This is a genomic window from Serinicoccus sediminis, from assembly GCF_004153545.1.
Taxonomy (GTDB): Bacteria; Actinomycetota; Actinomycetes; order Actinomycetales; family Dermatophilaceae; genus Ornithinicoccus; species Ornithinicoccus sediminis_A.
Genome location: NZ_SDVA01000022.1, coordinates 1 through 46,355, shown reverse-complemented (window position 1 = coordinate 46,355; position 46,355 = coordinate 1). Strand labels below are relative to the sequence as shown.

Genomic DNA, 46,355 nt, shown 5'->3' with positions numbered 1-46,355 from the left:
CCGCGGCGGGAGGGCGGCGGTGAGCGCGCCGGACCGCAGCGGGGTGCGCGTGGTGCTGGCCGGCGGCGGGACCGCCGGCCACGTCATCCCGTTGCTCGCCACGGCGGACGCGCTGCGTCGACGCGTGCCCGACGCCGACCTGCGGGTGCTCGGCACGTCGGAGGGCCTGGAGGCCCGGCTCGTGCCCGAGCGGGGCTACCCGCTCGTCGTCGTGCCCAAGGTCCCCTTCCCCCGCCGGCCCGACGCCCGGGCGCTGCGCTTCCCCGGCGCACTGCGCCGCGCCGTCGGAGCGGCGGCGGGAGCCATCCGGGAGATCGACGCCCAGGTCGTCGTGGGCTTCGGCGGCTACGTCGCCACCCCGGCCTACCTCGCCGCGCGCCGGGCCGGGGTGCCGATCGTCATCCACGAGCAGAACGCCAGGGCGGGGCTGGCGAACCGGCTGGGCGCCCGCTTCACCGAACGGGTGGCCACCACCTTCGCCTCGACCGAGCTGCCGCACGCCACCCGCGTCGGCCTGCCGCTGCGCGAGGAGATCCGCACCCTGGACCGTGCCGCGCTCGCCGAGGAGGGTCGCGTGCACTTCGGCCTGGACGAGGGGCGACCCACGCTGCTCGTCTTCGGCGGCTCGCTCGGCGCGCAGCGCATCAACGAGGCGGTCGCCGCGGCGGGGGCCGACCTGCTCGCCGCGGGCGTGCAGGTGCTGCACCTCACCGGCGCCGGGAAGGACGTGCCCGCCCCGGACCAGGACCCGCGGACCGGCGCGTGCTACCGCGCCCTGCCCTACACCGACCGGATGGACCTCGCGTACGCCGTCGCCGACCTCGCCCTGTGCCGGGCCGGTGCCGGGACGGTCTGCGAGCTGGCCGCGGTGGGGCTGCCGGCGGTCTACGTCCCGCTGCCGATCGGCAACGGGGAGCAACGGCTCAACGCGCGCGAGGTCGTCGAGGCCGGCGGTGGCCTGCTCGTCGAGGACGCCCAGGTCGACCCGGGGTGGGTGCGGGGCGTGGTGCTGCCGCTGCTGCAGGACGGCCCGCGGCTGGAGGTCATGGCGACGGCCGCCGCCGAGCACGGCGACCGCGACGCGGCCGACCGGCTGGTCGACCTCGTCCTCGACGCCGCAGGTGCAGACCGGTGAGCGGGCGCTTCGACTTCACCGCCGACGTCCCGAGGGCCGAGGAGCTCGGCCAGGTGCACGTCATCGCCATCGGCGGCTCCGGGGTGTCCGGGGTGGCCCTGATGTTCCTCTCCCGCGGTGTCGAGGTGTCCGGCTCCGACCAGCGCGACAGCCCGACGCTGCGCGCGCTGGAGCGGGCCGGGGCCCGCGTCCATGTCGGCCACGACCCGGCCCACCTGGGCGCCGCCCGCACCGTGGTCGTCTCCGGCGCGGTCCATGAGGACAACCCCGAGCTGGCCGCGGCCCGGGCCGCCGGGCTCACCGTCCTGCACCGCGCCCAGGGGATCGCCGCCTTCCTGCACGGCCGGGCTGCGGTGGCGGTCGCCGGGGCCAATGGCAAGACCACCACGAGCGCCCTGACGACGGCGGCCCTGCAGGCGGCGGGCGCCGACCCCGGCTACGTCCTGGGCGCCCCGCTGGCCAGCAGCGGCGTCAGCGCCGCGCCGGGCGCCCCGGAGGGCCCCGTCGTGGTGGAGGCGGACGAGAGCGACGGCAGCTTCCTCACCTACCGGCCGCAGGTCGCCGTGGTGACCAACGTCCAGCCCGACCACCTCGACTTCTACGGCGACGTGGAGGCGGTGGAGGCGGCATACCGCGACTTCGTCGGCACGATCGCCCCGGGCGGACTGCTGGTGACCACGGTCGACGACCCGGGGGCGGCACGGCTCGCCAGGCACGCCCGTGAGGCGGGCGTGCGGGTCCTCACCTGGGGCACGGAGGGCGCCGACGTCCTCCTGCGCGACGTGCGCTCGGAGGGGATGACCGCCTCGGGCACGCTCGTCGTCGGCCAGGGTGTCCCGTCGCTGCCCGAGGGCACGACGGTGGACCTGCGGCTGCCGGCGCCGGGCGAGCACACCGTCCACAACGCCACGGCCGCACTGCTGGCCGCGACCGCTGGCCTGGGGCTGCCCCTGGACGCGACGGTGGACGGCCTGGAGCGCTTCGCCGGGGTCCACCGCCGCTTCGAGCGGGTCGGTGCGGTCGACGGTGTCGAGGTCGTCGACGACTACGCGCACAACGCGCCCAAGGTGACGGCGCTGGTGCGGGCCGCCCGGAGCGCCGCCGCGGGCCGCCGACTGGTCGTCGCCTTCCAGCCCCACCTGTTCTCCCGGACGCGTGACTTCGCCCCCGGTTTCGTCGAGGGCCTCGCGCAGGCCGACGTCGTGGTGCTGCTGCCGGTGTATGCCGCGCGCGAGCGTCAGGAGGACCACCCCGGGGTGACCTCGGCGCTGCTCGCCGCCGGTCTGCGCGGCCACGCCGCGGCACCTCGGGTGGTGGAAGTCGACTCGCTGGACGCGGCGGCGCCCGCGCTCGCCGCGGTGCTCGCGGACGGCGTGGAGTCGTTGGTCGTCACCGTCGGGGCCGGTGACGTCACCGGCGTCGGCCCTGCGCTGCTGGAGCGCCTGCGCGGCCAGGACCCCGCGACGGGGGAGAGCAGGCAGCACGCACCGGAAGGGATGTCATGAGTGTGGGGCGGCGCAGCCGGTCGCGACGAGCAGGCGGGACGAAGCGGCGGGGACGCCGCGTCGGCCTCGGACGGCGGGCGCTGCTCCTGTGGACCGGCGGGGTCCTGGCCGCGGCGGCCGCGATGGTCTTCCTCTTCTACTTCTCGATCGCCTTCGTCGTCGAGGACGTCCAGGTCACCGGGGGACGGGAGGAGGTCCAGGCCAGCGCGCTGGAGAGGGCACAGATCCCGCACGGCCGACCGCTGGCCCGCGTGTCGGAGGGCCGGGTCAGCGACCGGGTGCTGGCCGACCCCCGGATCGCCTCGGTCGAGGTCGAGCGCGACTGGCCCTCGTCGATCACCCTCGTGGTGACCGAGCGGGACCCGGCGCTGGCGCTGCGCGGCGGCGGCACCACCTGGCTCGCGGACGCCTCCGGCGTCCTCTACGAGCAGGTCGAGCGGCCCAGCAAGAAGCTGCCGCTCATCTCGCTGCGCACGGACCCGACCGAGCTGGACCGGGAGACCGTCACCGGCCTGGCCGAGATGTGGCGGACCCGCCCCGACCCGGACACCCTCGAGGGCGAGCTCGGGGCCCCCTCGGTGGACCGGGACGGGGCCGTCGAGATGGACCTCGGGCAGGTCACGCTGCTGTGGGGGACACCCACCGACAACGAGAAGAAGTGGCACGTCGTCACCGCCCTGGTGGGCCAGGAGACCATCGACCCCCAGGGCGCCCTGGCCATGACCATCGACGTGCGGATCCCCGGCACGCCGGTCGTCACCGGGCTTCCCGAGGCCACGGGCTGATCCACCCCAGACCTTCGACCTGAGGTCGAGGTTCATGCTGAGGGACCCGTCTGCGCCGCGCGCGTATGCTCGCGTGACGCACCGCAATCGATGCATCGCACCCGCACCCGTTCCGAAAGGTCCATCGTGTCCGCAGCGCAGAACTACCTGGCCGTCATCAAGGTCGTCGGCATCGGCGGAGGTGGCGTCAACGCCATCAACCGGATGATCGAGGTCGGCCTGAAGGGTGTCGAGTTCATCGCCATCAACACCGACGCCCAGGCCCTGCTCATGAGCGACGCCGACGTCAAGCTCGACGTCGGCCGGGAGCTCACCCGCGGGCTCGGCGCGGGCGCGGACCCCGAGGTGGGTCGCCGGGCCGCGGAGGACCACACCGAGGAGATCGAGGAGGCCCTGCGCGGGGCCGACATGGTCTTCGTCACCGCCGGGGAGGGCGGTGGCACGGGCACCGGTGGTGCGCCGGTGGTGGCCAAGATCGCCAAGAGCCTGGGTGCCCTGACCATCGGTGTGGTGACCCGGCCGTTCACCTTCGAGGGCCGTCGGCGCGCCAACCAGGCCGAGTCCGGCATCGCCACGCTGCGCGACGAGGTCGACACCCTCATCGTCATCCCCAACGACCGGCTGCTGTCGATCTCGGACCGCACGGTGTCGATGCTCGACGCCTTCCGCAGCGCCGACCAGGTGCTGCTCTCGGGTGTGCAGGGCATCACCGACCTCATCACCACGCCGGGTCTCATCAACCTCGACTTCGCGGACGTGAAGTCGGTCATGCAGGGGGCGGGCTCCGCGCTCATGGGCATCGGGTCGGCGAGAGGGGAGGACCGGGCGGTGCAGGCCGCCGAGCTGGCGATCTCCTCGCCGCTGCTGGAGGCCAGCATCGAGGGCGCCCACGGTGTGCTGCTGTCGGTGCAGGGCGGCTCGGACCTCGGTCTCTTCGAGATCAACGAGGCGGCACGCCTCGTGCAGGAGGCCGCGCACCCCGAGGCCAACATCATCTTCGGTGCGGTCATCGACGACTCCCTGGGCGACGAGGTGCGGGTCACGGTCATCGCGGCCGGCTTCGACGGCGGCGCCCCCCAGGCGCGGGGAGAGGGCAACGACCGGGCGCTCGGCCAGGTGCAGGCCGGTGGCACCAACCGCCAGCAGCCCCAGCAGCGCCCGTCGGTGGGCCAGCAGCAGCCGCAGCAGCAGCGACCGGTCCCGGACCACTCCGCCCAGCGGAGTGCAGGGCAGGCGGCCCCCGGGGGCGGCGGCGCCCCCACCCAGGGTGGCGGCCAGCAGCAGCCGCAGCCGACCGGTCAGGGCGCGACGCGCACCGCGGACGAGCAGCAGCGCGACGGCGACGCCGGCTCCGCTCAGCAGCCGCAGCGACCGGTGCAGCAGCCGCCGCGCCAGGTGACCTTCGAGGACTCCGACGACCTGGATGTGCCAGACTTCCTCAAGTGACCTCGCGGAGGCCCCGACGGGCCCTCTGAACTGCCCTCGCCGCACCGCGGCGAGGGCAGTTCTGCGAGGTGGTTGAAGGTATGACGAACCTTTAGATCTGGTCTAGACCAGGTCTGGCAGAGGTATAGCGAAGGTAAAGAACCCCAGGTCAGCAGGCCGTTATCAAACCGTTACCTTGGTTCTTCAACGAGAGACTTGCGCAGAAGAATCCGGGGTGTCACTCTTCTTCTGCCGGGGTTACCCGGCGGTACGGAACCGGGGTCGTCCCGGACGTGCCTCCGTCACAGGAATCCGGCGTCATCATTCAGCTCCCCCATGGGGGGTGGTGCGACGTCCCTACCCCTCCCAAGGAGAGTCCGTCATGTCCAGCATCTTCTTCGCCCTCGCCACCCTGAAGTCCCGCCTCGAGGAGGCCGACAAGGAGCGCGGCGCCACCGCCGTCGAGTACGGCCTGATGGTCGCCCTCATCGCCGCGGTCATCATCACCGCTGTCGCCCTGATCGGCACCAACCTCGACACTCTCTTCGACGGCGTCGCGACCTCGCTCTGACGCTGTGCCACCGACGCGCGTCCGGCCCGACGAAGTGTCGTGCCGGACGCGCGCTGGTCTCGGAACGATGGATCGCCCATCACCGACAAAGCTCTCGTCGGGACCTCCATTCTTGATGACAGAGCACATTGGCCGGCAGGCCGGCGAGTCTTGTTGATTGACGGCCCGGCTACCTCTTCGTCGCATTCTTGGAAGGTTCGTGTCATGAGCGCACAGCGCGAGCGAGGAGCGGCGGCCGTCGAGTTCGCCCTCGTCGCCCTGATGCTCATCACGCTCGTCTTCGGGGCCGCGGAGTTCGGCCGGCTGTGGTTCCTCCAGTCCACCCTCGCCGCGGCGGCGCGGGACGGGGCCCGCGAGATGGCGGTCAAGAACGACCAGGCCGACGCGCAGGCGGCTGCCCAGCAGATCTTCCCCGGGGCGGCCGTGGCCGTCACCCCCGCCACCGGCGCCTGCGACAGCGGCGGCCAGGCCCGGGTGGTCGCGACCTACGACGCCGACTGGCTGACCGGGCTCTTCGGCAGCGGCACCATCACCCTCACCGGGGAAGGAGTCATGCGATGCGGCGGTTGACCCAGCGCCTCGCCGGCTCCGACCGGGAGCGCGGGGCCACCGCGGTGCTCGTGGCCCTGCTCCTGACCGTCATGGTCGGCTTCACCGGGCTCGCCGTCGACGGCAGCGCCACGATGGCCAAACGCCAGGAGCTCCAGAACGGTGCGGACGCCGCCGCCCTCGCCGCCGCGCAGGAGTGCGGTGAGAACGGGTGCGCAGGCATCGACGCGGTGGCCGGTCCCTACGGCGTCGCCAACGTGCGGGCGGAGACCGCCAGTGTCGACACCGAGCTGGACGCCGACGAGTCGGCTCGTGAGGTGACTGCGACGGTCACCGGCACCAAGACCCACTGGTTCCTCCCCGTGCTCGGCATCGACAGCACCGAACTGACGACGACGGCGACCGCCGCGTGGGGGGCGCCGCAGAAGGGGCCGTCGATGCTGCCGCTCGCCGTGTCGCAGTGCAACTTCGAGAACGCCGCCGGCCCGGTGCTGGGGGTGCAGATCAGCGTCTACATGCCCAAGAACGGCTCGCAGGCCAACGGCGGCGTCTGCAACTGGGGCTCGGACTACCCGCCCGGTTCCTTCGGGTGGCTGGACCACGCCGTCGAGTGCCAGGTCGAGATCGTCGTGGGGGCCTACGTCGACACCAAGACCGGCACCTCGACCGTCTCCGGCTGCGACTTCGCCTCCCTCCTCGGGGAGACCGTGCTCATCCCGATCTTCGACGACGACATCGGCACCGGCGCGAGCGGCAAGGTCCGCGTCACGAGGTTCGCCGCGCTCGAGCTGACGGGGATCAAGCCGAGCAACGGTGGCTCGACCCTCGGCCAGGCGTGCGGCCCCAAGCCGAAACCGACCGCCGACTACCACAACACCTGCCTCACCGGCGTCTTCAAGGAGTACGTCGCCTCGCCCGACGACTACCTCGTCAGTGATGACGACACCGAGGTCACCGTCGTCACTCTCATCGACTAGCTGCACCTGCTCCACCACTCCGCTTCTGCTGTTCATCCGTTCGTTCACGTCCACTCCGGTCACAGGGAGAGTCGTTTCATGCGTCGAGTTATTGCTGCCGTGCTCGCGATCGTCCTCGCGGCGCTCGGCATCGTCCTGGTGCTGCGCTACGCGCAGAACGCCGACCAGCGCGCTCTGGAAGGGATGGAGACCCGTCGGGTCTTCGTCGCCACCGGGCCCATCGCGGAAGGGACGCCCGCGGCCGAGCTCGACGGGCTGACCGAGGCCCGGCAGATCCCCGAGGCCTACCTCGTCGACGGCGTCGTCACCGACCTCGACGACCTGGAGGGTGAGGTCGCCCTCGCGGACGTCCCCGAGGGGGAGCAGCTGTCCACGGCCCGTTTCGCCACCCCGGACGAGATCCGCGGGCGCGACGACTTCGAGCTGCCCGAGGAGGCGCAGGACCTCCACCAGATCACCGTCCCGTTGGGCACCGCTCGCTCGCTCGGTGGCGACATCGCCGCCGGCGACCGGGTGGGCGTGTTCATGTCCTTCGAGGCCGAGTTCCAGCAGGGGCTCTACGTCGACGCCAACGGGGAGGTGCGCTGGCTCGAGGACCTCCCGGAGGAGGCAGGGTCCGACACCTCTGAGGACGGCGGCACCGACAGCCTGCGCCTCGACCTCACGCAGCTCGCTATCGAGAAGGTGCTCGTCACCCGGGTCCAGGGCGGTTACGTGCCCGCGCCGCCCGCGGCGCCTGCCGGCGGCGAGGGTGACGACGAGGCGGCGGCCGTGGAGGAGGAGGACGCCGGTCCGGAGGACGAGCTCCTCGTGACCCTCGCGCTCTCCGGCAGCGATGCCGAGCGCCTCGTCTACGCCATGGAGTTCGGGACCGTCTGGCTGAGCTACGAGCCGGAGACGGCGCAGGAGGACGGCCCGGACGTCAAGGTCGTCCAGCTGCCGGAGCTCGTCGGAGACGTGCTCCAGTGAGCGCCGCGATCCTGGTCACGACCTCCACCGAGACGGCCCGCAAGGTCCGCTTGGCTGGCGGCGACGACCTCACCGTGCTGCAGCCCCAGCAGCTGCCGGCGACCGCCCCCCAGCTGGTGGCCATGGCCCCCGAACCCGACGCGGTCCGCGCGGTCATCCTGGACGTGCGGGACGGGGGCGTCGCCGAGGCGCACGCCCTGGACGTGGCGGGCCGGGTGGGGGGCCAGTACCCGGCCGTCTCCCTCCTGCTGCTCACCGACGAGGCCGACCGGCTCGCCCTGCCGGCGCTGCGCAGCGGCGTGCGCGACCTCATCGACCCCGAGGTCTCGGTCGAGGAGCTGCGCCTGGTGCTGCGCCGGGCCGGGGAGGCCGCGGGTGGCGCCGCGGCCGAGGTGGACGGCTTCACCGGTCGCGTCATCACCGTCGCCTCGCCGAAGGGCGGCGTGGGCAAGACCACCCTGGCGACGAATGTCGCAGCCGCGCTGGCGCAGCAGGCCCCGCAGGGCACCGTGCTCGTCGACCTCGACGTGCAGTTCGGCGATGTCGCCTCGGCGCTCGACCTGCAGCCGACCTACACCCTGGGAGACATCGTGGTGGGCCCCGGGCTCTCCGACGCCATGACCCTGAAGTCGCTGCTGACCCGCCACCCGTCCGGGCTCCAGGTGGTCTGCGGCGTGCACAACCCGGCCGAGGCCGACGTCGTCACCCCGGCCGCCGTCGACACCCTGCTGCGCCTGCTCAAGCAGGAGTTCCGCTACGTCGTGCTCGACACGGCACCCGGTATGAGCGAGCAGACGCTGGCCGCGATCGACCACACCACGGACCTCGTGCTCATCACCAGCCTGGACGTGCCCGGCGTGCGCGGGCTCAAGAAGGAGCTCGAGGTGCTCGACGAGCTCGAGCTGTCGCCGTCCACGCGCCACGTGGTGGTGAACTTCGCCGACGGTGACGCGGGCCTCACCGTGAAGGACGTCACGGCGGCGATCGGCCGGGAGGTCGACCTCGCCCTGCCGCGCTCGCCCAAGGTGCCGAGGAGCACCAACCAGGGGCGTCCCATGGTGAGCGCCATGCCGAAGGACAAGGTGAGCCGGGCCATCACCGGCTTCGTCGGTCGCTTCGCCCACCTCTCCAGCGGGAACCGCTGGAACGGTCGACACCGAGGAGCAGTGCGATGAAGCTGTCCGACCGGCTGCGCTCCGCGCAGCAGCCACGCCCTTTGCAGGCGGCGCCCCCCGCGACGAGGCCGGCCGGTATGCCGGCCGCTCCCGCGGCCGCTGCCGGCCCGGCCGTCGAGCCGTCGGCCGTGGACGCGCCGACCGACCCGTCCCCCGAGCCCGTGCAGACGCCACCGCCGGCCGTCACCCCGGCGCCGGTCAGCTCGGCGCTGCAGACCTTCAAGGAGCAGGCGCGTGAGCAGCTGTTCCAGAAGATGGGGGGCCGCCTCACGGACTCCTCCCTGCAGGAGGCCGAGCTGCAGGCACTGGTGCGCAAGGAGCTGGCCGCGCTGGTCCAGTCCGCGGACATCTCGCTCAAGCCGGACGAGCGCCGACGGCTCATCGACGACCTCACCGACGACGTCCTGGGCTACGGCCCCCTGCAGAAGCTGCTCGACGACGACGACGTCACCGAGGTCATGGTCAACGGGCCCGACCACGTCTACGTCGAGCGGGCGGGCCGGCTCACCAACTCCGGGGTCGTCTTCACGTCCGAGGAGCAGCTGCGCCGGGTGATCGAGCGCATCGTCTCCCGGGTGGGACGTCGGATCGACGAGTCGTCGCCGCTGGTGGACGCTCGGCTCGAGGACGGCTCGCGGGTCAATGCGGTCATCCCACCGTTGGCGGTCAACGGCTCGTCGCTCACCATCCGCAAGTTCGGCAAGGTCCCCCTCATGGCGGCCGACCTGGTGCGGCGCGACTCGTTGACCCCGGAGATGGTCACCCTGCTGGACGCGTGCGTCAAGGCCCGGCTCAACATCCTGGTGACCGGCGGCACCGGCACCGGCAAGACGACGTTGCTCAACGTGCTCTCCTCGTTCATCCCCACGGACGAGCGCATCGTCACCATCGAGGACGCCGTGGAGCTGCAGCTGCAGCAGGAGCACGTCGTGCGACTGGAGAGCCGGCCGCCCAACATCGAGGGTCGGGGCGCGATCACCATCCGCGACCTCGTCCGCAACTCGCTGCGGATGCGTCCCGACCGCATCGTGGTCGGTGAGGTCCGCGGAGCAGAGAGCCTCGACATGCTCCAGGCGATGAACACCGGCCACGAGGGGTCGCTGTCCACCGTGCACGCCAACACCCCGCGCGACGCCATCGCCCGGCTGGAGACCCTCGTGCTCATGGCCGGGATGGACCTGCCGCTGCGGGCCATCCGCGAGCAGATCTCCTCGGCGGTCGACCTCATCGTCCACCTCTCGCGCCTCCGGGACGGCACGCGCCGGGTCACCCACGTCACCGAGGTGCAGGGGATGGAGGGCGACATCATCACCCTGCAGGACGCCTTCGTCTTCGACTTCAGCGCCGGCGTGGACGAGCATGGCAAGTTCCTCGGGCGCCCGAGGGCCACCGGGGTGCGACCGGGCTTCACCGAGCGCTTCGAGGACCTGGGCATCCACCTGCCGCCCGGGGTCTTCGACCACGAGCTCAAGGCGAGGAACGCGTGGTGAGCCTCCTCGTCAGCCCCTGGGCCGCAGCCCTGCTGATCCTCACCGGCCTGAGCCTGGCTCTAGCCGTGATCCTCGTGCCCTCCACCCGCGCTGCCGCACGGCGGCGGGTCGGGGCGGTCGAGCAGGAGTCGGCCCTCTCCCGTCTCTCGCAGACCGCCACCGAGGCCATCGGCAGGAGCGTAGCTCGCGGCCGCCGCGGCCTGGCCTGGGAGCGGGCCCTCGACCGGGCCGGTTTCACCCAGACCCTGCCGGAGTACCTGCTCCTCGTCGGAGCCGCAGTTCTGGTGGGCCTGGCCGTCGGGGTCGTGCTGGGCTCGGTCGTCATCGCCGTGCTGCTCGGCGGCTTCGCGGTGGCCGGGGGGGTCCTGCTCGTCAGCATCAAGGCCGAGCGGCGACGTAGTGCGTTCGCCGAGCAGCTCGACGACATCCTGACGCTCCTGGCCAGCAACCTGCGGGCCGGGCACAGCCTGCAGCAGTCGCTGGACTCGTTGACCACCGACACCGAGGACCCGGCGGCAGGGGAGATCAGCCGCGCCGTGACCCAGATCCGGGTCGGACGGGACACCACCGAGGCGCTCGCGGACGTCGCGGAGCGGATGGACAGCGACGACTTCCGCTGGGTCGTCCAGGCCATCGCCATCCACCGCATGGTCGGAGGCAACCTCTCCGAGGTGCTCGACACCGTCGCGGAGACCATCCGGTCGCGTGGACAGCTGCGCCGCCAGGTCGAGGCGCTCAGCGCGGAGGGCAAGCTCTCCGGCCGCGTGCTCATGGCCCTGCCGTTCTTCGTCGTCCTCGTGCTGTCCTTCCTCAACCCCGGCTACCTGTCGGTGTTCACGACCACCACCCTCGGGTTCCTCATGATCGGGGTGGCCGTGCTGCTGCTGGTGGTCGGATTCTTCTGGATGCGGGCGACGGTCAAGGTGGAGTTCTGATGGCGACGCCGTTCGTCGTGGTCGTCGTGGCCGTCGTCGCGGTCGCCGCCGCAGCCCTGCTGCTGACCTACTCCCTGACCTCCGACACGGGAGCGCAGCGATCCCGGGCGATGGCGAACCTGCACCGGGGCGGTGCGCGCGCGGGTGAGATGGCCAGGGACGAGACGGTTGGGTCCGGCCTGGTGGGGCTCGCTCGCCGGCTCACCCCGACAGCCTGGGTCCGTCAGATCGATCGGCTGCTCTCGCGAGCCGGCCGTCCGGCTGCCTGGCCGCTCGAGCGGGTCCTGGTCACCAAGCTGCTGGCAGCCAGCGGCGCCCTCGCCGTCATGCTGCTCATGGTCTCCCGCAACCCCGGCAGCCGCCTCGTCGTCTTCGCGGTCGCCGTCGTCGCCCTCGCCTGGTTCCTGCCCGACCTGCTGCTGTACAACACGGGCATCAAGCGGCGGACAGCGATCCAGCGGGCGCTGCCCGACACCCTCGACCAGATGACCATCGCGGTCGAGGCGGGGCTCGGCTTCGAGGCGGCCATGGCCCACGTCGCGCGCAACAGCTCCGGGCCCCTGGCCGAGGAGCTCATCCGCACCCTGCAGGACATCCAGGTCGGCCAGCCTCGACGACAGGCCTACCAGGCGCTGGCCGAGCGCAGTCCGGAGCCGGACCTGCGCCGCTTCCTCCGTGCGGTCATCCAGGCGGAGCGGCACGGCGTGTCGATCGCCAGGGTGCTCTCGACCCAGGCCGACGAGATGCGCCTCAAGCGCCGCCAGCGCGCCGAGGAGAAGGCGATGAAGATCCCGGTCAAGGTCGTCTTCCCCCTCATCCTCACCATCCTGCCCGTGCTCTTCATCATCGTCATGGGGCCGGGCGTCATCAACATCATCGAGTCCTTCTCCGGCCGGTAGGCCGGGCCAGTGAAAGAGGAGCGCACCGTGCCGCTGCACCCGGACGACGTCATCCGCAAGACGTTCAAGACCACCCAGCTCCGCCGTGGGTATGACGAGTCGCAGGTCGACGCCTTCCTCGAGGAGGTCGTCACCGAGCTCCGGCGGCAGCAGTCGCGGGTGGAGGAGCTCGAGGGCGAGGTCGCCGGCCATACCTCCCGCAGTGCCGACGACGAGGTCTCCGAGCGGGTGCAGCGCGAGCAGCACCAGGTCGACCTCATCCGCGCCGAGCGCCGCGAGCTCGTCACCGAGCTCGCGGAGGTCCAGGCCCGGCTCGACCGGTCCACGGCCGCCGCCGACGAGGCCGACCAGCGCGCCGAGGCCGCCGAGTCCGCCGCACGCGAGGCCGAGCGGCGGCAGCAGGAGGCCGAGGCCGGCCTGGCCGCCAAGGAGGACGCGCTGCGCCGTGTCCAGGCCGAGCTGGACCAGACCATCGCCGCCCACGACCGTGCCGCCACCGAGCTGCGCACTCTCCGGGTGGCCGCCGAGACCCGCGGCACCGAGACCTTCGGCGACGACCTGCACCTCCCCGAGGGTGACGACCCGCAGCAGACCGACCTGGACGTCATCCTCACCGTGGCCCGTCGGCTGCACGAGGACTACGTGGAGCAGGGGAGGGCCGAGGGCGACCGGCTGCGCGAGCAGGGTCGGGGCGAGGGCGAGGCGGCGCTCACCCAGGCCCGGGCGGAGGCGGAGGGCGCGCTCACCCAGGCCCGCGAGCAGAGCGTCGGCCTGCTCGACCAGGCCCGCGCGGAGCACGACCGGCTGGTCGGCGAGGCCCAGGCCGAGCAGGAGCGTCTGCTCACCCAGGCTCGCGACGAGCACGACCGCCTCCTCGCGGAAGGCCAGGCCGAGCACGGCCGGCTGCTCACGGCGGGCCAGGCCGAGCACGACCGCCTCCTGACCGAGGGCCAGGACCGGCACGACCACCTGGTCGCCGAGGCGGAGGAGGAGCGTGCGGGCATCCTGGCCGACCTGCAGACCCGCCGGACGATGCTCGAGCAGCGCATCACCGGGCTGGACGAGGCGCAGAGCAGCTACCGCCAGCGGCTGCGCGAGCTCGTCCAGGCGCAGCTGTCGACCCTGGACGACGAGGCCTGGCGCCGCTGACCCGGTCGAGGGCCCGGCCCGCTACCCTGCTAGCCGTGTTCACCTGGCGCGAGCGGCTCGACCCGACCGGCGACGGCTACGGGGTGGAGTGGGCCGTCACCGACCGCCACGGCGGGGCCAGCCAGGACCCGTACTCCTCGTTCAACCTCGGCAACCACGTCGGCGACCTCCCGGAGGCGGTCGAGACCAACCGGCACCGGCTGGCCCACGAGCTGGGCCTGCGCGGCGCCGACCTGCGGCTCATGGACCAGCAGCACGGGTGCACGGTCGCGATGACCCCCGGGACCGGTGACGCCGCCGTCGCCAGCCCGGCCCCCGCCCCGCCGGCCGACGCCCTCGTCACCGACCGGACCGACGAGGCCCTCGTCGTGCTCGTCGCCGACTGCGTGCCGCTCCTGCTCGTCGACCGCACCGAGGGCCTGGCCGCAGCGGTCCACGCCGGGCGTCCCGGGCTGCTCGCCGGGGTCGTCCCCGCCGCGCTGCAGACCCTCGGCGAGCTCGGCGCCCGGCGCCTCGAGGCGGTGGTGGGGCCCTCGGTCTGCCCGCGCTGCTACGAGGTGCCGGAGCACCTGCGTGACGAGGCGGCAGCACTCACGCCGGCGGCGGCCGCGGTCTCCTGGACGGGCACGCCCGCCATCGACGTCGCCTCCGGGGTCGTCCAGCAGCTCGCCGACAGCGACCTCGAGGTGTCCCTCCGCTGGCTGCCGGGGTGCACGCGCGAGCGCGACGACCTCTACTCCTACCGCCGTGACGGCACGACCGGCCGTCTCGCCGGCGTCGTGCGGCTGCTGCCCCCGGAGCGCGTGGCGTGAGCGGGCGTCGGGACGAGCTCGCCGCCCGGCTCGCCGAGGTGCGGGAGCGGGTCGACGCCGCCTGCGCGGCCGCCGGCCGGGCCGACGCACCCCCGACCCTGGTCGCGGTGACCAAGTTCTTCCCCGGGAGCGACGTCGAGCTGCTGGCCGGGATGGGCGTGACCGACATCGGGGAGAGCCGCGACCAGGAGGCCGGGGACAAGGTGGCCGGGCTGTCCGAGCAGGTGCGGGCAGACCTGCGGGTCCACTTCGTCGGCCAGCTCCAGACCAACAAGGCGCGGCGGGTCGCGCGGTATGCCGACGTCGTCCAGTCGGTCGACCGGTCCCGCCTGGTCCGCGCCCTCGACAGCGGCCGCGAGACCGCCGTCGAGGAGGAGGACGCGACCGAGCCCCTGGACGTGCTCCTGCAGGTCGACCTGGGGGAGGGCGACGAGGCGGGCCGCGGCGGCGCGGCGCCCGGCACGCTGGGCGCGCTGGCCGACGAGGTCGCCGCCGCGCGCTGGCTCCGGCTGCGCGGTGTCATGGCGATCGCGCCGCGCGACCTCACCCCCGACGACACCCGGCGGGCCTTCGACCGGCTCGTCGCGCTGGGGGAGGAGCTGCGGCATACCCACCCCGACGCGACCTGGGTGTCCGCGGGCATGAGCGGCGACCTCGAGACCGCCGTGGCGGCCGGGGCGACACACCTGCGTGTCGGGAGTGCAATCCTGGGTTCGCGACCGCCGCACCGGTAGCGTCGTCACCGACCGATCCACCCACGGGAGCAACCGCCCGTCACGCACCTAGGAGCTCGCACACATGGCCGGGGCACTGCGCAAGACCATGGAGTACCTCGGACTCGCCGAGTCCGACGAGCGCTTCGACGACTACGACACCTACGCCGACGAGGCGCCCGAGCAGCGCTCCTCCGGGGCCAGCGTGCGTCAGCTGCGGGAGGACGACCACGGGACCGGTCAGCACGCCACCGTCGCGACCCTGCCGTCGAGCACCCCCGTGTCCCAGGTCGTCCGCGAGCCGGAGGTCGGCGAGTTGAACCGCATCACCACGATCCACCCGCGCACCTACAACGAGGCCAAGACCATCGGGGAGGCGTTCCGCGGCGGGGTGCCGGTCATCATGAACCTCTCCGACATGGACGACTCCGACGCCAAGCGCCTCGTGGACTTCGCCGCCGGCCTGGCCTTCGGCCTGCACGGATCCATCGAGCGGGTCACGAGCAAGGTCTTCCTGCTCAGCCCGTCCTTCGTCGAGGTCGACGGTGGCGCCAACGCCGAGCAGACGCGCGGCGCCCAGGGGCCGTTCAACCAGAGCTGAGCACCACCGCTCGAGGGCGGGCGCGACAGCAGACGCACAGGTCCCCCACGTAGGCTGCGGACATGATCGGTCAGATCCTCGCGCTGCTGCTCAACCTGTACTTCTTCGTGCTCATCGCCCGTCTCGTCTTCGACTGGGTGCAGATCTTCGCCCGGGAGTGGCGACCGAAGGGGCCGGTCCTCGTGCTCGCCAACGGGGTGTATGCCGCCACCGACCCGCCGCTGCGCGCGCTGCGGCGGGTCATCCCGCCCGTGCGGCTCGGCAGCGTCTCGCTGGACCTCGGCTTCCTGGTGCTCATCATCGCCGTCGGCATCGGCCGGTCGCTGGCGCTCTCCCTGCCGTTCTGACCGGCACCTCCGGCAGGCGCCGCCGCCGGCTGGAACCGGCCGTGGCGCAGCCCACGGGGAGTCCCTCGGCAGCCCATGACCGCGCGCGGTGGGTGCGTTAGAGTGCTCGCTGTCCTGCATACCCGCACGTCATCACCACCGCCGACGTGACCTCGGCGCCCATGGTGATGACCCCCTGGACCACGAGGTGAACCATGGCGCTGTCCCCCGAGGACGTCATCAAGAAGAGCTTCAGCGCGACCCATCTGCGCCGCGGCTACGACGAGACCCAGGTCGACGACTTCCTGGACGAGGTCGTGGTCGAGCTGCGTCGGCTGGTCTCCGAGAACGACGGCCTGCGGACCGATCTCGAGGACTGCCGGGCCAGCCGCGGCGGCGTGCCCGCCGCCCCCAGGCCCACCGCCGAGGACGGCGCTCAGCACGATGGGGCCGGCGCCGAGGAGCTCGACGACCTGCGCCGCCAGCTCGCCGAGTGCCAGGAGGCCCGGGCCGGCGCCGAGCGTCGCGCCCAGGAGGCCGAGGAGCGTGCCGGCGCCGCGGAGCGCGAGCGTGACGAGGCCCGGTCGGCGGTCCCGACCGCGTCGGTCGCCGAGGGCGACGCCGCGGCTGCCGCCGGGGACGGCAGCGACCCGAGCTCGATCATCTCGCTGGCCCAGCGCGTGCACGACCAGCACGTGGCCGAGGGCGAGAGCACCCGGGCGAGGTTGATCGAGGAGGGCGACACCTACCGGGCGACGGTGGTGGCCGAGGCCGACGAGCGCAGCGCCCACCTGCAGCGCACCGGCCAGGAGACCCACGACCGGCTGCTGGCCGAGGGCCAGGCCACCCACGACGAGCTGGTGCAGACCGGCCAGGCCCGCCACGACGAGCTGGTGCAGACCGGCCAGGCCCGCCACGACGAGCTGGTGCAGACCGGCCAGGCCCGCCACGACGAGCTGGTCAGCTCCGGTGAGCAGCGCCGCGACGAGCTGGTGGCCGAGGGGCAGTCGAGCCACGACCACATGGTGGCCGAGGCCGAGCAGAGGCGGGCCGCCGTGCTGGAGGACCTCCACGGTCAGGAGAGCGCGCTGTCTTCGACCATCGGTGGGCTGCAGTCGCAGGAGCGCGACCTGCGCGAGCGGCTGAGGGCCTTCCTGAGCGACCAGATGGAGCGGTTGGACGGCGGCCGCTCCGGCTCCTGAGACCGGGTCGACGACCCATAGCGTCACGCCCCGGCCGGGACCGGCCGGGGCGTCGCCGTGCCGGTGGGGGGTGCTGCGACGTTTCCCGTTGTCAACCCCAGGTTGCTGATCTATTCTCCCAGCACCATCGCTCGCCTGCAGGGGAGCGCAGCCCACGAACGAAGGACACACGTGGCGACGACCGTGAAGAAGGGGGGCTCGAGCCGCACCACGCGCTCGGGCCACGGTGACGAGACGCAGGGACAGCACCCGGCGCTGAGCGTGCGCGAGGACGAGAGCCCGTGGACCGTCGCCGAGGTGGAGGAGCTGCGGGCCGAGCTGCAGGCCGAGATCGAACGCCTGCGCAGGGAGGTCGAGGAGGCCGAGCACGACCTGCACGACCGGGGCCGCCTCTTCGGTGACGGCGCCGGGGACGACCAGGCGGACGCCGGGTCCGCGACGTGGGAGCGCGAGCACGAGCTCTCGGTGACCAACAACGCCCGGGACCTCATCGACCAGAACACCCACGCGCTCGACCGGGTGGAGGCGGGCACCTACGGGGACTGCGAGTCCTGCGGGACCCCCATCGGCAAGATGCGGCTGCAGGCGTTCCCTCGTGCGACGCTATGCATGACATGCAAGCAGAAGCAGGAACGCCGCTGACCGACCGTCCCCCGAGGCGCACCGCCGTGGTGCTGCTCGTCGCCCTGCTGTGGGCGGGGCTGGACCAGGCCACCAAGGTGTGGGCCGAGTCCGCCCTCACGCGGGGCGAGCCGGTGCCGGTGATCGGCGACCTGCTGCAGCTGCACCTCACCTACAACTCCGGCGCGGCCTTCTCCCTCGGCACCGGCTGGACCGGTGTGGTGACGACGATCGCGACCCTGGTCTCCATCGCGATCATCTGGCAGGCGTTCCGCACCCGCAGCCTGGCCTGGGCCCTCACCCTCGGTCTGCTGCTCGGCGGGGCCGTCGGCAACCTGGTCGACCGCTACTTCCGCCCGCCCTCGGTCGGGCTGGGCCACGTCGTCGACTTCCTGGCCCTGCCCAACTTCCCGGTCTTCAACATCGCCGACATGGGGGTGACGACGGCCGCCGTGCTCATCGTCGTGCTGTCGCTGCGGGGCTACCACCCCGACGGCACCCGCGAGGGCGACGAGCGGGCCGACCTCGAGGAGGCGCGGTGAGCGACTTCCGGCTGTTCACCGTGCCCGAGGGCCTCGAGGGCGAGCGGGTCGACGCGGCCCTCCCGCGGCTGCTCGGGCTGTCCCGGTCGAGGGCGGCCGCCCTCGCCGGCGACGGGCACGTCGTCGTGGACGGACGCCCGGTCGGCAAGTCCGAGCGGCTGACCGCCGGCGCCTCGCTGGAGGTGCGGATGCCCCCGGCCGGCGAGCCCCCGGCGCTCGCCGTGGTGGCCGAGCCGGTCGAGGGCATGAGCATCGTGCACGACGACCCGGAGATCGTGGTCGTCGACAAGCCCGCCTACGTCGCGGCGCACCCCAGCGTCGGGTGGTCCGGCCCCACGGTCGTGGGCGGTCTCGCCGCGGCCGGCTACCGCATCTCCACCTCCGGGGCCCCGGAGCGGCAGGGCATCGTCCAGCGGCTCGACGTCGGCACCAGCGGCCTCATGGTCGTGGCCAAGTCCGAGCGGGCCTACACCGTGCTCAAGCAGGCGTTCCGCGACCGGGTGGTCGACAAGACCTACCACGCGCTGGTCCAGGGCCTGCCGGACCCGCACGAGGGCACCATCGACGCCCCCATCGGCCGCCATCCCGGGCACGACTACCGCTTCGCGGTCAGGACCAGCGGCCGGCCCAGCATCACCCACTACGAGCTGCTCGAGGCGCACCGCCGGGCGAGCCTGCTGCAGATCCACCTCGAGACCGGGCGCACCCATCAGATCCGGGTGCACTTCTCCGCCCTGCGGCACCCCTGCTGCGGTGACCTGACCTACGGCGCCGACCCCACCCTGGCGCGTGACCTGGGCCTGGACCGCCAGTGGCTGCACGCCACCGAGCTCGCCTTCGACCACCCCGGTAGCGGGGAGCGGGTGAGCTTCGCCTCGGCATACCCGCAGGACCTGGCGCGGGCGCTGGAGCGCATCCGCGGGTGACCCGGGACGGGCCGCCGGGGGTGTCAGCGGGGCGAACTAGGATCTCCTCCTGATGTCAGCACCAGCCAGCAGCAGCGTCCCGCGCGAGCAGAACTTCGTCCACCTGCACAACCACACCGAGTACTCCATGCTCGACGGTGCGGCGCGGATCACCGACATGTTCGACAAGGCCGCCGAGCTGGGGATGCCGGCGATCGCGACGACCGACCACGGGTTCATCTTCGGCGCCTACGAGTTCTGGAAGACCGCGCAGCGCTACGACGTCAAGCCGATCATCGGGCTGGAGGCCTACGTCACGCCGGGCACCCACCGCACCGACAAGACCCGGGTGAAGTACGGCGACGGGGGACGCGACGACGTGTCCGGTGGCGGCGCCTACACCCACATGACGCTGCTGGCGCGCAACAACAACGGCATGCACAACCTCTTCCGGATGGCCTCGCTGGCGTCCATGGAGGGCTACTACTTCAAGCCGCGCATGGACCGCGAGCTGCTGGAGACCTATGGCCAGGGCCTCATCGCCACCACCGGCTGCCCGTCCGGGGAGATCCAGACCCGGCTGCGGCTGGGGCAGTGGGACCAGGCGGTCCAGTACGCCTCGGACATGAAGGACATCTTCGGCGCGGACAACTACTTCCTCGAGCTCATGGACCACGGCATCCAGATCGAGCGGGTGGTGCGCCAGGACCTGCTGCGCCTCGCCAAGGAGCTGTCGCTGCCGCTGCTGGCGACCAACGACCTGCACTACACGCACCAGGAGGACGCCAAGGCGCACTCGGCGCTGCTGTGCGTGCAGTCCGGCTCGACGATGCAGGACCCGAACCGCTTCCAGTTCAACGGGGACGGCTACTACCTCAAGACCGCCGCCGAGATGCGCGACGTCTGGCGCGAGCTGCCCGAGGCGTGCGACAACACCCTGCTGGTGGCCGACCGGTGCGACATCTCCTTCACCGAGGGCGAGGGGCGCTACATGCCGCGCTTCCCGGTGCCCGAGGGGGAGGACGAGACCAGCTGGTTCATCAAGGAGGTCGAGACCGGCCTGCAGCGCCGCTACCCCGAGGGTGTGCCCGACTACGCCCGCAAGCAGGCGGAGTACGAGGCCGAGGTCATCATCGGCAAAGGCTACCCGGGCTACTTCCTCGTCGTCGCCGACTTCATCAACTGGGCCAAGAAGAACGGCATCAAGGTGGGCCCGGGCCGCGGCTCGGGTGCCGGGTCGATGTGCGCCTACGCCATGGGCATCACCGATCTCGACCCGATCCCCCACGGCCTGATCTTCGAGCGGTTCCTCAACCCCGAGCGCAAGTCGATGCCCGACTTCGACGTGGACTTCGACGACCGGCGCCGCTCGGAGGTCATCCGCTACGTCACCGAGAAGTACGGCGACGAGCGGGTCGCGATGATCGTCACCTACGGCACGATCAAGGCCAAGCAGGCGCTCAAGGACTCCTCCCGGGTGATGGGCTACCCGTTCGCGATGGGGGAGAAGCTCACCAAGGCGATGCCGCCGAGCGTCATGGGCAAGGACATCTCGCTGGCCGGGATCCAGGACCCGCAGGACAAGAGGTATGGCGAGGCCGGCGAGTTCCGCGAGCTGCTCGCCGAGGACCAGCACGCCGCCGAGGTCTTCGACACCGCGACCGGGCTGGAGGGGCTGAAGCGCCAGTGGGGCGTGCACGCCGCCGGCGTCATCATGTCCAGCGAGCCGCTGCTCGACGTCATCCCGATCATGCGCCGCGACCAGGACGGCCAGATCATCACCCAGTTCGACTACCCGACCTGCGAGGCGCTCGGCCTGGTCAAGATGGACTTCCTGGGGCTGCGCAACCTCACGGTGCTCGACGACGCGATCCACAACATCCGCGACAACCGCGGCGAGGACATCGACCTCGACGCGCTGTCCAAGGACATGACCGACCGGGCGACCTACGACCTGCTGAGCCGTGGCGACACGCTCGGGGTCTTCCAGCTCGACGGCAACGGCATGCGCCAGCTGCTGCGGCTCATGCAGCCGGACACCTTCGAGGACATCTCCGCGGCGCTCGCGCTCTACCGCCCCGGCCCGATGGGCGTCAACGCCCACACCAACTTCGCGCTCCGCAAGAACGGCAAGCAGGAGAACACCCCGCTCGACCCCGAGCTCAAGGGCAAGCTGCAGCCGGAGATGGAGTCGGCCCTGCAGCCCATCCTCGAGAACACCTACGGTTTGTGCATCTACCAGGAGCAGGTCATGGAGATCGCCCAGAAGCTGGCGGGCTACACCCTGGGCAACGCCGACCTGCTCCGTCGCGCCATGGGCAAGAAGAAGAAGGAGGTGCTCGACGCCGAGTACATCCCCTTCTCGGACGGGATGAAGGCCAACGGCTACAACGAGGCCTCGGTCGCCGCGCTGTGGGGCGTCCTCGTGCCGTTCTCCGACTACGCCTTCAACAAGGCGCACACCGCGGCCTACGGCGTCATCTCCTACTGGACCGGCTTCCTCAAGGCCAACTACCCGGCCGAGTACATGGCGGCCCTGCTCACCAGTGTCGGCGACGACAAGGACAAGACGGCGCTGTACCTCGCCGAGTGCCGCCGGCTGCGGATCCCCGTGCTGCCACCGGACGTCAACGAGTCGATCGGCACGTTCGCCGCGGTCGGTGACGACATCCGGTTCGGCCTGCAGGCGATCCGCAACGTCGGCGCCAACGTCGTGCAGGCCATCGTCGACACCCGGGAGCAGAAGGGGGCCTTCACCTCCTTCGAGGACTTCCTGCGCAAGTGCCCGGCCGTCGTGTGCAACAAGCGCACCATCGAGTCGCTGTGCAAGGCCGGCGCGTTCGACGGGCTGGGACACACCCGCCAGGGTCTGGTCACCGTCCACGAGCGGTATGTCGAGGCGCTCGCCGACGAGAAGAAGCAGGAGGCCATCGGCCAGGACAGCCTCTTCTCCGGGCTGTCCTTCGGCGGCGGTGGGGACGAGGACGGCGACGGCGAGCCGTTGCAGATCGTGACGCTGCCGGCGATCCCGGCCATCGAGTGGGACAAGACCGCACGCCTCGCCTTCGAACGGGAGATGCTGGGCCTCTACGTCTCCGACCACCCGCTCAACGGCATCGAGCACATCCTGTCCCAGCACGCCAGCGCCTCGATCCTCCAGCTCATCGGCGAGGACGGCGCCAAGGACGGCGACTTCGTCACGGTGGCCGGCCTCATCACCAACCTGCAGCTCAAGCGGACCAAGAACGGCGACCCCTACGCCCGGGCCACCGTCGAGGACATGGCCGGCTCGCTCGACGTCGTCTTCTGGCCGAAGACCTACATGACCATCTCGACGATGCTCGCCGAGGACACCGTCGTCGTGGTCAAGGGGCGCCTCAAGAAGGACGACTCCACCGAGCTCATGGCCAACGAGATGACCCTGCCGGACATCAAGGCCGGGCCCCGGGGCCCGGTGGTGCTGAACCTGCCGCTCACCCGGGTCACCGACGGCCTGGCGCACCGGCTCAAAGGGGTGCTGGCCGACCACCCGGGGGCGACCGACGTGCACGTCAAGCTCACCCAGCCGGGCCGCACCGTGCTCCTCAAGCTGGACGAGAGCCTGCGGGTCACGGCGACCCCCGAGCTGTTCGGCGACCTCAAGGCCCTGCTCGGGCCGGCCAGCGTCGGCGGCTGAGGACCCTCCCTACCGCCGCCGACCTCAGGAGAGCGCGACGACGAACCCGCCCTCGTTGAGGTCCTGCCGGGCTCTCGCGGTGGTGGCGGTGGTGCCGTCCGCCTCCAGGTGGGCGGCGACAGCGGCCTCCGCCACCTGGAAGGCCGTCATGGAGGGGTACCAGTAGACCTTCTGCTCGCTCGTGCGGCCGTCCGGGCCGCTCACGCGGAAGCCGAAGTCGATGCCCGCACCCTGGCTCTGCTGGACCACCCGGTACTCCCCGGTGACCGTGCTGGTCGACGTGCTGTGAACGGTCATCATGGTCCCCTTCGGTCGTGGTTACTGATGAGGAACTTTACTCACTCTTTACTCTTTCATGGGGAAATCTTGACCATCCGGCCGGTGTGACGTGCATCACGTCTAGCGGCTCGGGCGGCGGCTGGAGGGCGTCGCCGCGGTGGGACGTGAGATCACAGCGGCATCGCGGTGCCCACGCGTCACGCGGCGCAGGGAAAGTCGCGTCTGCGGGGGTGATATCCCTGCCTGCCGCCATCGTCGCCGCGCCCTGCGGCGCGAGGGGCTGATGTGATCCGCGGCGATGCCCTTCGGCCCCAGGCCGCCTCAACCGGTCTCCGGCCCCGGGCCGCCTCAACCGGTCTCGGGCACGACCACCTGCGGCGAGGACGCCCGGAGCACGATCTGCGGGTGGTCCAGCCGGCGGGCCGCCAGCTGCAGCCGCCACCGTCCCGGACCCACGGCTGCGTCGAAGACCACGCGAGCGGCCCGGGTCGTCACCTCCTCGACCGGGTCTGCGCCGAGGGTCAGCGTGAACGTGTGCTCCAGCGGCCAGCCGGCCCGCTCCGCACCGACCCGCCGCGCCACGAAGGCCCCGTCCTCGACCCGCAGGTCCCCGTAGACCCCGGGCTCGGTGCGGGGGTCGACCCCGAAGGTCTCCAGGCCGGCGGTGGGGGCGTTCTCGGCATACCCCTGCAGGGTGCGGACCGACCCCGGGCCGCCGGTGCGCTCCGGCACCTCGATGCGCTCCCGGCGCCGCCACGGCAGCGAGGACCCCGGGCGCACCCGCACCTCGAGCGTGGCGGGGAGGTCGGCGGCCGGTTCCTCCAGCGCCCGCAGCATCGAGGCCACCCGCACGACGGTGGTCGCCGGGTTGAGCGCCGACGTCCCCACGAGGTCGGCGAGGGAGGAGACGTGGTCGCCGGTGGCCTGGTCGGGCGCCAGCTCGTGCAGGCGCCACAGGTCGTGGACGGCGCGGGTCTGCGCGGCGGTGCGGATGTCGAAGCGCAGCGGCCCGCTGGTCCAGCCGCGCCGGAAGTGGTTGAGGTTCTCGACGGCGAAGTAGCCCGGTACCCGCTCGCGCCCGAACGGTCCGCGCGGCGCCCTCGGCATCGGAGCGGGCGGACCGCCGCGCCGCCGCCAGACCGCCTCCGGCCAGGTGCCCGAGGCGAACCGGTGCCGGTTGAGGTCGGGGCGCAGCCGCTCGACCACGTCGAAGGCGGCCAGCCCGAGGTCCCGCTCCGCGAACGGCAGCAGCTGGGCGGCCCGCAGGAACTCCGGGGTCGCCAGCGGGTGCAGCGCCAGGCTCCGTCGGTGCGCCGAGTGCAGGACGTGGCCGAAGTGGGCACGGTTGCGGTGCAGCCGGTAGTGCGCGTCGACCTGCTGGCCCACGGGGGCCTCGGGGAGCAACGAGAAGGCCTCGGCGACCGCGACCTCTCCCGCCTCCCGGGCCCCCGGTGGCAGCCGGGCCCCGCGGTGCACCACGAGGGTGTGCAGGCGCCGCAGGTCGGCGTCCAGCGCCGGGACGGTCTGCTCCATGACCGAGAACGGCTCCCCGGTCCGGATGGCCCGGAAGGCGGTCCGCATCAGCTCGCCGGCGCCGCCGCGGACCGCGACGTAGGGCACGGTCGGCCACCGCAGCTGGCGCTCGGCCGAGGCCGCCCACTGGCTCCCTGCGGAGAAGCTCTGGTGGTGCGCGATGCTCTCGACGAAGGAGAGCATGCGGTCCTCGTAGTCAGGCTCGACGTACCACGGCCGCCCCGCCGCCTGGCGCAGCTCGTCGGACACGACGAGGTCGCGCCACAGCTCCCTGCGGCCCGCGGCGTCGGGCCACCGGCTCGGGTCCGCGGCCACGAAGCTGGTCCGGTCCAGGACCCCCGCGTGGCCCAGCAGCGAGAGCACGACCCGGCTGTCCTTGCCGCCCGAGGCGAAGACCCGCACGTCCGGCACCGCCGCCGCGACCTGCGCGAGCAGCCCCCCGGCCCGCTCGACCCCGGCGTCGAGCAGCTCGTCGTAGTCCCGGCCCTGCGGGTCGGTGGTCATCGGCCGCGGCACGGTTGCGACGCCGTGGCCGTCCATGACCAGGATCTCGTCCGGCCGCAGACAGCGCACCCCCTCCACGAGGGTGCGCCGGGACCACTGGTTGCGCAGCAGCACGTGGTTGGAGGCGAGCGTCGGGTGCGCCACCCCCCAGTCGACCTCGAGCCGGTGGCCGTCGGCCCGCAGCCGGTCGACGACGGCGTCCAGGGTGGTCCCGAGATACACGTCCTGACCGTCGGCACCGGGCCGTGCCGACCAGAAGAGGTGGCCGAAGCCGTGGAAGTCGCTCATCGCCACCCAGGTCCGCCCCGCCGCGTCGGCCAGCAGCCCGACCCACTCCCCGGTGACGTCGAGCAGCTGGTCGAGGGGGTGCGCCCGCGGCGCGGGCCCGTAGACCTCGAGCACCTCGGCCGGCCCCAGGAGCAGGCCCTCGGCCTCGCGCAGCCGCACCCCGGCATACCGCGACGGGCGCAGCGCAGGGCGGTTGCCGCGCCCTGCCCCCCGCACGACCCAGCAGGCCTGACGGTGTCGGACGGGGCGGGGGATCATGGTGTGCCGATGGTATGCCGACCCTGTCACGCCCCCGGGTCACGCCCACCGTCCGCGCTCTCGTCCCGGGGGTAGCGTGGGGCGGGTGACTGACCACCCCACCCCGCCCCGCGCCGCCCGCGTCGACGTCGTCCGCTCCCACCACGGTGAGGACGTCGTCGACCCCTACGAGTGGCTGCGCGACAAGACCGACCCGGACGTCATCGCGCACCTGGAGGCGGAGAACGCCTACACCGACGCGCGGACGGCCCACCTCGACGACCTGCGGGAGCGGGTGTTCACCGAGATCAAGAGCCGGGTGCAGCAGACCGACCTGTCGGTCCCGGTCCGACACCGCGACTGGTGGTACTTCACCCGCACCATCGAGGGCGAGCAGTACGCCGTCCACGGCCGGATCGCCGTCGGCGAGTCGCCCGAGCGGCCCGAGCTGGACCCCGGCGTGGCACCCGAGGGCGAGCAGGTGCTGCTCGACGGCAACGCCGAGGCGCGGGGCGAGGAGTTCTTCAGCCTCGGCGCCTTCGACGTGACCCCGGCGGGCGACCGCCTCGCCTACGCCGTCGACACCACCGGGGACGAGCGGTTCGACCTGCGGGTCAAGGACCTGGCCACCGGCGAGGTCATCGACGACGCGGTGCGGGGCATCGGCTACGGCACCGCCTGGAGCGCCGACGGGGGACACCTCTTCTACGTGCGCGTCGACGACGCGTGGCGCCCGTACCAGGTGTGGCGCCACGAGGTCGGCGCCCCGGCCGAGCAGGACGTGCTGGTCCACCAGGAGGACGACGAGCGCTTCTGGATGGGGGTCGGCACCTCGCGCGACGACCGGCACGTCCTCATCTGGCTGGGCAGCAAGAACACCTCCGAGGTGCGGCTGCTCGACGCGGAGGACCCCACCGGCCGGTTCCGGGTCGTGGCGACCCGGGAGGAGGGCGTGGAGTACGACGTCGAACCGGCGGGCGAGCGGCTGTGGATCGTGCACAACCGCGAGCACCGGGACTTCGAGCTGGCGGTCGCGCCGGCCACCGCGACCTCGTCGCAGGAGTGGGTGACGGTGGTCCCGGGGGAGGACGGCGTCCGGCTGGCCGGTGTCGAGGCCTTCGCCGGCCACCTCGTGCTGTCCCTGCGGCGGGACGGGCTGACCCAGCTGCAGGTGCTCCCGCTGTCGGGGCAGGGCCGCCCGGTCGGGGAGGGCTACCAGGTCCCGGTCGAGGAGGCGGTCTACACCATCGAGACCGGCACCAACCCGACCTACGAGACCGACACCCTGCAGGTGCTCGTGGAGTCGCTGGTCACCCCGCGCAGCGTCCTCGACCTCGACCTCGGCAGCGGCGAGCTGACCCTGGTCAAGCAGCAGCCGGTGCTGGGAGGCTACGACCCGCAGGACTACCAGCAGCACCGGCTCTGGGCGACGGCCGAGGACGGCACCCGGGTCCCGATCTCCCTGGTCGCCCGGCGCGACGCCGAGCCGGACGGCACCCACCCCGGGCTGCTCTACGGCTACGGCTCCTACGAGATCTCCGTGGACCCGCACTTCTCGGTGTCGCGCCTGTCCTACCTCGACCGCGGGGTCGTGCACGCCGTGGCCCACGTCCGCGGCGGCGGTGAGATGGGCCGCGGGTGGTACGAGGACGGCCGGATGGAGCACAAGACCAACACCTTCACCGACTTCGTGGCCTGCGCCGACCACCTCGTGCAGACCGGCTGGGTGGCCCCCGACCGGCTGGCCGCGGAGGGGCGCTCGGCCGGCGGGCTGCTCATGGGCGCCGTGCTGAACCTCGCGCCCGAGCGCTTCCGCGTCGTCCACGCCGGCGTGGCCTTCGTCGACGCGCTGACCACCATCCTCGACCCGTCGCTGCCGCTGACCGTGAGCGAGTGGGAGGAGTGGGGCAACCCGGTCGACTCCGCGCAGATCTACCAGCTCATGCGCTCCTACACCCCGTACGAGAACATCCGCCGCGTCGACTACCCCGCCATCCTGGCCACCACCGGGCTCAACGACACCCGGGTGTTCTACGTCGAGCCGGCCAAGTGGGTCGCCAAGCTGCGCGAGACCGTCACCAGCGACCCGCAGGAGCGCCCCATCCTGCTCAAGACCGAGATGGTCGCCGGGCACGGCGGCAAGACCGGGAGGTATGACGCGTGGCGCGAGACCGCGTTCGAGATCGCCTTCGTCCTCGACCAGCTCGGCGCCACGGAGACGGTGACCCGCTGACCCGCGGCACGCGGAGAATTTCCGGTCAATCGCGCAGATGACCGTCAATCGTCCTGCAGATCTGGCAGAATGGCGGATGAACTCGGCAATCTGCGAGATGTGAGGAGACGACGGTGTCCGAGCCCTACAAGGTGACCTACGCGACCCTGACCGCCGACAACGAGGACCTGCACGCGGCCTACGAGGCCGGCGTGGAGGTGGCGCGTGGCTGGCTGGGGGCGCAGATCAGCGCACCCGGTGACCCCCACCCCGGTGACCCGGTCGACGTCACCAGCCCCGCCGACCCGTCCGTGCTCGTCGCGCGCGTGCAGGCGGCCTCGCCGGGCGCCGTGGACGCGGCCGTGGAGGCCGCGCGGCAGGCGGGCCGGGCCTGGGCGGCGACGCCCTGGCAGGAGCGGCTGCCGGTGCTGCGGGAGGTCGCCGACCTCATCAGCGCGCGGGCCAACGAGCTGGCCGCGCTGATGACGATGGAGGTCGGCAAGAACCGCCTCGAGGCGCTGGGCGACGTGGAGGAGTCGGCCGTCTTCTTCCGCTACTACTGCGACCAGGTGGAGAAGAACGGCGGCTTCGAGGCGGCCATGGAGCAGCTGTCGCCCACCGAGACCACCCGCTCGGTCCTGCGCCCGCACGGCGTGTGGGGGGTCATCAGCCCCTTCAACTTCCCGATGGCGCTGGCGGCCGGCCCGGCCGCCGCCGCGCTCGTCGCCGGCAACGCCGTCGTGCTCAAGCCCTCGGTCCAGGGCACCCACGTCGCGTGGAAGCTCTACGAGACGATGCTCGAGGCGGGCCTGCCCGCGGGGCTCATGCAGTTCCTCCCCGGCGGCGACGACGTCGGCAAGGCGGTCGTGGCGCACCCGGGCATCGACGGCCTGACCTTCACCGGGTCCTACACGGGCGGCATGGCCGTCATAGAAGCCTTCCGCGGCGACTACCCGCGCCCGGTCATCACCGAGATGGGTGGCAAGAACCCGACGATCGTCACCGCCAGCGCCGACCTGGAGGCCGCGGCCAAGGGCATCACCCGCTCCGTGGCGGGAGCCTCGGGGCAGAAGTGCTCGGCCTGCTCCCGCGTCTACGTCGACGCCGCGGTCCACGACGAGCTCGTCCAGACCCTGGGCAAGGCGCTCGGCGCGGTCGTCGTCGGCGACCCGCTGGAGCGCGACACCTTCTGCGGGCCGGTCATCGACGCCGAGGCCGTCGAGCGCTTCCGCGGCGCCGTCGAGCACGCCCGCGAGGCCGGCGGCACCGTCGTCGCCGGCGGCGAGGTGCTGCAGGGCACCGACGGGCACCCCGGCTACTACGTGCAGCCGACGCTCATCTCCGGCCTGGCCGCGGACGACGAGCTGTTCACCAGCGAGCTCTTCGTGCCGCTGGCCGTCGTGGCGCCGGTCGACGGGCTCGACGAGGCGCTGGAGCGGGCCAACGACACCGTGTTCGGGCTGACGGCCGGGCTGTTCGCCGGCGAGCAGGACGAGATCGACCGCTTCCTGGCCGGCATCGAGGCGGGCGTGGTCTACGTCAACCGTCCCGCCGGTGCCACCACGGGTGCCTGGCCGGGCGTCCAGCCGTTCGGCGGCTGGAAGGGCTCGGGCAGCTCGGGCAAGGCCGGCGGCGGCCTGCACTACGTGCAGCTGTTCATGCGCGAGCAGTCCCAGACCGTCGTCACCGGCTGAGGCCTCGACGCCGGCCGGCCCTCCCACCGGCCGGCCCTCCCACCGGCCGGCCCCCCCGCCGCGCCGGCGCGGCACGGCGGCCGGCGCGGCACGGCATACCCCCATCTCACCCACGACCCCCCAGGAGACCCCATGACCGACACCACCCTGGCCGAGCCGACCACCGACTGGGCCGACCCCGCACGCCCCGTCCCGGACCTGCGCACCGAGCTGCCCGGCCCGCTCACCCGTGAGGTCGTCGCCGGCGACCAGGCCATCACCAGCCCGTCGCTGCCCCGCGCCTACCCCTTCGCCCCGCGCCGCGCCCGCGGCTGCCGCATCGAGGACGTCGACGGCAACCTCTTCCTCGACTTCAACGCCGGCATCGCGGTGAACTCGACCGGCCACGCCCACCCCGAGGTGGTCCGGGCCGTCCAGGACCAGGCCGCCGACCTGCTGCACTACTCGGCCAGCGACTTCTTCCTGCCGGTCTACTCGCAGATGTGCCACGCGCTGGCGCGGACCGCGCCGATGAGCGAGCCGGTGCGGGTCTTCCTCACCAACTCCGGCGCCGAGGCGGTCGAGGGCGCGCTCAAGCTCGCCCGCTACGCGACGAAGCGGCCCTACGTCATCAGCTTCTTCGGCGCCTTCCACGGCCGCACCATGGGCGCCGTCACGCTGACGAGCTCCAAGCCGAAGTACCACCAGGGCTTCGGCCCGCTGCTGCCCGGCGTGCTGCACGTCCCCTACGCCGACCCGGCCAAGGTCGCCGCGGGTGAGGACGCCTCCGACACGGCCACCTTCGACGCCCTGGAGACGATCTTCCGCCACGACGTGGCCCCGAGCGAGGTCGCCGCGATCTTCGTCGAGCCGATCCAGGGCGAGGGTGGCTACATCGTCCCCGGCGAGGGCTGGATGCGGCGGCTGCGCGAGCTCTGCGACGAGCACGGCATCCTGCTCGTCGCCGACGAGGTGCAGTGCGGGATGGGGCGCACCGGCACCATGTGGGCCATCGAGCAGACCGGCGTCGAGCCGGACGTCCTGCTGTCCGCCAAGGGCATCGCCTCGGGGCTTCCGCTGGGGGCGTTCATCGCGAAGGCCTCGCTCATGGAGAGCTGGGGGACGGGCACGCACGGGTCGACCTACGGCGGGAGCCCGGTGCCGTGCGCGGCCGGGCTGGCCACGCTGCGGGTCATCGAGTCCGAGGGGCTGCTCGAGCACGCCCGCACGGTGGGGGAGGACATCCTCGCCGGCCTCCGGGCGATCCAGCAGGACCACCCCGACGTGGTCGTGGACGTGCGCGGCGTCGGCCTCATGATCGGCGTCGAGTTCGCCGACTCCGCGCTCTCGGCCGCCGTGCAGCAGGCCGCCTTCGAGCGCGGGCTGCTGGTGCTCGAGGCGGGGGAGAGCGTCGTCCGCATGTCGCCGCCGCTCGTCGTGACGCCCGAGGAGGCCCGGACCGGGGTGCACCTCTTCGGCGAGGCCGTCGCGGCCGCCGCGGCGTCGCACGGCGGCTGACCGGATGGGTTCGCGGCACGTCTTCTCCCGCGGCGGCGGCGAGCGCGTCCGCATCGACCGGGGCGAGGGGGCGGTCCTCGTCGACGTCGAGGGCCGCCGCTACCTCGACGCGGCCGGCGGCGCGGTCGTCGTCGGCGTCGGCCACGGGGTCGAGGAGGTCGTGCGGGCGACGGCCGAGCAGGCGTCGCGGGTCGCCTACGTGCACGGCTCGGCCTTCTCCAGCGAGGTGCTGGAGGAGTATGCCGACGCCCTCGCTCCGCTGCTGCCGTTGGACGACCCGCGCATCTACCCCGTCTCCGGGGGCAGCGAGGCGGTGGAGTCGGCCCTGAAGATGGTCCGCGCCTACCACCTCGCCCGGGGCGAGGACCGCGACGTCGTCATCGGCCGGCGCGGCTCCTACCACGGCAACAGCAGGGGCGCCCTGAGCGTCTCCGGACGCGCCGGGCTGCGCGCCCCCTACCTGCCCTGGCTCACCGGCGCCGAGCACACCAGCACCCCGTACGAGTACCGCTGCGCCTTCCCGGACACCCACCCGCACGGCTGCGGGGCACGGCACGCGCAGGTGCTCGAGGAGACCATCGAGCGGGTCGGTCCCGGGCGGGTCGCCGCGTTCGTGGCGGAGCCGGTGTCCGGGGCCGGGCTCGGGGCCTGCGTCCCGCCGGACGACTACTGGCCCGCCGTGACCGAGGTATGCCGTCGGCACGGCGTGCTCGTCGTCGCCGACGAGGTGATGACCGGGTTCGGCCGCACCGGGCGGTGGTTCGCCAGCGAGCACTTCGGGCTGCGCCCGGACGTGCTCACGGCGGGCAAGGGCACCGCCTCCGGCTACTGGCCGCTCGGGCTCGCGGTGGTCAGCGGGCCGGTGCACGAGGTGCTGGCCCGGGCCGGCTTCGTGCACGGCTTCACCTACTCCCACCACGTCGTCGGGGCGGCCGCAGGGCTGGCCGTGCTGCGCATCCTCCAGCGCGACGGCCTCGTCGAGGCCTCGGCGCGGCAGGGTGCCCGGCTGCACGGGGCGCTGCGCCGCGAGCTCGCCGGGGTGGCCGGCATCGGTGACGTCCGCGGCCGCGGGCTGCTGCAGGCCGTCGAGCTGGTGGCCGACGTGGCCACGGCCGAGCCGTTGCCCCGTGCCGAGCGGGTGGTCGAGCAGGTCACCGAGGCCTGCCGCGAGCGCGGGGTGCTCGTCTACCCGAGCACCGGGTGCGCGGACGGCACGAACGGCGACCTGCTGCTGCTCGGTCCGCCCCTCGTGGTGAGCGACGACGAGGTCGACGCGATCGCGACGGGCGTGGCGGGCGGCATACGCCAGGTGCTGGGGGCTGCCGGCGGATAGCGTGAGCGGCATGAGCTGCCTCTTCTGCCGCATCGTCACCGGTGAGGAGCCGGCCCACCTGGTGCTGGAGCGGGAGGACGTCGTCGGCTTCCTCGACACGCGACCGGTGTTCAAGGGCCACGTGCTGCTCGTGCCCCGGCGGCACGTCGACACCCTCACCGAGCTGCCCGACGACCTCGTCGTGCCGCTCTTCGGCGCCGCCCGCGAGGTCGCGGCCGCGGTGCGCACGGCGCTGGGTGCCCAGGGCAGCTTCGTGGCGATGAACAACGTCGTCAGCCAGTCGGTGCCGCACCTGCACGTGCACGTGGTGCCGAGGACCAAGGGCGACGGTCTGCGCGGCTTCTTCTGGCCCAGGACCAGGTATGCCGACGACGGCGAGGCCGCCGACCACGCCGCCCGGCTGCGCGAGGCCCTGGAGGCGACCGCCTAGGCCTGGTCGGTCCCGCGCAGCCCCGCGAGCTCGGCCCGCAGCTCGCGGACCTGCTCGGTGAGCTCGGCGAGGTCGGCCGCGGTGGCCGGCTGCCGGGTGGGGTCGGGCTCGGCGATCCGCTCGAGCAGCCACGACGCTAAGCTGGCCGTGACGATGCCGAGCAGCGCGATGCCGCACAGCATGAGACCGACCGCGAAGAGACGCCCCTCGCCGGTGACCGGGGCGTAGTCGCCGTAGCCCACCGTGGTGATGGTCACGAAGGACCACCACAGCGACTCCTGCCACGTCTGGATGCTCGCGTCCGGGTGGCCCCGCTCGGCGTTGAGGACCGCCAGGGAGGAGATGGTGACGACCAGGAGGGTGGCGGTCGTGACGTAGAGCGCCACGTGGCCGCGCAGCTTCTCCCCGGCCACCTGGTGCACGAAGGACAGCGCCGCGACCAGGCGCAGCGGCCGCAGGGCGGGCAGCGCCACCGCGGCGAGGTCGAGCGGGTGCCTGCGGACGAAGGCCCACCGGCGGGGCGCCACCGCGAGACGGTAGGCGTAGTCGACGACGAACACCCCCCAGATGACGTCCTGGACCACCATGGAGGTCCGCCGCACGCCCGACGGCAGGCCCGGGTCGACGATGGGGATCGCGAAGGCCACGAGGAAGACGAGGGCGGCGATCATCAGGGGGGTCTGGGTGCGCGACTCCCAACGCTCCAGGCGGTTCATGCCCGCCATGATCCCAGGCCGCGCGGGTCACGCCCGGGAGCGCGGCCGCGGGCAGGACTGTCGGTGCGGTGTGCGAGGCTGGGCCGCGCCGGAGGAGGTGGAGCGGATGCTGGTGCTGGGGCCGCAACAGGTGGTGTGGAGCCCGTCGGACCTGCGCGCGGCGCTGGGCTGCGAGTACGCCTTCCTGCGCCACGTCGACGGTGTGCTCGGCCGCCGTCCGCCCGCCGAGCCGGCGCGGGACCCGATGCGCGAGCTGCTGTCCCGGCTGGGGGACCGGCACGAGGCCGAGCTGCTCACGGCATACCGGGACCGGGGCGGGCTCCTCGAGCTGGCGCGGCCGGCGCCGCCGCTGTCGGCGGGGTCGCTGCGCGAGGCCGCCGACGCGACCCGCGCCGCGCTCACCGGCGGGGCCCGGGCGGTCTCCCAGGCCTGCTTCTTCGACGGCCGCATGCTGGGCTACGCCGACGTCCTCGAGCGCACGGACGACGGCTGGCGGGTGTGTGACGCCAAGCTCGCCCGCTCGGAGTCGGCGCTGGCGCTGGTGCAGCTCGGCGCCTACGCCGAGCAGCTGGGGCGCACGGGGGTGCCCGTGTCGGCCACCGCCAGCCTGCTGCTCGGCTCCGGCGAGCGCCGGGACCTGCCGACGAGCGACCTCGTCTCGGTGTTCGCGGAGGTGCGCGGTCGGTTCGAGCCGTTCCTGCGCGCCCACCTGGAGGGCGGCTCGGCGGTGCGCTGGGGCGACGACCGGTATGCCGTGTGCGGGCGCTGCGAGGAGTGCGTGGCCGCGGCGGCCGCCGCGGACGACGTGCTGCTGGTCGCCGGGGTGGACTCGCGCAGACGGGGGCAGCTGCGGGCAGCCGGCCTCACCACGGTGCGCGACCTGGCCGACGCGCCGGCCCTGCCGGAGGACATGGCGCCGGCGACCTTCGAGCGGCTCCGCGACCAGGCGGTGCTGCAGGCCGGTGCCGCCGCCGGTGGCACCGGCCACCGCCTGACCGGTGCGGCGGCACAGACCCTCGCCCTGCTGCCCGCGCCCAGCGAGGGCGACCTCTTCTTCGACTTCGAGGGCGACCCGCACTACGACGAGGGGGACCGCGGCCGGGCCGGGCTGCAGTACCTCTGGGGCGCGGTCGATGCGGCCGGTCGCTACACCCCGACCTGGGCCCACTCCTTCGCCGCCGAGCGCGCGGCGTTCGCCGCCTTCGTCGACGACCTGGCGCGACGTCGCGAGCGGTGGCCGGACCTGCACGTCTACCACTACGCCCCCTACGAGACCAACGCCCTCAAGGCCATGGCCATGCGCTACCGGGTGCGCGAGGAGGAGCTGGACGACCTGCTGCGGGCGGAGGTCTTCGTCGACCTCTACGCCGTCGTGCGCGGCTCGGTCCTCGTCGCCGCGCCGTCCTACAGCATCAAGAAGCTCGAGCCGCTCTACATGGGTGCCGACCTGCGGTCCGAGGACGGCGTGAGCACCGGTGACGCCTCGATCCTGGCCTACCACGAGTTCCGCTCCCTGCAGGACGTCGACCCGCAGCTGGCGACCCGCCGCCTGGACGAGCTGGCCGACTACAACCGCTACGACTGCCTCTCCACCCTGCGGCTGCGCGACTGGCTGCTGGAGCGGGCCGAGGAGGCCGGGGTGCGCGACCGCGTCGTCCCCCGGGTGCTCACCCCGCCGGCGCGCGAGAGCGCCGTGTCGCAGGGTGAGCTCGAGGACGCCCTGCAGGCGCGGGCGGGGGACGGGCCGGCGGAGGACCGGTCGCCCGAGCAGCAGGCGTGGGCCATGCTGGCCACGGCCATCGGCTACCACCGGCGGGAGGACAAGCAGTTCTGGTGGGGCCACTTCGACCGGCTGCAGCACCCGCTGGAGAGCTGGGCGCGCACCCGGGACGTCTTCGCGGTCGAGTCCGCCGAGGTGGTGGCCGACTGGGCTCCGCCGGGAGGCAAGGCCCGCAGCTGGCGGCGCACCCTGCGGCTGGTGGGCGACTGGGGGCCGGGGAGCACGGCGCGGAAGGCCCAGGTGGTCTACGCCGCACCCGGGCCGGTCCGGGCGGAGGGCCCGGACGGGGCGCCCTACGCCGCGGCCCGCTGCGACAGGATCGAGGTCGACCCCGACGACCCGCGCGTGGTGCACCTCGTCGAGGCGCGCCCGCCCGACGACGTCTTCGCCGACCTCCCGGTCGCCCTCGCCCCGGACTCCCCGCCCCGGCCCGACCCCATCCCGCAGGCCATCGCCGGGGTGGCCACCGAGGCCCTCGCGCGTGGGGCGCTGCCCGCCGGCGCAGCCTTCGACCTGCTCGCCCGCCGTCTGCCACGGCTGCGCGACGGCGGCCGGCTCCCGCACGGCGCGGCGTCCGGGCCGGGCGAGGACCTCGTCGCGGCACTGCTGGCGATGGACGACTCCTACGTCGCCGTCCAGGGCCCGCCGGGGACCGGCAAGACCTGGACCGGCTCGCGGGTCATCCGGCGGCTGGTGGAGGAGCACGGCTGGCGGGTCGGCGTGGTCGCGCAGTCGCACCACGTCGTCGAGAACGTCCTGGGTGCGGTCGTCCGGGCGGGGCTCGACACCGGGCTGGTCGGGAAGTCCGAGGCCAGGACCGCAGACCCGCCATGGACCGAGCTCAAGGACAGCCCGGCCGCGCGCGCCGCCTACCTCGATGAGCACCGGGGGACCGGGTGCGTCCTGGGCGGCACCGCCTGGACCTTCTCCCACCCCGACCTCGTCGAGCCCGGTGGCCTGGACCTGCTCGTCGTCGACGAGGCGGGGCAGTTCGCCCTCGCGCCGACGGTCGGCGCCGCCCGGTCCGCGCGCCGGCTGCTCCTGCTGGGCGACCCGCAGCAGCTGCCGCAGGTCAGCCAGGGCACGCACGCCGAGCCCGTGGACGAGTCGGCCCTGGGCTGGGTCATGGGCGGGGAGCCGACGCTGCCCCCGGAGCGGGGCTACTTCCTCGAGCGCACCTACCGCATGCACCCGGCAGTCACCGCCGCCGTGTCCGAGCTGGCCTACGCCGGTCAGCTGGGCGCCGCGGAGCCGCCTGCGCGGCGCGACCTGGACGGCGTCGCCCCCGGGCTGGACGTGGTGCGGCTCGAGCACCGGGGCAACCGCACCGAGTCCCCCGAGGAGGCCGACGAGGTGGTCCGGCAGGTGCAGGCCCACCTGGGCCTGACGTGGACCGACCCCGAGGACCCGGCCGGGCCGCGGAGGACCGGCCAGCGCGACGTCCTCGTCGTCGCGCCCTTCAACGCCCAGGTCGCGCTCGTCCGGCGATCTCTGGCCCAGGCCGGGCTGGACGAGGTGCGGGTGGGCACGGTCGACGCGTTCCAGGGGCAGGAGGCCGTCGTCGCGATCCTGTCGATGACCGCGTCGTCGGCTGCCGACGTGCCCCGCGGCATGGGTTTCCTGCTGAGCCGCAACCGTCTCAACGTCGCGATCTCGCGAGCCCAGTGGAAGGCGGTGCTCATCCGGTCCGCGGCGCTCACCGCGCACCTGCCGTCCAGCCCGGGCGCCGTGCTCCAGCTGGGCGCCTTCATCAGCCTGTGCGGCACGCCGTTGGGTGCTGGCGCCGTGCCCGAGCCCGTGGGCTGAGGGTGGACCGCTACGGCGCGCTCACCGCCCGCACCTACGACCTGCTGTCCGGTGAGCCGGTGTATGCCGTGGGCCGGCACCTCGGCATCCGGGCCCTGGGGCTGTCGCCCGGGCAGCGGGTCCTCGACGTCGGGTGCGGGACGGGCCTCAACCTGCCGCTCCTGCTGCGCGAGGTCGGCCCGAGCGGTCACGTCGTGGGTGTAGACCGCAGCGCCGCGATGCTGGACGCGGCCCGGCGCAAGGCGGCCCCACCGGGCCCGGCCGACGGCTCCGGCGGCGGGACGGTGCGGCTGGTGCAGGGCGACATGGCCGACGAGGGCGTGCTCCGCGCGGCGGCCGGGGGGCAGCCCTTCGACGCCGTGGTGGCCACCTACGCCCTCTCGCTCGCCCCGGACCCCTCCCGGGTGTGGCGGGCCCTCACCACGGTGCTGGCGCCGGGTGCGGGCGTCGCGGTCGTCGACATGGCCCGCCCCACCGGGATCGCGGCCTGGGCGGCACCGCTGGCCCGGCTCGCGTGCTGGCTCGGCGGCGCCGACATCGACGCCCATGCCTGGACCGTCGTCCAGCCAGAGCTGGAGGCCGCCCGCTCGTGGAGCCGTCGAGGCGGTCACGTCCGGGTCGTGGTCGGCACGTGGCGCTGAGCCGCGGGCGCACCGTGGTCACGTCGGCCTGGTGGCGCGGAGCCGTCCGGATGAGCCGCCCCGACCAGGTGCTGCTCATCCTCGTCGTCCTCGCCGTGGGCCGGGCCGCGGGTGCGTCCGGCTCCCTCGGGGCGGCGGCGGCGCTCCCGGTGGCCGGCACGGTCCTCACCGCCGTGGTGGTCGCCGCGGTCGCGACCAGCGTGCACGTGGTCAACGAGTTCGCCGACGTGGTGACGGACTCCCGCACCGTGCGCACCCGGTTCTCCGGCGGCAGCGGCGCGCTGGCCGAGCTCGGGCTGCCGGCGGTGTTCGCGTGGCGGGTCGCCGTCGGGGCGGCCGTCGTCGCGGCGACGCTGACGGCCCTCGGCCTGATCTCCGGCCACCTGACGGGGCGGGTGGCCGGGCTGCTCCTGCTCGGCCTGGTGGGGGGCTGGGCCTACTCCGTCGGTCCGTGGCCGTTCTCACGGCACGGGTGGGGCGAGGTGGCCAACGCGCTGCTCGGCGGCCTGCTGCTGCCGGCCACCGGGGCCGTGACCGCCGGGGCCGCCCTCGGGCCCGCGGCGCTCGCCTTCGTGCCCTTCGCCCTCATCACCCTCGTCAACCTGCTCGAGACGCAGTGGGCCGACCGGGAGGCCGACCGGTCGGCGGGCAAGCACACTCTCGCCTCCCGGCTGGCTCCGAGCTCGCTGCGGCGCCTCGGGGGAGCGGCGGCGCTCACGGCATACGCCCTCAGCATGGCGGTCCACCCGTGGCCGGTCGCGGTGGCCGGGCTCCTCGCGGTCCCGCTGTCGGTGCTCGGCGTCCGGCGGCTGGGGGGCGGGCCCCCCGGCCCGTCCGTCGCCGCCATGGTCGCCGTCCTGCTCCTGCAGGGGGCGGCGTGGTGGTTCCTCCGGTGAGCCGACGCCGCCGTGCCGGCCCGCAGGCCGTCTGACAGCCGCCACGTCAGCTGTGAGCCCCTGAGGTCGACTGACAGCCTGTTCGAGGAGGCTGTCAGATGACGAACCGGCGCAAGGACGACATACCGGCTGGCGGACAGGACCCACCGGACACGCCGGAGGGCAGACAGCTCGTTCCTCGCTGCCTGCCCTCCGCTGACGCGCTTCGTCAGATGTCGAAGTACATCTCGAACTCGTGCGGGTGCGGCCGTAGCCGGGTCGGCTGGATCTCGTTGGCGCGCTTGTAGTCCACCCAGGCGCCGAGCAGGTCCTCGGTGAAGACCTCGCCCTCGGTGAGGAAGGCGTGGTCGTCCTCGAGCGCGTTGAGCACGTCCGGCAGGTTGGTCGGGAGCTGGTCGATGTCGGCCATCTCCTCCGGCGGGAGCTCGTAGAGGTCCTTGTCCACCGGCTCCGGCGGCTCGATCCGGTTCTTGATGCCGTCCAGGCCGGCCATGAGCTGGGCCGAGAAGGCCAGGTAGGGGTTGGCCGAGGGGTCCGGCACGCGGTACTCCACGCGCTTGGCCTTGGCCGACGCCCCGGTGATCGGGATCCGGACGCAGGCCGAGCGGTTGCGGGCCGAGTAGACCAGGTTGATCGGCGCCTCGAAGCCCGGCACCAGACGGTGGTAGGAGTTCAGCGAGGGGTTGGTGAAGGCCAGCAGCGCGGGGCCGTGCGCCAGCAGGCCACCGATGTACCACCGGGCGATGTCGGACAGGCCGCCGTAGCCGTTCTCGTCGTAGAACAGCGGCTCGCCGTCCTTCCACAGGCTCTGGTGGGTGTGCATGCCCGAGCCGTTGTCCCCGAAGACCGGCTTCGGCATGAAGGTCGCCGTCTTGCCCGCCGCCCACGCGGTGTTCTTGATGACGTACTTGAACTTCATCAGGTCGTCGCCGGAGTGCAGCAGGGTGTTGAACCGGTAGTTGATCTCCTGCTGGCCCGCGGTGCCGACCTCGTGGTGGGCGCGCTCGACGTCGAGGCCGACCGTGTCGAGGTTGAGCACCATGCGGTCCCGGATGTCGGCGAAGTGGTCCACCGGCGGGACCGGGAAGTAGCCACCCTTGAAGCGCGGCTTGTAGCCGCGGTTGCCGCCGTCCTCGGCGCGACCGGTGTTCCAGGCCGCCTCGACCGAGTCGATGTGGTAGTACCCACCGCTGGGGCCGGTGGCGAAGCGCACGTCGTCGAAGACGTAGAACTCGGCCTCAGCACCGAAGTATGCGGTGTCGGCGATCCCCGTCGAGCGCAGGTGCTCCTCGGCCCGGCGGGCGATCTGCCGCGGGTCGCGCTCGTAGGGCTCGTCGGTGAACGGGTCGACGATCGAGAAGTTCATGATGAGCGTCTTCTCGACGCGGAACGGGTCGACGTAGGCCGTCTGCGGGTCCGGGATGAGCTTCATGTCCGACTCGTGGATGGACTTGAAGCCGCGGATCGACGAGCCGTCGAACATCTGGCCGGTGTCGAACGCGTCCTGGTCGAAGGTCGCGGCCGGCACGTTGAAGTGCTGCATGACGCCGGGCAGGTCGCAGAACCTGATGTCGATGAACTTGACGTCCTCGTCCTTGATGTAGGCGAGCACTTCGTCGGCATTGCTGAACATGGAGTTCCTCCTGTCGCGGACCGGGCGACGACTCGGGGTTTCGGGTCCGGTGACCCTTAACCTACGGGGAGGTGGTTTCCGCTGGGTCACTCGGGTGTTACGCCGGTGTTACGCACGGCCTCACGAGCCCTCGTCCGGCTCACCGCGCCCGGTCCGTCGGCCGGAATACCGACCGACGGGGTTCAGCGCCCGCGGAGCGCGCGGCGGCTCGCCCGCGGCGGCCGGGTCGGGTCCATGCCCGCCGGGATGGCCGGTTTGTTGCGGCTGCCCAGGGCCTTCATGCGCTGCTGGACGACGAGGGCCTCGTCGTTGCTCAGCTGCTTGGGGTACTTCTTGATGGTCTTGACGACCTCGCGCAGGGGCGTCTGGCCCTCCCCCTTGCCCACGGAGATGGTGTGCACCGGCACCTCCTGGCCCACGACCCGGGACACCTTGCGCTCCTCGGCCTTGACCAGGCGCTGCGCCGAGCCGCGCGGACCCTCGGAGATGAGCACGACGCCGGGGCGACCGACGGCACGGAAGACCATCGCTGCGTTGTTGAGATCACGCATACCCCGGACCTGGCCACCGGCCTCGGCGGCCACCGGCTCCTGGTCGTAGTACCAGCCGCGGCGCAGCTGCTGGAGCACCGCGGAGGCGGCCCCGGGCTGGCCCTCGATCTGGGCGAAGGCGGCCCGCTCGGCCTTGCGGCCCAGCACGATGACGGCGGCCAGCAGCGCCATGGGCACGCCCAGGATGAGGACGTAGACCACCTGGTCGAGCCACAGCCCGACGAGCAGGGCGACGACGAGCACCGCCAGTGCCGCCAGCGCCATCCACCAGACGGCCGCCGGGTCCGCCTTGCGGGTCATCGCGAAGACCTGACGGACCTGGGCGATGCGACCCGGGTTGTTCGGGTCCTTGGGCTTGCGCCTGCGCCCGAAACGGCGCTTCTTCGGCTCGGGCTCGGTGGTGGCGGAGGACGAGGACATGAGGATCAGGATACGTGTGCGCGGGACAGCTCCCGACGCTCCTGCGCCGCCACCAGCGAGGCGGCCTCCTGACGCGCGGGGATGTCCGCCTCGGCCTGCTGGGCGAGGTGCGACAGGTGGCCGGGCACCTCGCGTCCCCACCGGCGCATGGCCTGGGCGTAGAGCTTGCCGGCCCGGTAGGAGCTGCGCACCAGCGGCCCGGCCATGACCCCCTTGAAGCCGATCTCCTCGGCGCGCTCGGACCAGTGGACGAACTCCTGCGGCTTGACCCACCGGTCGATGGGGTGGTGCAGCTTGGAGGGCCGGAGGTACTGCGTGATCGTGAGGATGTCGCACCCGGCGTCGTGCAGGTCCTGCATCGCCTGGTCGATCTCCTCCTCCGTCTCGCCCATCCCGAGGATGAGGTTGGACTTGGTCACCAGCTCGTTGTCCCGGGCCATCGACAGCACCCGCAACGACTTGTCGTAGGTGAACGCGGGGCGGATCTTCTTGAAGATCCGCGGCACCGTCTCGAGGTTGTGTGCGAAGACCTCGGGTCGGGCGTCGAACACCTGCTGGACCAGCTCGGGCACCGCGCCGAAGTCGGGAGGGAGGATCTCCACGCCGGTGCTCGGGTTGAGCTCGTGCACCTTGCGGATGACCTCGGCGTAGAGCCACGCCGCGCCGTCCTTCTGGTCGTCCCGCGCGACCCCGGTGATGGTGGCGTAGCGCAGCTCCATCGTCCGGATGGACTCGGCGACCTTGCGCGGCTCCTCCCGGTCCAGCGGCAGCGGCCGCCCGGTCGAGATGTCGCAGAAGTCGCAGCGGCGGGTGCAGATGTCACCGCCGATGAGGAAGGTCGCCTCGCGGTCCTCCCAGCACTCGAAGATGTTGGGGCACCCCGCCTCCTGGCAGACGGTGTGCAGTCCACCGCTCTTCACCATGGAGTGCAGCTCCTGGTACTCCGGGCCCATCTTGGCGGTGGTCCGGATCCAGTCGGGCTTGCGCTCGATCGGCGTCTCGGCGTTGCGCGCCTCGACGCGCAGCAGTCGACGGCCCTCCGGTGCGACGGTCACAGGTGCTCCCTCTGGTTCGGTTCGTTGTCACAGGTGACAACGCGTGCACCCCTCCAGGGTATGCCCCGTCCGCGCGGCCGCACCCGGCGCCCGGGTCAGTCGACGTCGCTGCGCACGAACCTCCACAGGGCGAGCCCGAGGACGACCAGCACGACCACCACGAGGGTGGTGGCGGACTGGGCGAAGCTGAGCCGCTCCACGACCTCCCGGCACTCCCCGGTCGGCCCCCAGCAGTCCTCGACCACCCTCCACTCGGTGCCGTTCTCGATGAAGCCCCGGACGTTGTTGCTGAGCAGGAAGCGCGAGGCGCGGCTCACCGTGCTCCCGAGGATGGCCTCGACCACAGCCAGGTAGCCCACCAGCACGCCCACGACCACCGCGCTGTGCCGCACGAGGAAGCCGGCGCCCGCACCGAGGGCACCGGCCAGCAGCCCGGCCCCCAGGATCCGCACCACCGCCCAGGCGAGGGCGACCCAGACCTCGCTGCTGCCGCCCCCGTCGATCCCGTGCCAGCGGAAGACGGCGGGCACCCCGAGCAGGACCAGGCCGACGCCGACGCCCACCACGGGCACGGAGACCAGGGCGGCGGCCAGCACCTTGGAGGTGAAGACGAGACCGCGACGGGGCACGAAGGTCAGCCACGAACCCATGGTGCGGTGGGTGAACTCGGCGGCGACGTGCGTGGAGCCGACCAGCAGCGCCAGCAGGAGGAAGGGGTAGGCGAGGGTCACCAGCAGCTCGTCGTACTGCGCGGCGAGCGAGGGCATCGCGCCGTACATGCTCTCGGGGGTGGGGGGGCGCAGCTGCTCGCACCCGAAGTCGACCGAGCCGTCGCCGCTGAGCCGCCGCTCCTCCTCCTGCTGCTGCAGACAGGTGGCCCGCTCCTGCTCGCCGTTCTCCTCCCACCACTCCAGCTGCTGCTGGAACATGACGTCGGCGCCGCTGCGGGCCCGCTCCAGCTGGACCGCGTGCTGGTAGACGGTGAACAGGGCGAACCCGGCGACGAGGACGCTGGCCACGAGCGCCAGCAGGACGATGCGGCGAGCGCGCAGCCGCTGCAGCTCGACGGCCACCAGGCGGGTCATGCCGCGCCTTCCTCGGGGGCGGCGGGGGTCACGCGTGCCGCGTCGTCCTCGGTGAGCTCGAGGAAGATCTGCTCCAGGCCCCTCCGGCTCGGCACGAGGCGCTCCACCCACAGCCCCTGCCCGGCGAGCAGCCGGGTGATCTCGGCCGGGTGCGCCCCGGTGACCGTCAGCAGGCCGGCGACGTCGTCGTCCTCGCGCCGGGCCAGCGCGTCGGCCGCGTCCTGTCCCCGTGGCCGGGCGAGCCAGTCCGCCGCGAACCCCGCCTCGCGCAGGACCCGGACGGCGGCCCCGGGGTGGCGCACCCCGACCTCGACGGTCTCGCCCCCGGCGCCGATGAGCCCGGCCACCGATCCCTGGGCCAGCACGCGTCCGCGCCCGATGATCGAGACCGTGTCGGCGATCTGCTCGACCTCGGAGAGGATGTGGCTGCTGACCAGCACGGTGCGGCCCTGGTCGGCGAGCCGTCGCATGGTCGTGCGGATGTCGTGGATGCCCGCCGGGTCGAGCCCGTTGGTCGGCTCGTCGAAGATGAGCAGGTCCGGCGCCTTGAGCAGGGTGGCGGCGATCGCCAGGCGCTGCTTCATCCCCAGCGAGTAGCTGCGGAACGTGTCGTCCCCCCGGCCGCCCAGGCCGACCTCCTCCAGCACCTCGCCCACCCGGGTCGTCGGAGTGCCGATGGCCTCGGCCAGCAGGGTCAGGCTGCGGCGGGCGGTGAAGCCGGGGAAGAACTTCGGCGACTCGACGATGGCCCCGACCCGGTCGACCACCGCGGGCAGCTGCCGGGGCACCGGGGTGCCGAAGATGCGCATCTCCCCGGCGTCCGGGCGCACGAGGCCCAGCAGCATGCGGATCGTCGTCGTCTTGCCCGAGCCGTTGGGGCCGAGGAAGCCGTGCACGCCCCCCGTGGGGACGTCCATGTCGAGGCCGTGGACCGCGACCCGGCGACCCCGCACGGTGCGGTAGGTCTTGCGCAGCCCACGGATCGTCAGGGCCGGCCCCTCCTCGGTCAGCTGCGCCACGCTCACACGCCCTCCTCGCCTCCGTGGGCGCCCCCGCACCGGGGCACCCGCACGGGGACAGTCAACCGTGGCTGTGTCGCGCGGGCCGCGTCTGTTGCACGCGTGTCCGCGACTTCTTCCCGACGGTCAGCGACCGGGGGTGCCGGCCGCGCCCACCGGCGCCGACGCGGCCACGGGGGAGAGCACCCGGGCCAGGTGCTCCTCGACGAGCGGCAGCACCTCGGCCACCCCGACCGGCCGACCCACCTCGGCGGACAGCGAGGTCACCCCGGCGTCGGCGATGCCGCACGGGATGATGGTGTCGGCCCAGCCGAGGTCGCAGTCGCAGTTGAGGGCGAAGCCGTGCATCGTCACGTCCTGGCTCACCCGGATGCCGATGGCCCCGATCTTGCGCTCCGGGCGGTCGGCGTCGGCGCGCAGCCAGACGCCCGAGCGGCCCTCGACCCGGGTCGCCTCGACGCCGAGCGCGGCGCAGACCCCGATCATCATGTCCTCCAGGCGACGCACGTGCGCGACCACGTCGACGGGGGAGGGCAGCCGCACGATGGGGTAGCCCACCAGCTGTCCCGGTCCGTGCCAGGTGATCTTGCCGCCTCGGTCGACGTCCACCACCGGGGTGCCGTCCAGCGGCCGCTCGTGCGCCTCGGTGCGCTTGCCCGCCGTGTAGACCGCGGCGTGCTCCAGCAGCAGGACCGTGTCGGGCAGCTCACCGCTCACCACCCGTCGGTGGACCTCCCGCTGGTGCTCCCACGCCTGGACGTAGTCCACGAGGTCAGGGGCCAGACCGAGGTGCTCGAACCGCATACCTGCACTGTAGACCCCGCTCCTGCGGGGGCTGTGGACAACTCCTGCGCGGCTGCGGCCCGGCCGGGCACGCTGTCGGTATGACGATCCCCACCGTCCCCGGCTACGACCTGCTCGACCGGCTGGGGTCCGGGGGGAGCGGGCAGGTGTGGCGGGCGCGCCGCCGGGTGGACGGCCTCCCGGTCGCGGTCAAGCTGGTGCGGCCGGGCGCCGGGGACGCGGACGCGCTGACCGGGGTGCTCGCGGAGGCCGGGCTGCTGGCCGGTCTGCGGCACGAGCACGTGCTGCACCTCTACGACGTGCTCCCGCTCGGTGACCCCGGCGACCCGGTGGTGGCGGTCGTCACCCAGCTGGCGGCCGGGGGCTCGCTGGCCCAGGTCCTCCACCGTCGGCGGCTGCTGTCGCCCGGTGAGCTGGTGACGGTGCTGCACCCGATCTCCCGGGCCCTCGGCGACCTGCACCGGGCCGGGGTGGTCCACGGGGACGTCTCGCCGGGCAACCTGCTCTTCCGCAGCGACGGTATGCCGCTGCTCGGCGACCTGGGCACGGCGCGGGTGGCGGGGGAGCAGGGGCTGGCGGGCTGGGGCACCGACGCGCACGACGGGATGGTGGCGCCGGAGGTGCTCGAGGGTTTCCCGGCCGCCGCGGAGTCGGACGTCTACCAGCTCGGGGCGGTGGCCTGGCTGTGCCTCGTGGGCGAGCGTCCCGGGCCCGGCTTCGACCGGCCGACCCTGACCGAGGTCTCCCCGGCCCTGCCTCCCGCGCTGGTCGAGCTCGTGCAGGGCTGCATGGCGCCGCAGCCGGAGGACCGGCCCGCGGCCGACGACCTGCCGGCCGCCCTCCTGGCGCTCGTCGACCCGGTGCCGGTGAGGACCAGGGTGCGCAGCACCGACCAGTCGCCCAGACGCCCGCCGAGCCACGTCCCGACGATCGACACGACGCCGTACACGAGCAGGAAGACGGGCACCCACCGCTCGTCG

At 73.0% G+C, this 46,355-nt stretch carries 40 protein-coding genes; 31 read left to right on the top strand and 9 right to left on the bottom strand.

Annotation, left to right across the window (positions count from 1 at the left end):
• The first annotated feature begins 19 nt into the window (after positions 1 to 19).
• The 22 genes from murG to dnaE all read left to right on the top strand — a co-directional run bounded on the left by murG (position 20) and on the right by dnaE (position 22,962).
• Complete coding sequence (murG, locus tag EUS26_RS15380) at positions 20 to 1,135, top strand: undecaprenyldiphospho-muramoylpentapeptide beta-N-acetylglucosaminyltransferase (RefSeq protein ID WP_238149026.1); 1,116 nt, start codon at positions 20 to 22, stop codon at positions 1,133 to 1,135.
• A complete protein-coding gene (murC, locus tag EUS26_RS15375) occupies positions 1,132 to 2,640 on the top strand; it encodes a UDP-N-acetylmuramate--L-alanine ligase (RefSeq protein ID WP_130014713.1) in 1,509 nt (502 codons plus the stop codon). Before murG ends, murC begins: the two co-directional genes overlap by 4 nt.
• Positions 2,637 to 3,425 carry a cell division protein FtsQ/DivIB gene (locus EUS26_RS15370; RefSeq protein ID WP_130014712.1) on the top strand — a complete coding sequence of 263 codons (789 nt, stop codon included), beginning with the start codon at positions 2,637 to 2,639 and terminating at the stop codon, positions 3,423 to 3,425. Before murC ends, EUS26_RS15370 begins: the two co-directional genes overlap by 4 nt.
• A gap of 126 nt (positions 3,426 to 3,551) precedes the next feature.
• Positions 3,552 to 4,871 (top strand): cell division protein FtsZ, encoded by a 1,320-nt coding sequence (gene ftsZ, locus EUS26_RS15365; RefSeq protein ID WP_130014711.1) that lies wholly within the window; start codon positions 3,552 to 3,554, stop codon positions 4,869 to 4,871.
• Between the two features lie 361 nt (positions 4,872 to 5,232).
• Positions 5,233 to 5,421, top strand: coding sequence for a Flp family type IVb pilin (locus EUS26_RS15360; RefSeq protein WP_130014710.1), 189 nt, complete (start codon positions 5,233 to 5,235; stop codon positions 5,419 to 5,421).
• A gap of 204 nt (positions 5,422 to 5,625) precedes the next feature.
• Entirely contained in the window at positions 5,626 to 5,991 is a 366-nt protein-coding gene (locus EUS26_RS15355; protein ID WP_130014709.1) for a TadE/TadG family type IV pilus assembly protein, read from the top strand.
• Positions 5,979 to 6,947, top strand: a complete 969-nt coding sequence (locus tag EUS26_RS15350; protein WP_130014708.1) for a pilus assembly protein TadG-related protein — start codon at positions 5,979 to 5,981, stop codon at positions 6,945 to 6,947. Before EUS26_RS15355 ends, EUS26_RS15350 begins: the two co-directional genes overlap by 13 nt.
• A 78-nt stretch (positions 6,948 to 7,025) precedes the next feature.
• A complete protein-coding gene (cpaB, locus tag EUS26_RS15345) occupies positions 7,026 to 7,916 on the top strand; it encodes a Flp pilus assembly protein CpaB (RefSeq protein ID WP_130014707.1) in 891 nt (296 codons plus the stop codon).
• A complete protein-coding gene (locus EUS26_RS15340; protein WP_130014706.1) occupies positions 7,913 to 9,091 on the top strand; it encodes a CpaE/TadZ family protein in 1,179 nt (392 codons plus the stop codon). Before cpaB ends, EUS26_RS15340 begins: the two co-directional genes overlap by 4 nt.
• Complete coding sequence (locus tag EUS26_RS15335) at positions 9,088 to 10,581, top strand: TadA family conjugal transfer-associated ATPase (RefSeq protein ID WP_130014705.1); 1,494 nt, start codon at positions 9,088 to 9,090, stop codon at positions 10,579 to 10,581. The genes EUS26_RS15340 and EUS26_RS15335 overlap by 4 nt, the downstream gene beginning before the upstream one ends.
• Positions 10,578 to 11,516: a type II secretion system F family protein gene (locus EUS26_RS15330; RefSeq protein WP_130014704.1), complete on the top strand. Its 939-nt coding sequence runs from the start codon at positions 10,578 to 10,580 to the stop codon at positions 11,514 to 11,516. Before EUS26_RS15335 ends, EUS26_RS15330 begins: the two co-directional genes overlap by 4 nt.
• On the top strand, positions 11,516 to 12,415 hold the full coding sequence (locus tag EUS26_RS15325) for a type II secretion system F family protein (protein WP_130014703.1): 900 nt from the start codon (positions 11,516 to 11,518) through the stop codon (positions 12,413 to 12,415). The genes EUS26_RS15330 and EUS26_RS15325 overlap by 1 nt, the downstream gene beginning before the upstream one ends.
• A gap of 27 nt (positions 12,416 to 12,442) precedes the next feature.
• Positions 12,443 to 13,564 (top strand): DivIVA domain-containing protein, encoded by a 1,122-nt coding sequence (locus EUS26_RS17605; RefSeq protein WP_202865175.1) that lies wholly within the window; start codon positions 12,443 to 12,445, stop codon positions 13,562 to 13,564.
• A 35-nt stretch (positions 13,565 to 13,599) separates the two neighbouring features.
• Positions 13,600 to 14,376 (top strand): purine nucleoside phosphorylase YfiH/LACC1 family protein, encoded by a 777-nt coding sequence (locus tag EUS26_RS15315; RefSeq protein WP_130014701.1) that lies wholly within the window; start codon positions 13,600 to 13,602, stop codon positions 14,374 to 14,376.
• A complete protein-coding gene (locus EUS26_RS15310; protein ID WP_130014700.1) occupies positions 14,373 to 15,110 on the top strand; it encodes a YggS family pyridoxal phosphate-dependent enzyme in 738 nt (245 codons plus the stop codon). Before EUS26_RS15315 ends, EUS26_RS15310 begins: the two co-directional genes overlap by 4 nt.
• 64 nt (positions 15,111 to 15,174) lie before the next feature.
• Positions 15,175 to 15,690, top strand: coding sequence for a cell division protein SepF (locus tag EUS26_RS15305; RefSeq protein WP_130014699.1), 516 nt, complete (start codon positions 15,175 to 15,177; stop codon positions 15,688 to 15,690).
• Between the two features lie 62 nt (positions 15,691 to 15,752).
• Positions 15,753 to 16,037, top strand: a complete 285-nt coding sequence (locus tag EUS26_RS15300) for a YggT family protein (protein ID WP_130014698.1) — start codon at positions 15,753 to 15,755, stop codon at positions 16,035 to 16,037.
• Positions 16,038 to 16,231: 194 nt separating this feature from the next.
• Positions 16,232 to 17,218 (top strand): DivIVA domain-containing protein, encoded by a 987-nt coding sequence (locus EUS26_RS15295; RefSeq protein WP_130014697.1) that lies wholly within the window; start codon positions 16,232 to 16,234, stop codon positions 17,216 to 17,218.
• Positions 17,219 to 17,389: 171 nt separating this feature from the next.
• The gene (locus tag EUS26_RS15290; RefSeq protein WP_130014696.1) at positions 17,390 to 17,860 is read left to right on the top strand and encodes a TraR/DksA family transcriptional regulator; all 471 of its coding nucleotides are present in this window, start codon (positions 17,390 to 17,392) and stop codon (positions 17,858 to 17,860) included.
• A gap of 26 nt (positions 17,861 to 17,886) precedes the next feature.
• The gene (lspA, locus tag EUS26_RS15285; RefSeq protein ID WP_130014695.1) at positions 17,887 to 18,381 is read left to right on the top strand and encodes a signal peptidase II; all 495 of its coding nucleotides are present in this window, start codon (positions 17,887 to 17,889) and stop codon (positions 18,379 to 18,381) included.
• Complete coding sequence (locus tag EUS26_RS15280; protein WP_130014694.1) at positions 18,378 to 19,307, top strand: RluA family pseudouridine synthase; 930 nt, start codon at positions 18,378 to 18,380, stop codon at positions 19,305 to 19,307. The genes lspA and EUS26_RS15280 overlap by 4 nt, the downstream gene beginning before the upstream one ends.
• Before the next feature lie 52 nt (positions 19,308 to 19,359).
• A complete protein-coding gene (gene dnaE / locus EUS26_RS15275; protein ID WP_130014693.1) occupies positions 19,360 to 22,962 on the top strand; it encodes a DNA polymerase III subunit alpha in 3,603 nt (1,200 codons plus the stop codon).
• A 24-nt stretch (positions 22,963 to 22,986) separates the two neighbouring features.
• Here the strand turns inward: dnaE and EUS26_RS15270 are convergent, their stop codons facing one another.
• Both EUS26_RS15270 and EUS26_RS15265 read right to left on the bottom strand, forming a co-directional pair.
• The gene (locus tag EUS26_RS15270; protein ID WP_130014692.1) at positions 22,987 to 23,259 is read right to left on the bottom strand and encodes a hypothetical protein; all 273 of its coding nucleotides are present in this window, start codon (positions 23,257 to 23,259) and stop codon (positions 22,987 to 22,989) included.
• Positions 23,260 to 23,589: 330 nt separating this feature from the next.
• Positions 23,590 to 25,824, bottom strand: coding sequence for a hypothetical protein (locus EUS26_RS15265; RefSeq protein WP_130014691.1), 2,235 nt, complete (start codon positions 25,822 to 25,824; stop codon positions 23,590 to 23,592).
• Positions 25,825 to 25,909: 85 nt separating this feature from the next.
• Here EUS26_RS15265 and EUS26_RS15260 point away from each other — a divergent pair, with 85 nt between their 5' ends.
• The 5 genes from EUS26_RS15260 (at position 25,910) to EUS26_RS15240 (ending at position 32,969) form a co-directional block, all read left to right on the top strand.
• Complete coding sequence (locus EUS26_RS15260) at positions 25,910 to 28,036, top strand: S9 family peptidase (RefSeq protein WP_130014690.1); 2,127 nt, start codon at positions 25,910 to 25,912, stop codon at positions 28,034 to 28,036.
• Positions 28,037 to 28,149: 113 nt separating this feature from the next.
• Positions 28,150 to 29,709 carry an aldehyde dehydrogenase family protein gene (locus tag EUS26_RS15255; protein ID WP_130014689.1) on the top strand — a complete coding sequence of 520 codons (1,560 nt, stop codon included), beginning with the start codon at positions 28,150 to 28,152 and terminating at the stop codon, positions 29,707 to 29,709.
• 132 nt (positions 29,710 to 29,841) lie between these two features.
• On the top strand, positions 29,842 to 31,206 hold the full coding sequence (locus EUS26_RS15250) for an aminotransferase class III-fold pyridoxal phosphate-dependent enzyme (protein ID WP_130014688.1): 1,365 nt from the start codon (positions 29,842 to 29,844) through the stop codon (positions 31,204 to 31,206).
• A gap of 4 nt (positions 31,207 to 31,210) precedes the next feature.
• Positions 31,211 to 32,539 carry an aminotransferase family protein gene (locus EUS26_RS15245; protein WP_130014687.1) on the top strand — a complete coding sequence of 443 codons (1,329 nt, stop codon included), beginning with the start codon at positions 31,211 to 31,213 and terminating at the stop codon, positions 32,537 to 32,539.
• A gap of 10 nt (positions 32,540 to 32,549) precedes the next feature.
• Positions 32,550 to 32,969 (top strand): HIT family protein, encoded by a 420-nt coding sequence (locus tag EUS26_RS15240; RefSeq protein WP_130014686.1) that lies wholly within the window; start codon positions 32,550 to 32,552, stop codon positions 32,967 to 32,969.
• Here EUS26_RS15240 and EUS26_RS15235 read toward each other — a convergent pair.
• A complete protein-coding gene (locus tag EUS26_RS15235; RefSeq protein WP_202865174.1) occupies positions 32,966 to 33,685 on the bottom strand; it encodes a potassium channel family protein in 720 nt (239 codons plus the stop codon). The two genes, EUS26_RS15240 and EUS26_RS15235, sit on opposite strands and share 4 nt — an antisense overlap.
• A gap of 70 nt (positions 33,686 to 33,755) precedes the next feature.
• On the opposite strand from EUS26_RS15235, the gene EUS26_RS15230 reads away from it, so the two are divergent.
• Genes EUS26_RS15230 through EUS26_RS15220 form a run of 3 tightly spaced genes read left to right on the top strand, consistent with a single transcriptional unit; the run spans position 33,756 to position 38,808 of the window.
• Positions 33,756 to 37,271, top strand: a complete 3,516-nt coding sequence (locus tag EUS26_RS15230; RefSeq protein ID WP_238149025.1) for a TM0106 family RecB-like putative nuclease — start codon at positions 33,756 to 33,758, stop codon at positions 37,269 to 37,271.
• Between the two features lie 2 nt (positions 37,272 to 37,273).
• Positions 37,274 to 37,912: a class I SAM-dependent methyltransferase gene (locus EUS26_RS15225; protein WP_202865173.1), complete on the top strand. Its 639-nt coding sequence runs from the start codon at positions 37,274 to 37,276 to the stop codon at positions 37,910 to 37,912.
• 50 nt (positions 37,913 to 37,962) lie between these two features.
• Positions 37,963 to 38,808: a UbiA family prenyltransferase gene (locus EUS26_RS15220; RefSeq protein ID WP_202865172.1), complete on the top strand. Its 846-nt coding sequence runs from the start codon at positions 37,963 to 37,965 to the stop codon at positions 38,806 to 38,808.
• A 208-nt stretch (positions 38,809 to 39,016) separates the two neighbouring features.
• Here the strand turns inward: EUS26_RS15220 and glnA are convergent, their stop codons facing one another.
• From glnA to lipB, 6 genes are all read right to left on the bottom strand, one after another.
• A complete protein-coding gene (glnA, locus tag EUS26_RS15215) occupies positions 39,017 to 40,441 on the bottom strand; it encodes a type I glutamate--ammonia ligase (RefSeq protein WP_130014683.1) in 1,425 nt (474 codons plus the stop codon).
• A gap of 182 nt (positions 40,442 to 40,623) precedes the next feature.
• The gene (locus EUS26_RS15210; RefSeq protein ID WP_130014682.1) at positions 40,624 to 41,412 is read right to left on the bottom strand and encodes a DUF4191 domain-containing protein; all 789 of its coding nucleotides are present in this window, start codon (positions 41,410 to 41,412) and stop codon (positions 40,624 to 40,626) included.
• A gap of 5 nt (positions 41,413 to 41,417) precedes the next feature.
• Positions 41,418 to 42,467 carry a lipoyl synthase gene (lipA, locus tag EUS26_RS15205; protein WP_130014681.1) on the bottom strand — a complete coding sequence of 350 codons (1,050 nt, stop codon included), beginning with the start codon at positions 42,465 to 42,467 and terminating at the stop codon, positions 41,418 to 41,420.
• Positions 42,468 to 42,562: 95 nt separating this feature from the next.
• Positions 42,563 to 43,552: an ABC transporter permease subunit gene (locus EUS26_RS15200; protein ID WP_130014680.1), complete on the bottom strand. Its 990-nt coding sequence runs from the start codon at positions 43,550 to 43,552 to the stop codon at positions 42,563 to 42,565.
• On the bottom strand, positions 43,549 to 44,577 hold the full coding sequence (locus EUS26_RS15195; RefSeq protein WP_130014679.1) for an ABC transporter ATP-binding protein: 1,029 nt from the start codon (positions 44,575 to 44,577) through the stop codon (positions 43,549 to 43,551). Before EUS26_RS15195 ends, EUS26_RS15200 begins: the two co-directional genes overlap by 4 nt.
• 120 nt (positions 44,578 to 44,697) lie before the next feature.
• Positions 44,698 to 45,375: a lipoyl(octanoyl) transferase LipB gene (lipB, locus tag EUS26_RS15190; protein WP_130014678.1), complete on the bottom strand. Its 678-nt coding sequence runs from the start codon at positions 45,373 to 45,375 to the stop codon at positions 44,698 to 44,700.
• Positions 45,376 to 45,455: 80 nt separating this feature from the next.
• Here lipB and EUS26_RS15185 point away from each other — a divergent pair.
• A partial coding sequence (locus tag EUS26_RS15185; RefSeq protein WP_130014677.1) for a serine/threonine-protein kinase occupies positions 45,456 to 46,355 on the top strand: 900 nt, incomplete at its 3' end.

Bases quoted from the DNA above. Each gene is read 5' to 3' on its own strand.
- lipB (WP_130014678.1), bottom strand. From the start codon at position 45,375: ATGCGGTTCGAGCACCTCGGTCTGGCCCCTGACCTCGTGGACTACGTC.
- EUS26_RS15200 (WP_130014680.1), bottom strand. From the start codon at position 43,552: ATGACCCGCCTGGTGGCCGTCGAGCTGCAGCGGCTGCGCGCTCGCCGC.
- EUS26_RS15305 (WP_130014699.1), top strand. From the start codon at position 15,175: ATGGCCGGGGCACTGCGCAAGACCATGGAGTACCTCGGACTCGCCGAG.
- EUS26_RS15360 (WP_130014710.1), top strand. From the start codon at position 5,233: ATGTCCAGCATCTTCTTCGCCCTCGCCACCCTGAAGTCCCGCCTCGAG.
- EUS26_RS15250 (WP_130014688.1), top strand. From the start codon at position 29,842: ATGACCGACACCACCCTGGCCGAGCCGACCACCGACTGGGCCGACCCC.
- EUS26_RS15210 (WP_130014682.1), bottom strand. From the start codon at position 41,412: ATGTCCTCGTCCTCCGCCACCACCGAGCCCGAGCCGAAGAAGCGCCGT.
- cpaB (WP_130014707.1), top strand. From the start codon at position 7,026: ATGCGTCGAGTTATTGCTGCCGTGCTCGCGATCGTCCTCGCGGCGCTC.
- EUS26_RS15220 (WP_202865172.1), top strand. From the start codon at position 37,963: ATGAGCCGCCCCGACCAGGTGCTGCTCATCCTCGTCGTCCTCGCCGTG.
- EUS26_RS15295 (WP_130014697.1), top strand. From the start codon at position 16,232: ATGGCGCTGTCCCCCGAGGACGTCATCAAGAAGAGCTTCAGCGCGACC.
- EUS26_RS15235 (WP_202865174.1), bottom strand. From the start codon at position 33,685: ATGAACCGCCTGGAGCGTTGGGAGTCGCGCACCCAGACCCCCCTGATG.
- EUS26_RS15325 (WP_130014703.1), top strand. From the start codon at position 11,516: ATGGCGACGCCGTTCGTCGTGGTCGTCGTGGCCGTCGTCGCGGTCGCC.
- EUS26_RS15245 (WP_130014687.1), top strand. From the start codon at position 31,211: ATGGGTTCGCGGCACGTCTTCTCCCGCGGCGGCGGCGAGCGCGTCCGC.
- glnA (WP_130014683.1), bottom strand. From the start codon at position 40,441: ATGTTCAGCAATGCCGACGAAGTGCTCGCCTACATCAAGGACGAGGAC.
- EUS26_RS15265 (WP_130014691.1), bottom strand. From the start codon at position 25,824: ATGATCCCCCGCCCCGTCCGACACCGTCAGGCCTGCTGGGTCGTGCGG.
- EUS26_RS15350 (WP_130014708.1), top strand. From the start codon at position 5,979: ATGCGGCGGTTGACCCAGCGCCTCGCCGGCTCCGACCGGGAGCGCGGG.
- EUS26_RS15300 (WP_130014698.1), top strand. From the start codon at position 15,753: ATGATCGGTCAGATCCTCGCGCTGCTGCTCAACCTGTACTTCTTCGTG.
- EUS26_RS15370 (WP_130014712.1), top strand. From the start codon at position 2,637: ATGAGTGTGGGGCGGCGCAGCCGGTCGCGACGAGCAGGCGGGACGAAG.
- EUS26_RS15355 (WP_130014709.1), top strand. From the start codon at position 5,626: ATGAGCGCACAGCGCGAGCGAGGAGCGGCGGCCGTCGAGTTCGCCCTC.
- dnaE (WP_130014693.1), top strand. From the start codon at position 19,360: ATGTCAGCACCAGCCAGCAGCAGCGTCCCGCGCGAGCAGAACTTCGTC.
- EUS26_RS15335 (WP_130014705.1), top strand. From the start codon at position 9,088: ATGAAGCTGTCCGACCGGCTGCGCTCCGCGCAGCAGCCACGCCCTTTG.
- EUS26_RS15270 (WP_130014692.1), bottom strand. From the start codon at position 23,259: ATGACCGTTCACAGCACGTCGACCAGCACGGTCACCGGGGAGTACCGG.
- EUS26_RS15240 (WP_130014686.1), top strand. From the start codon at position 32,550: ATGAGCTGCCTCTTCTGCCGCATCGTCACCGGTGAGGAGCCGGCCCAC.